The organism is Gracilimonas sp., assembly GCF_031581265.1.
Lineage (GTDB): Bacteria > Bacteroidota > Rhodothermia > Balneolales > Balneolaceae > Gracilimonas.
This window is the reverse complement of record NZ_JAVLBQ010000014.1, coordinates 1-57,671: the sequence shown is the minus strand read 5'-3', so window position 1 is coordinate 57,671 and position 57,671 is coordinate 1. Positions and strand designations below refer to the sequence as shown.

Annotated in this window: 45 protein-coding genes and 2 pseudogenes; 31 read left to right on the top strand and 16 right to left on the bottom strand. The window is 41.8% G+C overall.

Annotated elements, in window-relative coordinates:
- Nucleotides 1-66 precede the first annotated feature (66 nt).
- Nucleotides 67-444: a DUF4260 domain-containing protein gene (locus RI561_RS07040; protein WP_395079524.1), complete on the top strand. Its 378-nt coding sequence runs from the start codon at nt 67-69 to the stop codon at nt 442-444.
- 19 nt (nt 445-463) lie between these two features.
- On the opposite strand, the gene RI561_RS07035 is transcribed toward RI561_RS07040, so the two are convergent.
- Entirely contained in the window at nt 464-886 is a 423-nt protein-coding gene (locus RI561_RS07035; RefSeq protein WP_395079523.1) for a type II toxin-antitoxin system VapC family toxin, read from the bottom strand.
- Complete coding sequence (locus RI561_RS07030) at nt 883-1,119, bottom strand: hypothetical protein (RefSeq protein WP_395079522.1); 237 nt, start codon at nt 1,117-1,119, stop codon at nt 883-885. Before RI561_RS07030 ends, RI561_RS07035 begins: the two co-directional genes overlap by 4 nt.
- A gap of 149 nt (nt 1,120-1,268) precedes the next feature.
- On the opposite strand from RI561_RS07030, the gene RI561_RS07025 reads away from it, so the two are divergent.
- The 7 genes from RI561_RS07025 (at nt 1,269) to RI561_RS06995 (ending at nt 8,294) form a co-directional block, all read left to right on the top strand.
- Nucleotides 1,269-2,444 (top strand): 3-hydroxyacyl-CoA dehydrogenase NAD-binding domain-containing protein, encoded by a 1,176-nt coding sequence (locus tag RI561_RS07025; RefSeq protein ID WP_395079521.1) that lies wholly within the window; start codon nt 1,269-1,271, stop codon nt 2,442-2,444.
- Between the two features lie 87 nt (nt 2,445-2,531).
- Nucleotides 2,532-2,954, top strand: coding sequence for a hydroxyphenylacetyl-CoA thioesterase PaaI (gene paaI, locus RI561_RS07020; RefSeq protein WP_395079520.1), 423 nt, complete (start codon nt 2,532-2,534; stop codon nt 2,952-2,954).
- Between the two features lie 28 nt (nt 2,955-2,982).
- Complete coding sequence (pcaF, locus tag RI561_RS07015; RefSeq protein ID WP_395079519.1) at nt 2,983-4,191, top strand: 3-oxoadipyl-CoA thiolase; 1,209 nt, start codon at nt 2,983-2,985, stop codon at nt 4,189-4,191.
- Between the two features lie 107 nt (nt 4,192-4,298).
- Nucleotides 4,299-4,919, top strand: coding sequence for a transferase hexapeptide repeat family protein (locus RI561_RS07010; RefSeq protein WP_395079518.1), 621 nt, complete (start codon nt 4,299-4,301; stop codon nt 4,917-4,919).
- A gap of 59 nt (nt 4,920-4,978) precedes the next feature.
- Nucleotides 4,979-7,021: a phenylacetic acid degradation bifunctional protein PaaZ gene (paaZ, locus tag RI561_RS07005; protein ID WP_395079517.1), complete on the top strand. Its 2,043-nt coding sequence runs from the start codon at nt 4,979-4,981 to the stop codon at nt 7,019-7,021.
- Nucleotides 7,022-7,111: 90 nt separating this feature from the next.
- Nucleotides 7,112-7,477 (top strand): four helix bundle protein, encoded by a 366-nt coding sequence (locus RI561_RS07000; RefSeq protein ID WP_395079516.1) that lies wholly within the window; start codon nt 7,112-7,114, stop codon nt 7,475-7,477.
- Between the two features lie 52 nt (nt 7,478-7,529).
- The gene (locus RI561_RS06995) at nt 7,530-8,294 is read left to right on the top strand and encodes an enoyl-CoA hydratase/isomerase family protein (protein WP_395079515.1); all 765 of its coding nucleotides are present in this window, start codon (nt 7,530-7,532) and stop codon (nt 8,292-8,294) included.
- Here RI561_RS06995 and RI561_RS06990 read toward each other — a convergent pair.
- Together RI561_RS06990 and RI561_RS06985 are read right to left on the bottom strand one after the other, a co-directional pair.
- Nucleotides 8,287-9,627, bottom strand: coding sequence for a histidine kinase dimerization/phosphoacceptor domain -containing protein (locus tag RI561_RS06990; RefSeq protein ID WP_395079514.1), 1,341 nt, complete (start codon nt 9,625-9,627; stop codon nt 8,287-8,289). The genes RI561_RS06995 and RI561_RS06990 overlap by 8 nt on opposite strands.
- Nucleotides 9,575-11,284, bottom strand: a complete 1,710-nt coding sequence (locus RI561_RS06985) for a two-component regulator propeller domain-containing protein (RefSeq protein ID WP_395079513.1) — start codon at nt 11,282-11,284, stop codon at nt 9,575-9,577. Before RI561_RS06985 ends, RI561_RS06990 begins: the two co-directional genes overlap by 53 nt.
- Before the next feature lie 156 nt (nt 11,285-11,440).
- Here RI561_RS06985 and RI561_RS06980 point away from each other — a divergent pair, with 156 nt between their 5' ends.
- Nucleotides 11,441-14,713 carry an amidohydrolase family protein gene (locus tag RI561_RS06980; protein WP_395079512.1) on the top strand — a complete coding sequence of 1,091 codons (3,273 nt, stop codon included), beginning with the start codon at nt 11,441-11,443 and terminating at the stop codon, nt 14,711-14,713.
- A gap of 699 nt (nt 14,714-15,412) precedes the next feature.
- Here the strand turns inward: RI561_RS06980 and RI561_RS06975 are convergent.
- Nucleotides 15,413-16,783 carry a sensor histidine kinase gene (locus RI561_RS06975; RefSeq protein ID WP_395079511.1) on the bottom strand — a complete coding sequence of 457 codons (1,371 nt, stop codon included), beginning with the start codon at nt 16,781-16,783 and terminating at the stop codon, nt 15,413-15,415.
- Between the two features lie 245 nt (nt 16,784-17,028).
- A pseudogene (locus tag RI561_RS06970) lies at nt 17,029-18,401 on the bottom strand (sigma-54-dependent transcriptional regulator).
- Between the two features lie 365 nt (nt 18,402-18,766).
- Between RI561_RS06970 and RI561_RS06965 the strand changes: the two are divergent.
- A complete protein-coding gene (locus RI561_RS06965; protein ID WP_395079510.1) occupies nt 18,767-20,017 on the top strand; it encodes an efflux RND transporter periplasmic adaptor subunit in 1,251 nt (416 codons plus the stop codon).
- Between the two features lie 73 nt (nt 20,018-20,090).
- Here the strand turns inward: RI561_RS06965 and RI561_RS06960 are convergent, their stop codons facing one another.
- Nucleotides 20,091-20,447 carry a four helix bundle protein gene (locus RI561_RS06960; RefSeq protein WP_395079509.1) on the bottom strand — a complete coding sequence of 119 codons (357 nt, stop codon included), beginning with the start codon at nt 20,445-20,447 and terminating at the stop codon, nt 20,091-20,093.
- 145 nt (nt 20,448-20,592) lie between these two features.
- Here RI561_RS06960 and RI561_RS06955 point away from each other — a divergent pair, with 145 nt between their 5' ends.
- The 6 genes from RI561_RS06955 to RI561_RS06930 all read left to right on the top strand — a co-directional run bounded on the left by RI561_RS06955 (nt 20,593) and on the right by RI561_RS06930 (nt 29,831).
- Nucleotides 20,593-21,282, top strand: a complete 690-nt coding sequence (locus tag RI561_RS06955; protein ID WP_395079530.1) for an ABC transporter ATP-binding protein — start codon at nt 20,593-20,595, stop codon at nt 21,280-21,282.
- A 280-nt stretch (nt 21,283-21,562) separates the two neighbouring features.
- A complete protein-coding gene (locus tag RI561_RS06950) occupies nt 21,563-24,043 on the top strand; it encodes an ABC transporter permease (protein WP_395079508.1) in 2,481 nt (826 codons plus the stop codon).
- Nucleotides 24,044-24,141: 98 nt separating this feature from the next.
- Complete coding sequence (locus RI561_RS06945) at nt 24,142-26,505, top strand: ABC transporter permease (RefSeq protein WP_395079507.1); 2,364 nt, start codon at nt 24,142-24,144, stop codon at nt 26,503-26,505.
- Between the two features lie 81 nt (nt 26,506-26,586).
- Nucleotides 26,587-27,267, top strand: coding sequence for an ABC transporter permease (locus RI561_RS06940; protein ID WP_395079506.1), 681 nt, complete (start codon nt 26,587-26,589; stop codon nt 27,265-27,267).
- Between the two features lie 39 nt (nt 27,268-27,306).
- Nucleotides 27,307-29,049, top strand: coding sequence for an ABC transporter permease (locus RI561_RS06935; protein ID WP_395079505.1), 1,743 nt, complete (start codon nt 27,307-27,309; stop codon nt 29,047-29,049).
- A 98-nt stretch (nt 29,050-29,147) separates the two neighbouring features.
- Nucleotides 29,148-29,831, top strand: a complete 684-nt coding sequence (locus tag RI561_RS06930) for an ABC transporter ATP-binding protein (RefSeq protein WP_395079504.1) — start codon at nt 29,148-29,150, stop codon at nt 29,829-29,831.
- 3 nt (nt 29,832-29,834) lie between these two features.
- Here RI561_RS06930 and RI561_RS06925 read toward each other — a convergent pair whose 3' ends face one another.
- Nucleotides 29,835-30,293 carry a hypothetical protein gene (locus RI561_RS06925; protein ID WP_395079503.1) on the bottom strand — a complete coding sequence of 153 codons (459 nt, stop codon included), beginning with the start codon at nt 30,291-30,293 and terminating at the stop codon, nt 29,835-29,837.
- A gap of 82 nt (nt 30,294-30,375) precedes the next feature.
- On the opposite strand from RI561_RS06925, the gene RI561_RS06920 reads away from it, so the two are divergent.
- The 10 genes from RI561_RS06920 (at nt 30,376) to RI561_RS06875 (ending at nt 43,466) form a co-directional block, all read left to right on the top strand.
- Nucleotides 30,376-30,600 (top strand): hypothetical protein, encoded by a 225-nt coding sequence (locus tag RI561_RS06920; RefSeq protein WP_395079502.1) that lies wholly within the window; start codon nt 30,376-30,378, stop codon nt 30,598-30,600.
- 265 nt (nt 30,601-30,865) lie between these two features.
- Nucleotides 30,866-33,616: a S9 family peptidase gene (locus tag RI561_RS06915; RefSeq protein WP_395079501.1), complete on the top strand. Its 2,751-nt coding sequence runs from the start codon at nt 30,866-30,868 to the stop codon at nt 33,614-33,616.
- A gap of 95 nt (nt 33,617-33,711) precedes the next feature.
- On the top strand, nt 33,712-34,725 hold the full coding sequence (locus RI561_RS06910; protein ID WP_395079500.1) for a serine hydrolase domain-containing protein: 1,014 nt from the start codon (nt 33,712-33,714) through the stop codon (nt 34,723-34,725).
- Between the two features lie 177 nt (nt 34,726-34,902).
- On the top strand, nt 34,903-35,286 hold the full coding sequence (locus RI561_RS06905; RefSeq protein WP_395079499.1) for an ABC transporter permease: 384 nt from the start codon (nt 34,903-34,905) through the stop codon (nt 35,284-35,286).
- Complete coding sequence (locus tag RI561_RS06900; RefSeq protein ID WP_395079498.1) at nt 35,237-37,372, top strand: FtsX-like permease family protein; 2,136 nt, start codon at nt 35,237-35,239, stop codon at nt 37,370-37,372. Before RI561_RS06905 ends, RI561_RS06900 begins: the two co-directional genes overlap by 50 nt.
- A gap of 95 nt (nt 37,373-37,467) precedes the next feature.
- Nucleotides 37,468-38,802 carry a nodulation protein NfeD gene (locus RI561_RS06895; protein ID WP_395079497.1) on the top strand — a complete coding sequence of 445 codons (1,335 nt, stop codon included), beginning with the start codon at nt 37,468-37,470 and terminating at the stop codon, nt 38,800-38,802.
- On the top strand, nt 38,789-39,619 hold the full coding sequence (locus RI561_RS06890; RefSeq protein WP_395079496.1) for an SPFH domain-containing protein: 831 nt from the start codon (nt 38,789-38,791) through the stop codon (nt 39,617-39,619). The genes RI561_RS06895 and RI561_RS06890 overlap by 14 nt, the downstream gene beginning before the upstream one ends.
- 367 nt (nt 39,620-39,986) lie before the next feature.
- The gene (locus RI561_RS06885) at nt 39,987-40,595 is read left to right on the top strand and encodes a transposase (protein ID WP_395079495.1); all 609 of its coding nucleotides are present in this window, start codon (nt 39,987-39,989) and stop codon (nt 40,593-40,595) included.
- 242 nt (nt 40,596-40,837) lie between these two features.
- Nucleotides 40,838-41,428 (top strand): hypothetical protein, encoded by a 591-nt coding sequence (locus tag RI561_RS06880; RefSeq protein WP_395079494.1) that lies wholly within the window; start codon nt 40,838-40,840, stop codon nt 41,426-41,428.
- 340 nt (nt 41,429-41,768) lie between these two features.
- Nucleotides 41,769-43,466 (top strand): mechanosensitive ion channel family protein, encoded by a 1,698-nt coding sequence (locus RI561_RS06875; RefSeq protein WP_395079493.1) that lies wholly within the window; start codon nt 41,769-41,771, stop codon nt 43,464-43,466.
- Nucleotides 43,467-43,602: 136 nt separating this feature from the next.
- Here RI561_RS06875 and RI561_RS06870 read toward each other — a convergent pair whose 3' ends face one another.
- The 3 genes and pseudogenes from RI561_RS06870 to RI561_RS06860 all read right to left on the bottom strand — a co-directional run bounded on the left by RI561_RS06870 (nt 43,603) and on the right by RI561_RS06860 (nt 45,261).
- Nucleotides 43,603-44,061: a BrxA/BrxB family bacilliredoxin gene (locus RI561_RS06870; RefSeq protein WP_395079492.1), complete on the bottom strand. Its 459-nt coding sequence runs from the start codon at nt 44,059-44,061 to the stop codon at nt 43,603-43,605.
- 115 nt (nt 44,062-44,176) lie between these two features.
- A pseudogene (locus tag RI561_RS06865) lies at nt 44,177-44,577 on the bottom strand (four helix bundle protein).
- Between the two features lie 75 nt (nt 44,578-44,652).
- Nucleotides 44,653-45,261: a superoxide dismutase gene (locus RI561_RS06860; RefSeq protein WP_395079491.1), complete on the bottom strand. Its 609-nt coding sequence runs from the start codon at nt 45,259-45,261 to the stop codon at nt 44,653-44,655.
- Between the two features lie 232 nt (nt 45,262-45,493).
- Between RI561_RS06860 and sthA the strand changes: the two genes are divergently transcribed.
- A complete protein-coding gene (gene sthA, locus RI561_RS06855) occupies nt 45,494-46,954 on the top strand; it encodes a Si-specific NAD(P)(+) transhydrogenase (RefSeq protein WP_395079490.1) in 1,461 nt (486 codons plus the stop codon).
- Between the two features lie 144 nt (nt 46,955-47,098).
- Here the strand turns inward: sthA and RI561_RS06850 are convergent, their stop codons facing one another.
- Together RI561_RS06850 and aspS are read right to left on the bottom strand one after the other, a co-directional pair.
- Nucleotides 47,099-47,806, bottom strand: coding sequence for a DUF429 domain-containing protein (locus tag RI561_RS06850; protein WP_395079489.1), 708 nt, complete (start codon nt 47,804-47,806; stop codon nt 47,099-47,101).
- Complete coding sequence (aspS, locus tag RI561_RS06845) at nt 47,806-49,587, bottom strand: aspartate--tRNA ligase (RefSeq protein ID WP_395079488.1); 1,782 nt, start codon at nt 49,585-49,587, stop codon at nt 47,806-47,808. The genes RI561_RS06850 and aspS overlap by 1 nt, the downstream gene beginning before the upstream one ends.
- An 81-nt stretch (nt 49,588-49,668) precedes the next feature.
- Between aspS and RI561_RS06840 the strand changes: the two genes are divergently transcribed.
- Nucleotides 49,669-50,100, top strand: a complete 432-nt coding sequence (locus tag RI561_RS06840; RefSeq protein WP_395079487.1) for a hypothetical protein — start codon at nt 49,669-49,671, stop codon at nt 50,098-50,100.
- Between the two features lie 217 nt (nt 50,101-50,317).
- On the opposite strand, the gene RI561_RS06835 is transcribed toward RI561_RS06840, so the two are convergent.
- Nucleotides 50,318-50,692 carry an endonuclease domain-containing protein gene (locus tag RI561_RS06835; protein ID WP_395079486.1) on the bottom strand — a complete coding sequence of 125 codons (375 nt, stop codon included), beginning with the start codon at nt 50,690-50,692 and terminating at the stop codon, nt 50,318-50,320.
- A 434-nt stretch (nt 50,693-51,126) separates the two neighbouring features.
- Here RI561_RS06835 and RI561_RS06830 point away from each other — a divergent pair, with 434 nt between their 5' ends.
- Both RI561_RS06830 and RI561_RS06825 read left to right on the top strand, forming a co-directional pair.
- Complete coding sequence (locus RI561_RS06830; RefSeq protein ID WP_395079485.1) at nt 51,127-51,780, top strand: LuxR C-terminal-related transcriptional regulator; 654 nt, start codon at nt 51,127-51,129, stop codon at nt 51,778-51,780.
- Nucleotides 51,781-52,055: 275 nt separating this feature from the next.
- Complete coding sequence (locus RI561_RS06825) at nt 52,056-54,674, top strand: T9SS type A sorting domain-containing protein (protein WP_395079484.1); 2,619 nt, start codon at nt 52,056-52,058, stop codon at nt 54,672-54,674.
- 12 nt (nt 54,675-54,686) lie between these two features.
- Here RI561_RS06825 and RI561_RS06820 read toward each other — a convergent pair whose 3' ends face one another.
- Nucleotides 54,687-55,313 carry a TM2 domain-containing protein gene (locus RI561_RS06820; RefSeq protein ID WP_395079483.1) on the bottom strand — a complete coding sequence of 209 codons (627 nt, stop codon included), beginning with the start codon at nt 55,311-55,313 and terminating at the stop codon, nt 54,687-54,689.
- Between the two features lie 75 nt (nt 55,314-55,388).
- Here RI561_RS06820 and RI561_RS06815 point away from each other — a divergent pair, with 75 nt between their 5' ends.
- Nucleotides 55,389-55,592 (top strand): hypothetical protein, encoded by a 204-nt coding sequence (locus RI561_RS06815; RefSeq protein ID WP_395079482.1) that lies wholly within the window; start codon nt 55,389-55,391, stop codon nt 55,590-55,592.
- A 144-nt stretch (nt 55,593-55,736) separates the two neighbouring features.
- Here RI561_RS06815 and RI561_RS06810 read toward each other — a convergent pair.
- Nucleotides 55,737-57,671, bottom strand: a 1,935-nt coding sequence (locus RI561_RS06810; RefSeq protein ID WP_395079481.1) for a hypothetical protein, incomplete at its 5' end; no start/stop codon positions are given.

The following is a 57,671-nucleotide window of genomic DNA, read 5'->3' as shown; positions in this document are numbered from 1 at the left end:
CAACCGATCAAAGAAATCTGCGTAATCTGTGATCAACTTTTTTTGCTAACAATAACTCACTTCGTTATGAATATCGAACTCAACTCCTCTTTAAAAATCCAACTGATCCTCGAAGAAATTGTCCTTTTCATTGGCTCATTCCTTCTATTTGGGTTGGCTACAGATTTTAGCTGGTGGATATTTGCCCTTCTTTTTTTTCTCCCGGATATCTCCTTTGCAGCTTACCTCATAAACACAAAGGTCGGCTCTTGGATCTATAATATTTGTCATCACAAAGGAATTATGATAGTGCTGATCTTAACCGGCTATTTTGCAGAAATGGAATGGATATTAGCAGTTGGAATTGTATTTCTGGGGCATGCAGCTTTCGACCGGGTGTTCGGCTATGGACTCAAATTCCCCGATGAATTCAAGCGTACACATTTGGGAAAGATTGGAAATTAACTGCTATTCATTTTAAAGATCAATCTGCATACAGTGGATTTTTTATGTATTCAGAAAATATAGTATTCGAAAGTCCGCGTACCAATCGTTCATCTGCCGTCCACATTACGGCTTGCTTTTCAACAGCTAATGCGAGGTATAATGCATCATACATTGTGACCGGCAAAGAAATGGAAATATCAAAAGCCAGCTTCGCCACCGTTTGATGATAAACAACGTCCGTTGCAATCTTTTGAATTTGATCTCTTTTTCGGGGCGCATCTGTTACCTCCAGTTCTCTCCGTCTCACTTTCTTCCCAATAATGGAGTCCATTTCAATATAGAACAGATCTGGTACAATAAACCCATAATTGTTTTCTAAAAGCTCTTCTGCCTTATCTGAATCCTCTTCTAAAAAAATCCATTTTGCAGCAATGGAAGCATCCAATACAAAATTACTCATCGATTTCGGATTTCTCGAATATCGTCTACGCTATCAGAGAACATACGCCCCTCGGCTCTATATTTGGTTAGTTCTTCACGAACCATATTGCGGGTTTCTTCGATATCCACTTTCCCATAGGTTTCTAAAATGGATTTCAGTTCAGCATTAAGTGAACGGTTATTTCGCTCTGCTTTTTTTTTGAGATTGCTCAGTGTTTCCTCATCGATATTTCGTACTAAAACGTCAGGCATATTCCCTCCTGATTGGTTATTTGATATCATTATGATATCTTTTTTTGCAATTACTTTCAAGTTTAAAAAATTAGCTCAATTTACAACGTATTCCGCCTCAGATTCCTTATCTTGGAAGCGATTTTTCAGACGATAAACAAACAAATTCTATGATATCAAACAATGCTAAGATTGGCGTGGTCGGCGCCGGAACGATGGGAACAGGAATTGCACAAGTTGCTGCAACTCAAGGTCACCAAGTTTATTTATATGATGCCTATCCCCAACAACTCGAAAAATCTAAAGCGGGACTGGAAAGCATCCTTGCCCGGCAGGTTGAAAAAGAACGAATGACCCAAAAGGAAGTGGATGGAATTTTGGGCAGGATTGAATTCGTCGATAACATCACTAACTTTGGAGAATGTGGATTTGTGATTGAAGCTATTGTTGAAGACCTGGATGTCAAAAAAGACACTTTTGCCCGGCTGGAAGGCATAGTTTCCAAAGATTGTGTTCTCGCATCAAATACCTCTTCACTTTCCATTGCTGCGATTTCATCAGCCCTCAAAAAACCAGAGCGATTTTTAGGTGTACATTTCTTTAATCCCGCTCCGCTTATGAAATTGGTTGAGTTTATACCGGGTATTGCAACAGATGAGGAAGTTTTCGATGCTACTAAAGCATTTATCAGAAGTTGGGACAAAATTACCGTTTCCGGAAAGGATACTCCGGGCTTTGTTGTGAATCGTGTTGCCCGGCCTTTTTATGGAGAAGCACTCAGAATTTTTGAAGAGGGAATTGCTGATGCTGCAACCATCGATTGGGCAATGAAAGAAATCGGTGGATTTAGGATGGGGCCGTTTGAGTTGATGGACTTAATTGGACACGATGTCAATTATGAAGTCACCAGTACGGTATTTGAAGCATTTTACTACGATCCCCGATTCAAACCATCATTCGCACAAAAGAGAATGGTTGAAGCCGGTTGGCTGGGAAGAAAATCAGGGCGTGGATTTTATGATTATCGGGAAGGAGCTGACAATCCACTTCCTACAAAAGATGAAGAGTTAGGTGAAAAGATTTTTAATCGAATTCTGACCATGTTAATCAACGAGGCCTGCGATGCCGTTTTCATGAATATTGCCTCCGTTGAAGATGTGGATTTAGCTATGCAAAACGGAGTGAATTATCCCAAAGGCTTACTAAAATGGGCCGACGAAATTGGACTCAAAAATGTACTCGACAGAATGACCGCCCTTCAGGTTGAATACCGGGAAGACCGATATCGACCCAATCCACTGTTAAAGAAGATGGTGGCTCAGGGAAAGAATTTTTATGAGGAATAGCTATCAGCTATCAGGCTTCAGCTTTCAGTTTTTCTTAATTACTGGAAGCTGAGAGCTGACGGCTGAAAGCTTTAATAACCATCGACTATGAGTAAGAAACCAACAAACATAATCAACCAAATGCTCCAACAAGATGTCTTCTCCCAATGGATGGGCATTGAGGTTCTGGAATCAGATCCGGGTTATTGCAAACTTTCCATGAAGGTGCAGGAGGAGATGACTAACGGGTTTGGAGTTTGTCATGGTGGAATTACGTTTTCCCTTGCTGACAGCGCTCTTGCTTTTGCCTCCAATTCCCGGGGATCAATTTCACTTGCACTGGAAAACAACATAAACTTTACTAAGAAAGTGAATGTTGGGGATATACTTATTGCTGAAACCGAAGAACTTCAAAATGGCCGCACGATTGGTGTTTATAAAGTCCGAATTTCAAACCAAAATGAAGAATTGGTAGCTGAGTTTAGAGGTACGGTTTATAGAACTGGAAAACAGCATGATTTGGATAATTAGAAATTTAAAATTCAAAATTTAGAATTATATGTCCGAAGCATATATCATTGACGGAATCAGAACTCCAATTGGCAAATTTAAGGGAGCTCTTTCTCCAATTCGAGCTGATGACTTGGCAGCAATTCCCATCAAAGAGCTCATTAAACGCAATCCTGAAATTGATCTGGAAGCTATTGAGGATGTGATCTTGGGATGCGCTAACCAAGCCGGAGAAGACAATCGAAATGTTGCCCGAATGGCTTCTTTACTTGCAGGTATTCCCACTTCCGTTCCAGGTGAAACGGTAAACAGACTTTGTGCTTCTGGAATGAGTGCAACCGTGAAGGCATACCACGCCATTAAAGCCGGGGAAGGCGATCTGTTTATTACTGGCGGAGTGGAACACATGACTCGCGGCCCCATCGTTTTAGGAAAGGGATCTTCTCCTTACTCAGGAACTACCGAAATGCACGACTCCACTTTCGGCTGGCGATTCATCAATCCCAAAATGGAAGAAATGTATGGCACCGATGGCATGGGAATGACCGCTGAGAATGTCGTTGAAATGCATAATATCAGCCGGGAAGATCAGGATAAATTTGCAGCGTGGAGTCAGCAAAAAGCCGGAGCAGCCAAAGATTCCGGAAGACTGGCAAAGGAAATCGTATCCGTAGAAATTCCACGAAGAAAACAAGATCCATTATTATTCGAGCACGACGAATTTATGCGTCCCGATACCACCGCTGAAGTACTTGCCAAACTCCGTCCGGCTTTCAAAAAAGACGGAACCGTAACCGCCGGAAATGCCTCGGGATTGAATGATGGCGCCGGAGCATTATTGGTTGCTTCAGACAAAGCGGTCAAAGATTTTGGATTGAAACCCAAGGCACGAATTGTAGCCCATGCTGTTTCAGGAATTGAACCGAGAATCATGGGACTGGGTCCTGTTGAAGCGGCCCAAAAAGTATTGAAACGAGCTGAAATGAAATTGGATGATATGGATGTCATTGAGTTAAATGAGGCTTTTGCAGGACAGTCACTTGGTGTAACTCGCATGTTGGAAATGCAAGACGACGACCCCCGGCTCAACCCAAATGGTGGCGCTATTGCATTGGGACATCCACTTGGAATGACAGGGCAGCGATTGTTACAGACAGCCACGGTTGAGCTTCACGAGAGAGAATCTCACAAATATGCTTTGTGTATGTTGTGTGTGGGAGTTGGCCAGGGAATGGCTGTAATCCTCGAAAAAACTTAGTAATTAACCGCAAAGGACGCAGAGAAATCGCAGAGTACGCTAAGAGCATTTACTCTGCAAACTTTGCGTAACCTTAGCGTCCTCTGCGGTTTAAAAGAAAATCAATTATGGCAATATATGAGTTTAACGGATACAAACCCGTAGTACACGAAACGGCTTTTGTACATCCCCAAGCGGCGGTTACTGGGAATGTGATCATTGGGAAGAATGTATATATCGGTCCCGGAGCAGCCATTCGTGGCGATTGGGGAAAGATCGTGATCAAAGATGGATGTAATGTGCAGGAAAATTGTACGATTCATATGTTTCCGGGAGTGACAGTGACTTTAGAGAAATCTGCTCATGTTGGGCACGGAGCTATTATTCACGGAGCGCATCTTGGAAAAAACTGCCTGATTGGAATGAATGCTGTAGTTATGGACAATGTGAAAGTCGGGAAAGAATGTATTATTGGAGCCTTGACGTTTGTACCGGAAGGAATGGAAATTCCTGAACGGAAAGTGGTAGTTGGGAATCCGGCAAAGATCGTTAAAGATGTGACCGATGAAATGGCGGCATGGAAAACCAAGGGCACGAAACTCTACCAACAACTTCCAAAAGAATTGCACGAGACATTAAAGGAGTGTGAACCACTGCGGGAAGTCCCTGAAGGCCGGGAAGATCAAACTATGGGCTATGAGACCTGGGGAAAGAAAAAATCGGAATTCAGAACTCAGGAATCAGAATAGCATGAACGCTTAGTTCTGAATTCTGCCTCCTGAGTTCCTTCATTTTAAATGAAATACAAATGATTAAAGTACAAAGCTATATAAAAGGAAAGTGGTTAACCGAGGGCAATGAAACTGACCTCATCAGTGCAGTTACCAATGAACCAGTTGCCCAAATGGTGGAAGCGGATATTGATTACAAATCTGCGTTGGAATATGCCAGAGAAGTAGGCGGACCTAAGCTTCGCGAAATGTCTATCCACGAGCGGGCGTTCAAGATCAAGTTTCTGGGTCAGTATCTAATGGAACGGAAAGAGAAATATTACGAAATCTCTACCCATACAGGTGCTACACGAGCTGACTCTTGGATCGATATTGAAGGGGGCATCATCACGGCGTTTGGAATTTCCAGTAAATCAAGACGACATTTATCTGATCTGCCTTGGCATGTGGAAGGCGATACCGAACGACTTTCCAGGAAAGGCTCTTTCATGGGGCAGCATATTTGTGTTCCCAAACATGGCGTAGCGGTTCATATTAACGCTTTCAACTTTCCGGTTTGGGGAATGCTGGAGAAATTGGCACCGGCTATCATTTCAGGAATGCCCGTTATTGTCAAGCCTTCGCCGGTTGGTTCTTATTTAGCCTGGGAAGTTTTTAAGGATATCATTGAATCTGAAATTTTACCTGAAGGAACGGTTCAATTTATTGCTGCTGATAAACCCGGTGACCTTCTCGACCACCTTACCAGCCAGGATTCTGTAGCCTTCACCGGCTCAGCCCTTACCGGGCAAAAACTAAAAGCTCATCCCAATATCATTGCTAACAATGTGCAGTTTAACCTGGAAGCCGATTCCCTGAACTGTTCTATTCTTGGAGATGATGTAACACCCGACATGGAAGAGTTTGATCTTTTCATTAAAGAAGTGGCTCGCGAAATGACTGTTAAAACCGGACAAAAGTGTACGGCCATACGCAGGACCATCGTTCCTCAACATCTCGAAGAAGAAGTTATTGAAGCCCTAAAGGAACGGCTGGAGAAAACAACGATTGGCGATCCGGCCCAAAAAGAAACTCGGATGGGGCCTTTGGCGAGTTCCCTTCAAGCGGAGCGTTTTGAACAGCAACTACAGCAACTTTCTGAAATCACGGAAACGGTTTATATGTCAAACGGCGATCAGGAAAATGCTTTCACCAATCCGCGGGTACTGGTTTGCCATAAGCCGATGCAGGTTGATGAAATTCACAAATTGGAGGCTTTCGGTCCTATGACCACCGTCATGCCATACACCTCAACTAAGGAAGCAATAGATATCGCGAATAAAGCAAATGGTTCTTTAGTAGGATCCCTATTTACCGCAGATGACGAACTGGCTCATAAAGTAACCATGGGGTGCGCGCCCTACCACGGACGGTTTATGGTGATCAACAGGAATTCTGCCGAAGAATCTACCGGACATGGATCTCCTATTGCTTCGCTGGTGCATGGCGGCCCCGGTCATGCCGGTGGAGGGGAAGAACTCGGTGGAGCTCGCGCCGTTCTCCACAACATGCAGCGAATTGCTTTACAGGGTTCTCCAACTACCCTAAGAAATATTGTGAAACAGCACATAAAAGGAGCCGAAACGCAGGAATCAGAGAAACATCCCTTCCAAAAATATTTTGAGAAATTGGAAGTTGGTGAAGCATTTACCACAGACACAAGAACCGTTACCGAAAAAGATGTTGAGGAGTTTGCGGAATTAAGCGGCGATCATTTCTATGCCCACACCGACCCTGAAGCCGCTGCACGTTCTCTATTCGGCAAGATTGTAGCTCATGGCTATTTCGTGCTATCAGCCACCGCCGGCTTATTTGTTGATCCGGATGAAGGTCCAGTGATGTTAAATTATGGATTAGAAAATCTACGTTTCACAGCCCCTGTTGCCCCCGGAGATACTATTCAGGCTAAGCTTATATTAAAACGGAAAAACGTCCGACAGCAGAAAAAGGATGATCCATTCCCCTTTGGTGTAGTGTACTGGGATGTAGAAGTGGTTAATCAGGAAGACGTTTTAGTTGCTGAATACACTATTTTGACTCTTATGAAGAGGAAAAACAAATTACCCATAGACGAAGTGTAGTTATAGGAATTTTTGTAAGGTTTACTAATCTCATCGCTCTTACTGTTAAAGAATTCAGGAGTCAGAATTCAGAATTAACCAGATAAAGCAATGAGAAAACCAGCAAAGACATTCCGAGATTTAATTGTATGGCAAAAAGCTCATCAATTTGTATTGAAAACTTATAAGTACACCAAAAAATTTCCAAAGCATGAACTTTATGGATTAAGTTCTCAATTCAGAAGAGCAGCAGTTTCTATTCCAGCAAATATAGCAGAAGGATTTAAAAAGCGAGGATCCAAAGATACTATGCGGTTCTTAAATATTTCACACGGTTCTTTGGAGGAGTGCAGATACTATATTATTCTTGCTAAAGATCTAAAATATGGAGATTCAGATCACCTAAATAATTTATTGGAAGAAGTCAGTCGCCTCCTTGATGGCTACTACAAAGCCATACTGAATTCAGAATCCTGAGTTCTGAATTCTAACATCAAATTCAAAATTATTAATTACAATACGAAGTCAAATGTCAGAACAATACGGATCTGTTAACTTAACCATCGAAAACAACATTGGAACTATTGAGTTCTATCACCCCAAAGGAAACTCCCTGCCTGGAGCTATCCTCAGAAAGCTGGCACAAACCATTACAGATGCCGGCGAGAATGAAGAGGTCAGAGTTTTAGTAATCAAAAGTCGGGGTGACGGAGCCTTTTGTGCCGGAGCTTCTTTTGATGAACTGATTGCCATTGATGATTACGATTCGGGCAAAGAATTTTTCATGGGATTTGCGCTTGTACTGAATGCCATGCGAACCTGCCCTAAGTTGATCATCGTTAGGGTACATGGTAAAACGGTAGGCGGAGGAGTTGGCATTGCTGCTGCCGGTGATTACACCTTTGCTGAAGAGAAAGCAGATATCAAATTAAGTGAATTAGCACTGGGGATTGGGCCTTTTGTGGTAGGTCCGGCCGTAGAACGGAAGGTTAGTAAAAGCGCCTTTTCGGCCCTGTCTATTGATGCTACCAATTGGTACGATGCAGAATGGGCCCTAAATAATGGTCTATACAATAAGAGCTTTAATTCAACCTATGACCTTGATCAGGCTGTTCGTGATTTGGCTAATGAATTAGCAAATAGTAGTCCCGAGGCTATGAAAAACCTGAAAGCCGTACTTTGGAAGGGAACGGAAGATTGGGATATGCTTTTGGAACGAAGGGCTGAAATCAGTGGCCGATTGGTACTTTCTGATTTCACCAAAAACTTCATCAAAAAGTTTAAAGCTAAGTAGGTTTATTTATTCCTTCTGGTTTTTTTGGAATTACAAATGAAAGAGTAGTCCCGTTTACATTATCAAAATGTACTTCTGCTTTAATTTGTGAGGCAAGAGAGCGCATCAGCGTAATTCCCAGGGAGGCTGCTTTTCCGTTCATCAGTTCCTTTGGAATTCCAATACCATTATCAGCTATCTTCAAATGATAATTTGACTTCACGTTTTTAAATACAACATCAATCTTTCCCTCCTTTCTATCTGTAAATGCATGTTCAAAGCAATTACATAGTGCTTCATTTACTATTAACCCACAGGGAATGGCTGTATGTACATCCAGCTTGCCGGACTCAATATCTAAGTTAACCTCAATTCCCTGATTTTTTCCTTTCAATGTTTGAGATACTTTTTGTACCAAATCCTCTGTAAATGATTTAAAATCAATATCCGTCAAATTATCATGCTGATACAGCTTTTCATGAATTGAGGACATTGTTTGAAGACGAAGCTTACTATTCTCAATTGCATTCCTTGCTTCTCCCTCTGGCATTTTCCAGGCTTGAAGATCTAAAAGTCCCGAGATTACCGCCATATTATTTTTTACACGGTGATGTATCTCTTTAATCAAAATATCTTTCTCTGATAATGCCTGCTTTAATGCATTCGTCCTTTCTTCTACCAATCTGTTTAACTTCTTTTTTTCATAATACACCAGGTACACTTTAACCGCTGTGAAAAGAATTCCAATTGCCAAGAATAGCATTAGTCCATAAAACCACGCAGTATTCCAATAGGGCTTTTCTATTGTGAAAGAAGCCAACCTAACCGGATCACCCCATAAAGATTGCATGCTTTTCGTCCTTACTTCAAAGCTATAATCACCGGGTGGCAGATGGGTGTAATTGATCTCTGTTTTATTATACACCCTGCGCCAGTCTTCTTGAGAACCGTTTAGCCTATACTCATAAAAAACTCTCTGTGGATCTTCGTAGTTATAAGCCCCAATTTCCAGCATTACGTGGTGACGATCGTGACTAAATTTGAATTCGCCTTTATTTGGATTTTCAACGTTATCTCCATAGACTAAAAGTCCTCTCAAAAATGGTTGTGAAGGCTTTTTCGGCATCGGTTTTGTACCGCTGTATTCTATAAGTCCATGAGTATAAGAGCCAAACCACAGAGTTTCTTCATCCTCTTTAAGTGTGGAAAGAAAATTGAATTCAATTCCTGCACCAAAATCTTGCAGTGGATAGAATAATCCTTCAATCACTCCCGGTTCAGTCTCCTCTAAGGTTTCTGCATCAAAGAAATGCAGTCCTGCATTGGTACCGTACCATAAACTGCCCCTGATCATCAAACATCATAAACATTGGTTCAGGAAGATATTCCGGGCTAAGAGTGAAATTCTTAATTGCTGTTATCAGGGAGCCGTCTTCTATCTGAAACTGGGAAAACCCCTCGTTTGTCCCTATATAATATTTTCCATTCGGGGATTGCGTGATAAAGGTTGTGGAAGTCCCCTTTATACCCGACCCCAACCCTACCGTAAATAGAGAATCCCCATCAAAACGAGAAATCCCTTTATCTGTAGCGGCCCACATATCACCCTGATCATCTTCATAAAGCGACCACACAAAATTGTCTTTCAAGCCATCCTCGGTAGAAAAATAGGTATAGTCTTCATTTCTATAGTCATATTTGGTTACCCCAGATTCTGTAGCCATCCATAAAGCATTATCTTTGAGATGAATGTCTTTTATAAACATGAACGGGAGTGAAATTGAACTTCCATAATCGCTAAAATTCTGCCCGTCAAACTCCAGCAGCTTGTTGTAATTATTCAGTATCAATAAGTTTCCATTTGGCAATTCTTCGATATCCCAGACTTCTTTATAAATCGCCAGTTCATCAGGGAAAGAATATTTTTCTTGTACTTCTTTACCATCAAAAGACAACAAACCGCTATCCGTACCTAACCAGATAATGTCACCTTGCTGATGTATAACAGTAATAGATTCTTCCCCACTTAAATGCCTACCTGAATACAATTCAAAATCCCGATTTCGAAATATATTTACCCCATTTTCATCTGTTGATACCCAAACCTGACCTGAGTTGTCCTCGTAAAAGGAAAAAATATAATTAGAGCTCAGTCCATTTTCTTTTTTGATGTGGGTGTAGCCAGAATCCTCGTACCAATACAATCCATCACTTTCGGTGCCAATCCACAAGATATCTTCACTATCTACATGAACATCATATACGTAGAGCAAATCTTTGCCGTTAATTTGTGTAATCTGTTCCCAGTTTTCACCATCATATTTCGAAACTCCATTACTTGTGGAAATCCATAATGTTCCGTCTTTTTCTTCTGCAAAAGAGTATGCAGCCCACCCACTCAACCCATTTTCGGGATTATAGACCTCTTGCACCTTATTATTCTGCAATACTACGACTCCCTCTTGTGTGGCAACCCAAGTTTTTCCACTTTTTGAGAGATGAATTTCCCATACATAATTTGAGGGCAACCCTTGCTCCGTTGTTATCTGATTTAATGATTGCCCGTCCCAAATAAAAAGTCCGTCTCCATAAGTTGAAAAGTAAAACGAACCGGATTCATCTTCAGTAATATACATCGCATTCATGGAATCAAGAGCAGCTAATTCCCTTTTATAATGTACCGAATCGGATTGCAGGTATCCTACTCCACTTGATTCTGCCGCAAACCAAAGCCGATCTCTTGAATCATAAAAAACGGCATTTATAATATTATTCCGTAAGCCATCATCTACCGTAAATACTTCTGAATCAAACCCATTGTAGCGGATTAAACCATCATAGGTGGTCAGCCACATATTTCCCATACTATCTTGCTGAACGTAGCCAATTTGCCCCGAAGGCAACCCTTCATTGGTCGAAATCTTTTTTATATCAAATTCTTGAGCTGCTGCTTCAAACGTAAAAAAACAAAGAAACAGTAATACCCGTACGTACTTGCCTTTTAATCCCACAAATATTCATTTTAAATACCCAAACAATTCCTCCAAATATGCACAAATTTATTCCTTTTTAAAACCTTATATCGCAATAATTCATCGCCCACTATATACCACAACTATCTTTAACATTTGGTATAATCTGGCATCGTTTAATCAATCAAAAATTTTATGAAGATTTTATCAACCATAGTAACTGCACTGCTATTCTTTTCAACTTCAATGGCTCAGGATGAATGGGATGTCAGTAACCCGGATTTAGGAGAATCTAATGACATCACTTTCACCACCGATGAAGGTACATGGATGAATCTCGATGTAAGCCCGGATGGCAACCTCATTGTGTTTGACTTGCTTGGGGATATCTACATCATGCCTATTGAAGGTGGTGAAGCCGAACTTCTGCGCGGGGGACATGCTTACGAGATACAGCCTCGTTTCAGTCCCGATGGTTCCCAAATTTCCTTTACCAGTGATGCAGGCGGAGGCGATAATATTTGGATCATGGAGGTGGATGGTGGCAATGCCAGGCAGGTAACCGACGAAAGTTTCAGATTATTGAATAACGCGGTTTGGACGCCGGATGGTGAATATATTATTGCCAAAAAACACTTTTCATCTACACGCTCACTTGGGGCCGGAGAGATTTGGATGTATCATAAATCAGGTGGTGCAGGTGTGCAGTTGGTGGAAAAAGCCAACGAACAGCAGGATATTGGGGAACCTTGGGTTTCACCTGACGGGCGGTATGTGTATTACAGTCAGGATGTGTATCCCGGCGGTGCTTTTCAGTATAACAAAGATCCCAACAGCCAGATTTATGTGATCCGACGCTACGACCGGGAAGAGGGAGATATTGAGACGGTGACCGGTGGAAATGGCGGCGCTGTTCGTTCACATATCTCACCGGATGGTGAAACGCTGGCTTTTGTTCGAAGAGTGAGAACTAAATCTGTTTTGTTTTTACGGGATTTAGATACCGGTCGTGAATGGCCTGTTTATGAAAATATGAGCAAAGACCAGCAAGAGGCATGGGCTATTTTTGGGGTGTACCCGAACTTTAACTGGATGCCCGACAACCGAAATATCATTGCCTATGCAAATGGTAAAATTAACCGAATTGATACGCAGACCGGAGAGTCCGAAATTATTCCATTTGAAGCGGAATCATCCCATAAAATATTTGAAGCTGCCCGATTCAAACAGGATGTAGCTCCGGATAAATTTAAGGTAAAAGCGGTTCGTCACCTGACCACATCCCCCGATGGAAACAGAGTAGTCTGGAATGCAGCCGGCTACCTCTGGACCAAAGAACTTCCCGACGGAACCCCTGAGCGACTAACGAACGGATCCGATTTTGAATTTGAACCCGCCTTTTCTCCGGAGGGAAGCAAATTAACTTATGTAACCTGGAGTGATGTTGATATGGGCGCCATTAACATGATCGAATTTAACGGAAGTGGCAATGCCGGCTCACCCCAAAAAATAACTACCGGAAAAGGTATTTATCGTGAGCCTTCATTTTCACCGGATGGAAATACTATCGTATTCAGAAAGGAAAGTGGAAATGGGCAACAAGGTTTTGTGCATACACTGAATCCCGGAATCTATACCATTCCTGCCTCCGGTGGCGAAGCCTCTATGATCACCGATGAAGGAGCATTTCCAAAATTCAGCCCTGATGGCGAGCGTATTTTCTACCAAACCGGCGGTTATATTTTAGGAGCTATCAATAAATCTTATAAAAGTGTAGATCTTTCCGGAAATGATGAAACCACCCATTTCACTTCCAGCTATGGACATAAATTTGCTCCAAGTCCCGACGGAAAATGGATGGCTTTCTCGAACTTGCATAAAGTGTACCTCGCTCCTATCCCCAAAACCGGCAAAACCATCGAGCTGAATCCAAACACCAAGGCCATTCCGGTGAAGCAAATCTCAGAGGAGGCCGGGTATCATATGCATTGGTCAAATGACAGTCAAAAGATACACTGGACTCTTGGCGAAGAGTATTTCACTGTAGATCTTCAAGAGACTTTCGAGTTTGTGGATGGAGCTCCTGAAGAACTCCCCGAACCTCCAACCGAAGGTACTAATCTTGGTCTTGAGCTCGACACCTATGTGCCTGAAGGAACCATCGCCTTCACCAACGCCCGAATTATCACAATGAACGGAGACGAAGTGATTGAAAACGGAACCATTGTTGTAGAAGGCAACAAAATTTCTGCAGTAGGAACTGACGTTTCAATTCCTGAGAATGCAAAAGTAATTGACGCTACCGGGAAAACCATTATTCCGGGACTAATAGACGTACACGCACATGCCGGCAATTTCAGGCTGGGGATCAGTCCACAGCAACAATGGGAATATTTCGCAAATCTGGCTTATGGGGTGACAACCATTCACGACCCATCCTCTAATTCTGAGATGATCTTTTCTCACTCTGAAGCGGTGAAAGCCGGAAACATGGTAGGACCGCGCGTATATTCAACCGGAGTGATTTTGTATGGTGCCGATGGATCCATCAAAACAGAGATCAACAGTTATGAGGATGCCCTTTTTGCTTTAGAAAGAACAAAGGCATGGGGCGCATTTTCGGTGAAAAGCTATAATCAGCCCCGAAGAAATCAGCGGCAACAGGTTATGAAAGCGGCCAAGGAATTGGAAATGATGGTAATGCCGGAGGGCGGCTCAACCTATACTCACAATATGAGTATGATCCTGGATGGCCATACAGGAATTGAGCATAACGTACCGGTGGTTCCACTTTACAAGGATGTTCGTGAACTCTGGGCTGCCAGTGAAACAGGATATACGCCAACTCACGTGGTTAATTATGCAAGTATGAGCGGTGAATATTACTGGTACCAAAAAACCAATGTTTGGGAGAATGAACGACTGCTAACCTTCACCCCAAGAAGCGTTATTGATCCTCGTTCGCGACACCGAACCATGATTCCTGATGAGGAATACGAAAACGGACATATCCTCACTGCTGAATCCGGAAAAATGCTCACTGATGCCGGGGTGAAGGTAAACCTCGGAGCTCACGGACAGCTTCAGGGACTGGGAGCACACTGGGAACTCTGGATGTTTGAACAAGGCGGCATGACCAACATGGAAGCCCTCAGAGCTGCAACGCTAAATGGAGCCCATTATCTTGGAATGGGTCATGAAATAGGATCTCTTGAGGTTGGCAAATTAGCTGATTTAGTGGTGTTGGATGAAAATCCGCTGGATAATATCCGTAATACCAACTCGGTAACACACACCATGGTTAACGGTCGCTTATTCGATGCTGCCACTATGAATGAAGTTGGAAATCAAGAACGCGAACGACTGCCATTCTGGTGGGAGCGCGATGGCTATGATGAGGAATTCGACTGGCATGCCATTACACTCTCTCCGGCCGGATTGCAGTGTACTTGTTTTGGTACGCATTAAGTTTTCACTTTAATTCTATTGATTAAACCAAAACAGGTTCCAGTGTCCCACTTGGACCAGTTTTTTATGGCTCATACTGGCTATCCGCCCCGAAAGTAGTGAGTGAGTTCATTAGAGCTTGGCCTTAGAAAAAAGAGCGTAAAGAAGAGGACGGAATGAGGCGTTAAAAAATAAATCACTCCGCTGACCAATCCTGATGCAATATCAGCTTGGGAAGGAGCATTGATTTATTTTAGCGTAATGCAGGCCTCTTTAGCTCTTTTTTCGTAAGCCTTGATTTTTTTGGTTCGTTTTTTATCAAGAAAAAATGATCAAAGATTATCCAAAAGTATTAACTAGAATAATGGATAGAAAAACCTATCAATATTTCACATAAAAAAGAGCCCGTAAACCGTAATTAATACAAAGAGTGCCAAGGCAGAAAACTGAACTTTGATTGTACTTGGTTCATTATTTTTACCCTCATTTCTTTTGCTGAACAAATAAATATTTATGGGTAATAATAAAACTGCTAATGAGATCAGTAATACTATTTTCAATGTAGAATCTGGCAAAAGAATTAGTACACCAATAACTGCTATTGGTTGTAAAATGTAATAAAGCGTCTGATATTTTAGTAAATACTTCATAAGACTTTAGATTTATTCCTGTTCATTTTTCTTAATCGTGACGTATTCCTTTTACCTTTCTATAATCACCTCAAAACCGCATTGTAAACGTAGAACCCTCTCCCTTCTCAGATTTCAAGATCAAACTTCCGCCATGCAGACGCATAATTTGTCGGGATAAGCTCAATCCAATACCCGAACCTTTTTTCTCTCCATTTCCACCTACCGTGTAAAACGGAATGAAGATTTTTTCCTTCATCGCCTGTTTTACGCCCGGTCCATTATCCTGAATGTGAATAACCGCCCGTCCAGATTCATCAATTTCCCCCTTCAATAAAATTTGTCCGTCTTGTTGCCCCTCCAATACCCTTATAGCGTTTTTGGTGAGATTGATAAGTACCTGCTCCACCAAATGGGGATCGGCTGTAAGTTCCAGGCTTTCGGGATCACAATCCACTTCTATTTTTGCGCTAACTTCTTCTGCTTGTGTTCTCATTAAACTTTCTGTTCGCTTTAAAGTCTCCCCTACACTAAACTGCTCAAAACTGGGTTCTGGTATTTGGGTAAAATCACGATAGGAATTCACGAATCGCATGAGCCCTTCACTTCTATTACTGATGGTATTCAGCGCATCCGTTACATCCTTGATGGTTTCCGTGTTCAGCTTCACCTCTTCTTTCTCAGGGTCAAGGTGTTCTTCCAACAACATTTTCACGGTTCCAGAGAGAGATGAAATCGGGGTAATAGAATTCATTATTTCGTGAGCCAAAACCTGGGTCAGGTTTTGCCAGGCCTCCATTTCCTTCTCTTCCAGTTCAGTATGAATATTCTGAAATGAAATAAGTTTATAGGCCTCATCCCTCATCCTGAAATCCGTGGCATACATCGCCAGTTGAAGCGTTTCATTTTGAACCGTGATTCGTATCAAACTTCGGGTTCCGCCCTTCTGTTTCTTAACCGACTGATATAACTTTTCGGAAACCGATTTAAGAGAATCAATAGTTCGCAATGTTGCCACTTTGAACAATCTTTTGGCAGCTGTATTTAGCAGAACTACCTCCCCTTTACCGTTCACGCACATCAGCCCAATTCCGATATGCTGTACCACGGTTTCCAGGTAACGAATACTTTCTTCCTTTTCACTGCGCTCTTCTTTGAATCGCTCAATTACCTCATTAAACGATTTATTGAGCTCATCAAAATTACTACCCAAGCCATGGTTCCGAAACGAACCGGTAAAATCAGAATAACGAATGGCTTCTAAAAAGCGAGTCAGCAGCTCATTTGTCCGCTCCAGGTATTTAATAAGTGCAATAATCTGTCCGATGATAACTATTCCCAAAATAGTCATACTCACATAATAACTCGTCTCAAGTACCAGATACATCAATCCCAATAGCGATACCGCCAGAAGCAGCACGCGAATAATAATTCCAAACCGAAAAGATTTAAAAAAGGTCATTTTTTTGAGCTATCAGCAGTCAGCTATCAGGCTTCAGCTGGTTATTTTTAGATTTAAAGTCATTCCCGTAAAGACAGCAATCCAATTTTTCATGTATTTAAAATGAAGAACCTACGAGCGTTCGACAGATCCTCGTAGCGTTCGGTTTAATAGGCTATTACCCACAACGCTCGCAGGACCTATCGGACGCTGCGAGGTTGTCTCCAACCATGCTGAAAACTGACAGCTGATCGCTGAGAGCTTCCCTACAATCCATACTTCTCCAGCCTTCTGTATAGCGAAGCCCTCGTCAGTCCTAGCTCCTCCGCTGCGTGCGAGATATTGCCTTCATGTTTATTCATGGCTTTTCTTATAACCGTTTTTTCTACTTCCTCTAAATTCAAGCCAGAAACAGGGATTTTACTGTTTTCTTCTGAAGAGGTTGTTAGTAAGAAGTCACCTTTTTGGAGTTTATTTTCATCCGTCATTATGACTGCCCGTTCCACTGCATGTTCCAGCTCACGAATATTCCCCGGCCAGTGATATTCTTTCAAATGTTCCAAGGCTTGCTCAGTGATTCCAAAAATCTCTTTTTTGTACTTTGTTCGATACTTTTTCAGAAAGTGCTCCACTAATAATGGGATATCCTCTACACGTTCCCGAAGTGGGGGTAATTTTATTTCAATGGTGTTGATCCGGTACAGTAAATCCTGACGGAAATCCTGATTTTTCACCATCGCATCTAAGTTTTCATTCGTAGCACAAATCAAGCGGATATCAATTTTTTTTTTTTGTTGGAACCAATCCTTCGAATTTCATGCGTTTGCAGTGACGACAGTAATTTGGGCTGAAGTTGAAGTGGAATATTTCCAATCTCATCCAGGAACAATGTCCCACCATTCGCAATCTCAAACCGCCCAGCCCGAGATTCTTTGGCATCGGTAAAAGCGCCTTTTTCATGACCGAACAATTCGCTTTCAAACAAACTTTCTGTCAGAGCTCCCATATCTACCGTAATAAATACATTCTCACTGCGGTTTGAACGACGGTGCAACGCCCGCGCCACCAATTCTTTCCCGGTTCCATTCTCTCCGGTAATGAGCACATTCGCATCCGTTTTTGCCACTTTCTCGATGGTTTGAAACACCTGCTCCATCGCCCGACTCTGCCCAATAATATTTTGATACGGCTGCTCCATATCGGCTTTTAGGGCTGCATTTTGGGTTTTGAGTCGCTGAGAATCTCGCTTGCTTTGGCTGAGATTCATGGCGGAAGTCACTGTGGTCAGCAACTTTTCATTTTGCCACGGTTTGAGTACAAAATCAGAAGCCCCCATTTTTACAGCTTGAACGGCTTTTTCAACATCGCCGTAAGCGGTAATCAGAACCACAGCCATTGCCGGGTCTATTTCCAGAATTTTTTCCAGCCAGGTAAAGCCTTCCTCTCCACTGCTTACATCTTCAGTGAAGTTCATATCCAGTAGGATAGTATCATAATCATATTCCTGCATCAGCGATGGAATCAGCTTGGGATTGGTTTCTACATCTACTTTTTCAACATGTTGCTTGAGATACAGACGCGCCGCATTCAGCACATCGGTATCGTCATCTACTACTAAAATTCGTCCGGTTTTTTTCATTCTATGATAGTGTTTCGGTGTGAAAGTGTTAACGTGTTACGTAGTTCTCCGTGACAGTAGAACACCGTAACACTTTAATACCTTAACACTGTATTAGCCAATTTCATACCACTTGTAACAAAAGACTTCTAAATCACTCTTATCATCAGCGTTGGTTAATCAAACTGTCCGATATCGAACAGCAGGTGTTGGAATGTGAACATTAATTTGGAAAGAATCATCCTTATTTCACTTTTATTGATGGTTAATGTAGTTTGGCACGCATCTTGAAATAAACATAACAGCGAAAGCTAATGTATGGTAGCTTTTCAAGCTCAAAATCATAATTACGGATATTAAAAAGTAAAGGCTTTACCCTTATGGGAATGGATAAAAAAATTGAGAAGAAAACATGGACTTTAAAACGCATCCTCACCATTGCTGCGATCGTGGCTTTTGTTGGGCTGAGTATCTACGCGTTCTGGTTTATGGATGTACGCTCAACTTTAAATGTGGAACGAGATAAAATCACGGTTTCTGAAGTTCAGGAGGATACCTTTCAGGAATTTATCCAGGTTACCGGGACGGTTCAACCCATACAAACAATTTATTTGGATGCTATTGAAGGAGGCGTTATTCAGGAAGTTTTTCTTCAATCGGGAACCATGGTGGAGGAAGGTGATACGATACTAACGCTCACTAATTCCGGCTTACAACTTCAGGTGATGCAACAAACCAATGGCTTGTACGATCAGATCAATAATACCCGAAATTCCCGGTTGGCACTGGAGCAAAATACCCTCAGTTTGCAAGAGCAATTGGCCAATGCGCGCTCTCAAATGGAGATCTTGAGGGGACAATATGAGCGACAAAAGACATTAATGGATCGCGATATGATCTCAGAGGAAGAGTTCCAGACCACCAAAGAAAATTATGAATTTCAGAAACAGCGATATGAATTGACCTATGAATCGTATGTAAAAGATTCGGTTCAGACCATTCGCCAGATGGAGCAGTTGAATGAGTCGGAGCAGCGTATGTACGAGAACCTGGAAGCCGTTCAGCAAATTTTAGATAATCTCACGGTGCGTGCTCCCATTGCAGGGCAATTAAGTACTATCGAACTCAATCAAGGGCAGTCTATTTCTTCGGGCGAGCGTATCGGGCAGGTTGATATCCTCGATAACTACAAGGTGCGTGTTGCCATTGATGAGTATCACCTTTCAAGAATTACGCAAGGACTTCGTGGTTCTTTTAACTTTGACGGGCAAACCCATGAGCTTGAGATCACTAAAATTTATCCGGTCATCAACAATGGTCAGTTTGAAGTTGATATGGAATTTGTGAACGATGCGCCGAATAATTTGCGCCGTGGACAAACGGTGAGAATTCGTCTTGAATTGGGAGAATCGGCCAGTGCGGTTCAAATTCCCCGTGGCGGATTTTACCAAACCACCGGCGGAAACTGGATTTTTGTAGTCGATGAAGACGAAGGCCGTGCCTACCGGCGAGACATACAGTTAGGCCGGCAAAACCCGGAATACTTTGAAGTCCAATTTGGACTCGAACCGGGAGAAAAGGTAATTACATCGAGTTATGATACTTTTGGAGACAACGAAGTGCTGGTTTTAGAGTAGCTGTCAGCCGTCAGCTCTCAGCTTTCAGTTTACATCGAAAAGCACTGAAAGCTGAAGTCTGATAGCTGAAAGCTCAATCACTACTGACTTTTTGGTGAAGTGAGGTTAACATCCGTTTTACCTCCGTCACCTGCATAGTCTGTTCTTTGAAAATTTGGTCATTTATAAATCCCAAATCTTTGGATAATATCAGTTGATATTCTAATTCTGATGCTGATCCCATTCCAATATTTAAGAAATGAGCTAATTGTGATTGCGTATTTCTACCGCATCCCTCAGCAATATTTGAAGGAACCGAAGCGGCAGACCTTCGCATCTGATTGGTCAACCCATACATTTCTTCCTTTGGATAAAAAGTGGTGGATTTATAAATCGCCAATGTTAACTGATGGCTCTTTTGCCAAACCGAAAGTTTCTTAAAATTCCTCATATGAATGATATTAAATTTTGAATTAAAAATAGCTGATAGCTGATAGCTGAAGTCTGACAGCTGAAAGCTTTATAGTTAGAGCATCGAAAACTAAATTCCTTACAAAATTTTTAAAAAGACTAATAATCAATAAAAGCCAAACATGATGATTCAAACAAAAAATCTAAAGAAAGTTTATACGACTGAGGAAGTGGAAACCACAGCCTTGAGCAATGTAAATCTCGAAATCAATGAAGGGGAATTTGTTGCCATTATGGGCCCTTCAGGATGTGGAAAATCAACTCTGCTGAATATCATGGGCTTGTTAGACAATCCTACCGAAGGTGATTATAGTTTTCTGGGCCATGAAATTTCCGATCATTCAGAACGGGAAAGAGCTCAGCTACGAAAAGGAAATATTGGATTCATCTTTCAAAGCTTTAACCTGATCGATGAACTAACTGTTTTTGAAAATGTGGAACTTCCACTACTTTATTTAGGTGTGGATGCTGACGAACGTAAGAAAAAAGTGGAAGCAGCCCTCGAGCGTATGGGTATGATGCACCGTCGTAATCACTTTCCGCAACAGCTCTCCGGTGGACAGCAACAGCGTGTTGCCATAGCCCGGGCCGTCGTTGCAGACGCCAAACTTATACTCGCCGATGAGCCCACCGGTAACCTCGATTCCGACCGCGGTGACGAAGTCATGAAGCTGCTCGCTGAGCTCAATGAAGCTGGAACTACCATCGTGATGGTAACCCACTCGCCCCATGATGCCGACTACGCCCGACGTGTGATTCACTTATTTGATGGCCATGTAGTGACCGAGAATATGCAGGAAGGGTTTCATGTTTAGTAGCTTTCAGCCGTCAGCGATCAGCTTTCAGTTTATTTCATTATTGATAAAAAACTGAAAGCTGAAGTCTGAGAGCTGATGGCTTACACTGTTCACATTCGAACACCGGGTGTAGCAAATCGAACATTTTTGGGGATACAGGTTGCCTTCAATACCGTTTTAAGCGCTTCTTAATTTCTTGGCACGTTTGTTGAATACAGTTTCAGTGTACAGTGATCAGTAAACAGTTAGCAACATTTTACTGATCACTGTTAACTGTTCACTGCTAACTGATTGAATTATGCTCAAAAACTACCTCAAAATCGCCTTCCGAAACCTGTTCAAGAACAAGGTGTATTCCTTTATCAACATCTTTGGGCTGGCAGTGGGAATTGCCTGCTGTTTGCTCATTGGATTATATGTTCACAATGAATGGAGTTATGATGAATTCCACTCCAAATCTGACCGGCTGTACCGGGCTTGGGTGCATGAAGATTATGGAAAGGATGAAATTTACTTCAATTCCGTTACTCCGCTGATTCTGGCTTCTACTCTTGAAAATAATATCCCGGAAGTAGAACAAACCAGCCGCTTTTCAACCTTTTCGAATCTCGTAAAAAGACCGGATCAAACGGAATCTACTTCTGCAACTATTTCAATTGCTGATACCACTTTCTTTGAGATGTTTGATTTTGAGATCATCCGCGGTGATGTAGCTTCCATCAAAGACAATCCCGGTACGGTAGTATTAACTGAACAAGCTGCCAGGCAATATTTTGGAGATGGAAACCCGATCCAGCAAACCTTAAGCATTCAACTTGGTCAAACATTCAGTGATTTCACAGTCGTTGCTGTTACCGAAGATCCGCCGACTAACTCCAGCATTCAATTCAATATCCTCATTCCATTTTCTAACGATACAAGGATATACAGTCAAGGTGCACTCACCAACTGGTTCAGCGTATCGGCGGAGACCTATGTTCTGCTGAGAGAAAACAGCGAATTGGATGAAATTGATGACAAGATGAAATCCATGATGGTTACCGAATTGGGTAATCGCTATGGAGATGAATTTAACGAAGGCGACCTGACTTATACGGTAGGCCTTCAACCTATTACTGATATCCACCTGAACACAGAAGTACCGGCCGGAATTGCGGAGGTGAGCGACCCCATGTATTCCTATATTTTGGGAGCCATTGCCTTGCTGATTCTCATCATCGCCTGTGTGAATTTCATGACGCTTGCCATCAGCCGCTCGACTTCAAGGGCGAAAGAAGTAGGCGTTCGTAAAACTATTGGAGCCTTAAGGCAACACATCATGTTTCAATTTTGGGGTGAGGCACTCCTGATGACCTTCTTTGCTTTGGTGGCCGGAATCTTACTCGCCGAACTGCTGCTGCCTAAATTCAACATGCTACCCGGCACCAATTTACAACTCACTCTAGCCGGAAGTTTTATTCTCTACCTATTAGTTAGCACCATTATAGTCAGCCTGATCGCCGGCATGTATCCCGCGCTTATACTTTCCGGATTTAAACCCGTCGAAGTGCTAAAAGGCCGATTGAATCTATCCGGTGATAAGAACTTGTTTCGGCAATCCATGGTCGTATTCCAATTTACGCTTTCCATTGTATTAATTGCAGGAGCTTTGATCATTACCAAACAACTGGATTATATGCGTTCGGCCGATCTTGGCTACCAAAAAGAACAGGTGGTTGTGTTATCTACGGACTTGAATGCCGGTCCCGGCACCCCCTTATCACAAACCATCGAAGAGGCCACACGCCTTAAAGAGCGGCTGGAATCAGAGTTGGCGGGCATCCCCGAGATCACGTCCTTCAGTATATCCTCCTTTACTCCGGTTCAATCCGGAGGGTGGATATCCGCCGATTTCAGAGATCAAAATGACCAAAAGCGATTTTTTGATTTCAACATTGTGGATCACTCTTTTTTGGACACGTATGAGATCAACGTAGTAGCAGGAAGGAATTTTTCGGTGGAAAATCCATCGGACCAAAGACGTGCTATCATTGTAAACCAATCTCTTGTAGATGATTACGATTGGGAGAACCCCATCGGCCAACGCCTGCCGGGGGCTAATTTTGAAGACCATGAGATTATTGGCGTGGTTGAAAATTTCCACTATGAATCGCTACATACCGAAGTTGAGCCTCTCGTATTAACTATTAATCCTGGCATATTATTCAGCGGGGTTGATAACTTAGGTTTCAATGCTTCGCCTACCCCTCGAATTTCCATAGGACTTGCTTCTCAGAACCTTCCGGTGCTTATGAATCAAATAGAAGAAAGCTGGGAAATGGCGGCTGCAGGATCTCCCTTTAATTATACCTTTATAGATCAGGCTGTGGATATCCAATACCAGCAGGAAGAGCGGCTCAGCCAGATTGTATTTTTTGGCTCCACCCTTGCCATCATCATCGCATGCCTTGGATTATTTGGACTGGCTTCACTGATGGTGGTCCGCCGCACCAAAGAAATTGGCGTTCGAAAAGTATTAGGAGCAAGTTCACAAAGTATCGTACTTCTGGTGAACAAAGAATTCACCAAGCTGGTAGCCATCGCATTTGTAATCGCAGCTCCCATTGCCTGGTACGGAATGAATACCTGGCTGCAGGATTTCGCTTATCGCATCGAATTGGGAATTGGCATCTTTTTATTGTCCGGCCTCACCGTTTTAGCGGTGGCTTGGTTGACGGTCAGCTATCAATCCATCAAAGCAACTTTAATCAATCCCGTGGATAGCCTGCGAAGTGAATAGTAATAGCTGTCAGCTCTCAGACTTCAGCTTTCAGTTTTATCGATATCGAAAAAAACTGAAAGCTGATCGCTGACGGCTGACCGCTCAAAACAAAACTTATGCTTAAAAACTACCTCAAAATAACTTTCCGAAACCTTAAAAAAGACAAGGGCTACACCTTCATCAACCTAACCGGGTTGAGTGTTGGATTGGCTATTTGTCTCATTATTGCACTCTTTATCCAATTCCATTTGGGGTTTGATCAATTTCATGAGAAATCAGATCGCATTTACCGAATTGCTAAGGAAGAATCTCATTCCGGCGAGCCACAGCGTAGCGGAAATATGCAGGGGCCATTGGCCGGTACCTTAGCAGATGAAATTCCTGAGGTTCAACAAGCAGTCAGGTTACAAAGTGTCGGAAAAACCTTGGTTACTGTTGATGGAGAGTCTTTTTATGAAGAAAATATTATGCGGACGGATCCCTCCTTCTTTAAGATTTTTGACATTGTTCAGCTTCAACAAAATAAAGAAGACCTGCTGTCCGACAAAAGCAGTATTGTTTTGACTGAACAAATCGCACATAAGTACTTTGGTGATAGAGATCCACTTGGGCAAATCATCACTTTAAATGAGACTGACGAATATACCGTAACCGGGATCGTTCAAAACCTACCGGCTCAATCGCATGTTCATTTCTCCATGCTGATCAACTTGCCAGATGAACTGTATGGAGTGAACATCATGGACTGGAATCGCCTCAGTGCTTTTTATACCTATCTTTTGCTCGACGAAAATGCCGATCCTGATCAAGTATTAGCAAAAGTACCTCAGGTGCTGGAAGGGAAAATTTCGGACGGAGCCCTGGCTAATACTTCTTATTTCCTGCAACCGCTAAAAGATATACACTTGAAATCTGACCTAAGTTCTGAGTTGAGTTCTGACCGCATTATGAGTATCAACTACATCTATTTATTTGCGACTATTGGGTTCTTTATTTTGCTGATTGCCAGCCTGAATTATATCAACCTTTCAACCGCTCGCGCTACTACAAGGCTGAAAGAAGTGGGCGTTAGAAAAACCGCTGGAGCCGGAAGAAACAATCTATTCTGGCAATTCACCGGAGAAATTTTACTTCTGACATTTTTCGCTGCCCTGCTTTCCCTGGGAGTGGCGGAACTCCTGCTAAATCAGGTTAACGCCTTGATGAAATTAGAACTCAGCACGGCAGCTTTATGGTCGCCCGGGTTTTTGGGAGGTTTCCTACTTGTGGTTTTCCTGACCGGTTTTTTATCGGGAGTTTATCCCTCCTTAATGCTTTCCTCCTTTAAACCATCCGAGGTGCTAAAAGGCAGCCAAAAAGTATTCAGTGGCGGAGGATTACGGAAAGGACTGATCGTGTTTCAGTTTACGGTAAGTATGGTTTTGGTGATTGGGACGCTCATTATTGACCGGCAGATGTCCTACATACAGAATAAAAATCTGGGATTGAATCCCGATCAGGTTTTGAACATTGCACTTGAAACCAACAGTTCACAATCAAGTGCTCAATCTTTCATTGATGAGCTAAATCAAATCCCGGGCATTGAATCTTACACAGCATCAGCTGGCATACCTGCCCATGGTGGCACACGTTTGTATTTATTTTTTAATGAAGATGACGAAGAACCAACCCCCGTGTATTATAACCGGGTTGATCAGGATTTCATTGAAACCATGGGGATGACCTTAGTATCCGGTCGTAACTTTACCCCATCCGATTTCGAACAGGCAAGAACCAAAGCACTGGTGAATAGATCACTTATCGATCAGCAAGGCTGGACACCGGAAGAAGCCATAGGTCAAAAAATTGACTCCTATGAAGTTATTGGAGTACTTCAGGATTACCACTTTCAATCCCTTGAGAATGAAATTGAACCGGCACTAATTACCACCCTGAGTGGTGATCCATACTTTATATCGGCCCGACTAAGCTCCAACAACCTCTCTTCCACAATGGGACAAATTGAAGAAACCTGGCAACAGATAAATCCCGCAGCTCCCATGCAGTATAGTTTCTTAGATGACACTTTCGAGAGCCTGTACCGTTCCGAACAGCAATTAGGTATTCTATTTTCAAGTTTTGCACTGATCACCATCATTATAGCCTGCATGGGCTTATTTGGGTTGATGGCGTTTATGGCCTCTAAACGAGCAAAAGAAATAGGCATCCGTAAAGTACTGGGCGCCTCTATAGCCAACATTGTAGCCCTGCTCTCTAAAGATTTTGTAAAGCTGGTAATCCTCGGTTTTGTGATCGCCAGCCCAATCGCATGGTACGCCATGAACCAATGGCTGGCAGATTTTGCATATAGAATTGAAATCGGCCCCGGCATTTTTGCCCTGGCAGGAATTGCAGCCTTGGTGATTGCTTTGCTTACCGTAAGCTGGCAATCCATAAAAGCCGCATTGGCGAATCCCGTAGACAGTTTAAGAAGTGAATGATAATAGCCGTCAGCTTTCAGCTTTCAGCCGTCAGATTAGGCGGACTGAAAGCTGTTGGCTGACCGCTGAAAGCTTATAACAATGATTAAAAACTACATCAAAATCGCCTTCAGAAATCTTAGAAAAAATAAAATTGATTCTGCTATAAGTATCGGGGGATTGGCGGTTGGATTAGCCTGCTGTATTCTTTTGGTCTTCTATGTTCGGTTTGAATGGTCGCACGATAACTTCCATGAGAATGCGGATCGGATTTATAGGGTTACCGATCAAAGTGAAAATCCAAGCACCGGCGAGGTGTACAAGTCCTTAACAACTCCTTATCCCCTTGCTGCGGTTCTTGACTCTACTTTTCCACAAGCAGAATATGTGTTGAATATTGTAAAGGGTCCTGTTGATATTAAAGAAAACGATAAGTTCATCCAGCAGGTAGTTACATTTTCCGACCCCGGCTTTTTTGATACTTTTACCTTCCCAATTCTACATGGGAACTCCTCTACCCCTTTGGAAAATCCTGATAATATTGTTTTAACCAAGGAAGCGGCTCTGCGCTATTTCGGTACTACAAACGTAGTTGGACAGTCATTAACCATTCGACTTAATAAAGAAGAATATGTCCTTACTGTTTCTGCCGTTACACAAAACATAGCTAAAAATTCCAGTATCAAATTTGACATGGTGCTGCCTCTTGAAAATTATTTCCGAAATGAAAGCCCTGAAAATAGGAAAATGATGCGCGAAACTTGGTATATCGGTTTTGGCTAAACTTGGGTAGTATTAAATGACGAAGCTTCTGTAAATAGCATGGAATCTAAATTCCCGGATGTAGTCAAAACCATTTTTGGTGATTATGCTGAGCAAAGAAATTTAGAAATGGGTCTTCAGTCCTTTGATGGAGCTTATTTTAATCAAGAATATCGTTCATCCATTACCGGCAACTCTAATAAATTATATTCTACTATACTGGGAGGGATTGCTTTTATAATTCTCGCCATAGCAGGTATGAATTTCATGAGTCTTACTCTTACAAGAGCGTATCGCAGAAGTCATGAAATGGGCATTCGAAAAGCAGCCGGTGCCCAATCCCGGCAAATAAACTTTCAAATATTTGGAGAAGTATTTGTGACCTGTGGCATTTCTTTTATTACCGGACTAATGCTTGCAGAACTTGCCACTCCTTTCTTCCAGCAAATGACCGGAAAATCCTTCCAGGTAAATCTATGGCAGGACCCAATGTTATGGCTATTTCTCCTCGGTATGGTACTGATTCTAACTCTTATAACCGGCAGTTACTCTGCTTTTCGAATGGCTCACAAAAAAGCCTCTCATTTATTTTCATCACAGCGGACAATAGAGCGAATTCCACTATTCGTTAAAGGATTGATTGGAACTCAATTTGCCTTAGCCATCACTTTTCTGATTGCTACCTTTACTATGAACGAGCAATTGAACTACCTGCTAAATAAAGATCTTGGATATTCCACTTCAAACATGATAACCGTGGAATTGGATATGGAAGGAGATAAAGGCAAACAAGTTGCTAATCTCTTCAGCAATGAAGTCCGTCGCTTGCCCGGCATTCAAGAAGTGTCAACCATTGGAGGGCACTATCGTTCTGACCCCCAATATGTTGAGTTCAAATCCGGATTTGGCATGGGAACGTATGGAACCTCATCAACCATAGAAGGCTTTGATGGTAGAATTAATTTGGAAATTGTGGATGAGCATTACCTTGAAACTATGGATATAGAACTTTTAGCAGGCCGTAACTTTTCTCCCGATCGTCCTTCAGATATCAAAAATGGACTCCTCGTAAATCAAACCTTTGTGGAAACAATGGGATGGGATAATCCGGTTGGCCAGGTTATAAGCGATAAAAATGAACGCAGGACTTTAACGTTGAATGGCAAGAAAGTCATTGGAGTTGTTAGTGATTTCCATTTCAAACCCCTTTATGAACAATTACAACCCATTGCATTACAACATATAAATAGCAGGGATTTCGGCCCTCCCGGAACCATTCTGGTTAAGGCTTCTCCTGGTAATTTGGGAACCACTATTACTACTCTTTCTGAACTTTGGGAAAGAGTAGTCCCGGAAGAGAATTTCAACTATAACTTCCTAGATGAAATGGTCGCCCTCCAATACATGGAAGAGCAACGCTGGAGAAATATTATTCAGTTTGCCTCTTTTATGGCTATTGCCCTCGCCTGTTTTGGGTTATTCGGACTGGCTGCCTTGTCCGCCCAGCGGAGGACCAAGGAGATCGGCATCCGAAAAGTGATGGGCGCTACATTGACAAATATTGTAACATTACTCTCCAAAGATTTTGTAAAGCTGGTGTTTGCAGGCTTTATCATAGCCATACCGATTGCATGGTATGCTATCAATCAGTGGCTTAGCGAGTTTGCATACAGAATTGAAATCGGCCCGGCTATCTTTATATTTGCCGGTGTTACCGCATTAACCATTGCCCTGTTGACGGTTAGCTGGCAATCCATCAAAGCCGCTGTGGCAAACCCCGTAGATAGTTTAAGAAGTGAATGATAATAGCTATCAGCTCTCAAACTTCAGCTTTCAGTTTTATCGAGATCGAAAAACACTGAAAGCTGATCGCTGACGGCTGAATGCTCAAAACAAAACTTATGATCCAACTAAAAAATATTGACAAATACATCGACAAGCGGTTCCAAAGAACCTTCATCCTAAAAGGCATTGACCTGAATATTGAGGAGGGGGAATTCGTGACGATCATGGGGCCGAGCGGCGCCGGAAAATCGACTTTGCTGAACATCCTTGGGTTTCTGGATGACGCTTCGGAAGGTGAATACAAATTCTTGGGTGAACCGGTTCACAACCTCAGCGAAAAGCAAAAATCGAAATATCACAAATCACATATTGGGTTTGTGTTTCAAGCCTATCACCTGATCGATGAAATGACAGTGTATGAAAACATCGAGATGCCGCTTCTCTACAGAAAAGTTTCAGGAAAACAACGCAAAGCCATGGTAGCTGATATTTTGGATCGGTTTAATATTGTCGCCAAGAAAGATCTTTTTCCGCCCCAACTTTCGGGCGGACAACAACAGGTAGTGGGCGTAGCAAGAGCCATCATAGGAAGCCCCAAATTACTGCTGGCGGATGAGCCGACCGGAAATCTTCATTCCGAACAAAGTGAACAGATCATGGACATGTTCAAGAAGCTCAACGACGAGGGAGTAACCATCATACAGGTTACCCATTCCGAAAAAATGGCAAGCTATGGCAATCGGATCATTAATCTCAAAGATGGAGTACCTACTGAGGAAAACCCCTACGAATCCGAATAATACCTATTCCTTTAGCATGTGAAGCATAGCAAGCCGGGCATTTTCTTTGATATTACAACCGGCTTCGGGAACATGAAAGTTCATGGAAATGCGGCCAACTTTACCCGGTTCAGTAATCATAACAGTACTGCTTATTAAACCGGCATCCTGGGCATGATCATGAAGGGAGATAAGCGATGTTATATCCTTCGGATTATCCAGAGTTTCATTAAAAAAAGCACGATACGTTCCCTTACTTAATTTCCACCATCCGTAATCGTCTTCAGGATTTTGTTTCTCAGGTTTCAACAATACGGATTGAACCGGTTCAAATTCACTACCCCCAAAATCGAGAGAACCGGCTTTGGTTATCTGGTGAATTTCATTCACTGTGAGGTCAATTTGTGAATCGTTCTGCTGAGTATCTTTATGGATCAGGTTAGAAAGATGTTCCAGAATATTGTCAGACTTCAATAGAAGCATAGTCTTTTGGCTTTATTAACTTTGATCGGTAATTAAACAAATATTCCCATGAACTCCATTCAGTTCCACTAACCACATTCGCATGTTTGATTTTATAAAAAATCTATTTCAAAGAAAAAGAAATGGTAAGCCCGAATCATCTTTTCCTGATCTGGACATCTCATCATTGATCTCCCGAATTAAAAGAAAGGAAAGCGAGAGTGACATTTCACCGGGTTATGCTATCTGCACCTTTGATCATGGAATATTCACTATCCGACTCGACCGCGACATCACCAACAACCATCGTATAACGGTTTGGCAGTGAAATGAACGCATTTACAGTTTTACTGTGTATGCCTCTCAAGGAGAATACAAAAAACTGGAGCAGGCCTATGAACAAGTCATCCAATTTTTGGAAGGCGAGCAAAAGCTATCAGACCTCCCCTCTTCGGATCTCCTGAAAGGGTTTTACTATGGTCATCAACGGTAATTCTTTGCATCAGACAAGATTTAACAAGCAGGCACTTGATTATCTGAACTCTTTGCAGTTAACTGTTGGTTGAACAAAAATTTTATTTATCTCCACTGTAATGAAAAAAGCTGCCTCTACGATCCTACTGTTTACTGCATTATTTGTCCTCAACAGCTCTGTACTAGCTCAAGACAAACAATTGACTGTTGATGATTATGACCGGTGGTCTCATATCGTTGGTGCCGAAATATCACACAGCGGAAATTGGATGGGCTACGGCCTGCGCCCTAATGGCGGCGATGACACCCTGCATGTCGTTTCCTTGAGAAACGATACAGAGTACACCATTCCTCTTGCTCGAAATATTGAGTTTTCAGATGACAGTAAGTGGGCGGCTTACTCCATCACCGTCGATGAAGAAACTCGAGAAAAAATGTCCCAAAGCGGGGATGAAATCTATAGCAAAGCTGAATTGATGAATCTTAGCAGCGGAGAAAAATATACGGTGGAGCGTCTGTCTGATATGGAGTTTTCTGAGGATGGACGATATTGGGTGGTTCATCGGGAAAAACCGGAATCCGACAACAGTAAGCATGAGGGAAGTGATCTGATCGTTCGGGATCTTCAGGAAGGCACCGTTATAAATATTGGGAATGTTTCTGAATTTGCCTTCAATAAAAAAAGTACGATGCTTGCCTATTTAGTGGATGCCAGCGAAAAGGAAGGCAATGGCCTGTATCTCAAAAATCTCAGCACCGGTGCTCTTACAACCCTGGATTCTGACACCGCAACCTACTCTGATCTAACTTGGGATGACGAAAATGCTCGTCGTGCTGACTGGAACAAAAAAGGTAACAGCCTTGCCGTATTAAAAGGAATTACCGTTGACAGCTTGGTTCACACTGAAAACAAATTGTTGGTGTTTCGGAACATACCTTCAAACATCAACAAAACCGTCTTAGATCCTGATACTCAGTCGGGCTTCCCGGATAATATGGTTATCAGTGGAAATAGAAATTTGTCGTGGAGTGCGAATGGGCAAATGGTGTACCTCGGAATTCGAGAGCAAGAACCAACCGTAAAAATGGACAAAGACACTGTAGCCAATGTCGATGTTTTTCACTGGAATGACGATCGAATCCAAACGGTACAAGAGCGGCAGGCTTCTTGGGATCGCCGGTTTACCTATGTGACCTCATTCACTCCCGGAAATTCCAATTTTGCACGTCTCACGGATGATGACATGCGGGACCTTAATTTCTCAGACCATAACCGATTTATGATCGGGCGTGATGAAGAGCCTTACATTAATGATATCAACTGGGGTGTTTCTCCGGCTGACCTGTATAGGGTAAACCTTCAAAACGGAGAGCGGACGAAGTTTGCAGAAAATATTAAGCGAACCAATGGTTTTTCTCCTGATGGACGCTACTACCTCTACCAAAAAATAATGGCACAGGATACCGCCTTATATGTCTATGATGTGGAGCAAAACAGCAGGACCAATTTATCGGAATCCGCCCCGGTTCAGTTTACAAATGCCGAGCATATTTACCCCCACGAAAGCCCCACTTTTGGAGTTGCCGGCTGGACCAAAGATGGTGAGCACGTCATCATGAATCATAAGTATGATCTCTGGATGTTGGCACTTGATGGTTCTGAAGCAGTAAATATTACCGAAGGTCTGGGGGAACAGGAGAAGATCATTTTCAGATATGAAACGCTGAACGAGGAGGAAGAGTACATCGATACTTCCAAAAAACTATTGCTTTCCGCTTTCGGCGAATGGACTAAAAAAGATGGGTTTTATGAGTTAAATATTGGGGATTCACCGGAACCTCTCCTCTTTGCTGATGCGAGTTTCGGAGATATGGAAAAAGCCCGTGATGCAAATCGTGTAATGCTTACCCGTGAGACCTTCGTTGATTTCCCGGATTACTATCAAACCAATTCAAGCTTTAGTAACCTGAAGAAAATTACCGATGCCAATCCTCAGCAAGAAGAATATGCATGGGGTGAAAGAGTGTTGGTGGATTACGAAAATAGTCGCGGTGTAAAATTACAGGGCACGCTGACACTTCCTGCCAATTACGAACCCGGCAAACAATATCCGATGATTGTGTATTTCTACGAGAAAATGTCGGACCGCCACCATCAATATTCCATGCCTGTTTATGATGACCGCCCACACATGTCAACTTACGCCAGCAATGGGTACCTGGTTTTTATGCCGGATGTTGATTTTGAATTTGGAGCACCGGGAACAAGTTCTTTGGATTGCATCACATCTGCCACCCAAAAAGTGATTGATCTGGGCTACGCCGATCCTGAACAAATAGGATTGCAGGGCCATAGCTGGGGTGGATATCAGTCGTCCTTCATTCTCACCCAAACGGATTTATTTGCTACGGTGGTTACCGGAGCACCGCCTACAAATCTGACGAGTTTCTACAATAATATTTACGGGAGTTCCGGCACCAATCATCATGGCATTATGGAAATTGGTCAGGTGCGAATGGGCCGAAATGTAACCCCATGGTCGCACCGAGAAACTTATCAGCGCGAAAACCCCATGTACCACGCCCCGGATATTGAAGTCCCCTTTATGATCTTACATGGAACTGAAGACGGCGCCGTTGACTGGATGCAGGGACTCGAATTTTATAACGCTGCCCGCCGTCTCGACAAAGAAGTAGTGCTGCTCTCCTATCCCGGTGAAGGGCACCATTTGGGACGCGAAGCCAACCAAATTGATTTCCAGATCCGGATGAAGCAGTGGTTTGATCATTATGTCAGAAATGAACCCGCAGCCGACTGGATCATTGATGGCATTCCTTATATCGATAAAATGTACAACAAGGCCGAATAGGAGCAATTGGGAACTATATCACAATTTTGGAACTCCTTCACCATGAGATACAGTTTGAAAGTTAGTTCTACTTAATTATAAAACAATACCAACACATGAGAATACCACTATTAAGATTTGGACTTCTTTCGCTTTTAATTCTGTCGTTCTGTGAGCTTCAGGCGCAATCTGCATCACAGCCGGTTACACTTGAGCGGACCTTTAAAGAAGCTGAATCAATACGTTCATTACGAAGTGTACTTATTCAACAAGATGGAGAACTCATTGGTGAAGAATATTTTCGAAATGCTTCCGCCGATTATCCGTACAACATCAAGTCTGCTTCTAAAAGCGTTATCTCTCTATTAGTTGGTATTGCCGTAGATCAAGGCGAAATCTCGCTGGATGAAACACTCAACGATTACTTCCCCGATTATTTTGAGTCAAACCCAAACCCAGAAAAGGCATCCATCACCATTCGGAATTTACTTTCCATGCAATCAGGTTTGGAAACCACCAGTTTTTATAATTACGGTGCCTGGGTTATCAGTGATGACTGGGTTGAATTTCAGCTGGATCAACCCATGGAGGAAGAACCGGGGGGCAAAATGGTGTATAGTACCGGAACTTCCCATTTGCTTTCCGTAATTCTTACTAAGGCAACCGGGATGAGTACCAAAGCCTTTGCCGAGGAATATCTTTTTGATCCTCTGAATATCAATGTTGGCGGCTGGGACCGAGATCCACAGGGGTACTACATGGGAGGGAATAATTTAGCATTGACTCCCCAAGATCTGCTCAAAATCGGACAGCTTATGTTAAACGGAGGCGACTATGCCGGACAGCAAATCGTCTCTGATGAATGGGTACGTGATTCATTTGGCACTTATACCCGCAGCAACTTCAACCCTTATGATTATGGATATATGTGGTGGAACCGGACGGTTGGAAATTATCGGGTGTATTTTGCATGGGGATTTGGCGGTCAATATGTTTTTATGATTCCTGAGTTAGATTCTGTAGTAGTGATGACCTCCTTTCTGAATAATGCCACACAACGTCGATCTTATAAAGAACCCATCTTTGAATTATTGGAATACCAGATCATTCCCTTATTAGCCCAAAATTAGTATTTGAAATTGCACCCCTCCTCATATCAGCTTCTGAGAAGCTTAAAGACAATTTTTAAAAAAATATTTACAAAAATTTAATTTTTTTGTAACAATTGCACCTCGAATTACTCTTGATAAGTAATGCTTAGGGCTATAAAAAATTGTTGGTAAAACTGGTACAAACAGGAATCATTGATGTTTAAAAACTACATGAAGATTGCGGTAAGAAATCTCCTTAAGAACAAGGTGTATTCTCTTATCAATATAATTGGGTTAGCTATTGGTTTAGCTACCTGCCTGCTGATTATTTTATTTGTTTTGAATGAATGGAGTTATGATGACTTTCACAATAATTCAGAACGTATTCACAGGATAGTGCAAACTACTACATCTGTTGAGCGCGAGGAAGAACAAGCTACTACTCCCTTTCAATTAGGTCCCGTTTTGGATGCTGAATTTCCAAATCAAATTGAAAGCTCAGTTCGCTTTTTTGATATGCAGGAAGAGTCTCATTCCTTTATCAACCGCAGTGACATGTCCTCTTTCAGATTTCAGAGAAGAAAATTTCTACTTTGTTGACTCTACTTTTTTCACTGTTTTTTCATCTGAATTAATTCAAGGAAATCCAGATGAAGCTCTAAAAAACCCTTTTTCTCTCGTGCTTACTGAAACTTTAGCTGAAAAATATTTTGGTACCGAAAACCCCATAGGAAAATCCCTAAACTTCAAAGGGGTTGCTGAAATGACCCTCACCGGAGTGATGAAAGATTGGCCGGATGAATCCCACATGGATATTGATCTGCTGGCTTCTTTTAGCAGTCTGAAGGAAATTTATGCCAACAGTCCCGATTACAACCAAAGCTGGTTCTGGAATCCCATTTGGACCTACGTGTTATTGGATGAAACAACGTCCCCTGATCAGCTTGAAAATCAATTAAGCTCTGTAGTTGAAAACTATTATTACGCTTACTCAGGCTGGCCTCCCGGCGAAACTGTGGAATTAGAATTGCAGCGCATCACAGATATCCATCTCCATTCCAATCGGGATCAGGAAATGCAGGCTAATAGCTCAAGTCTTTATGTGTACATCCTTTTGGTTGTCTCAGGATTCATATTGATTATAGCATGCATCAATTTTATGAATTTATCTACAGCACGTTCGCTGGAACGAAGCCGAGAAGTTGGCCTTCGAAAAGTATTGGGCGGATATCGAAAACAACTATTCAATCAGTTTATTGGGGAATCCTTTTTTGTATCACTTTTAGCTATCATCGTCGGATGCTTTCTGGTTTACTTTGCCTTGCCTTTATTCAATGACCTGACTGGCAAAGAACTTACTTTTAGTCTCTTTAATAGCATCTACACCCTGCCGGCTTTGTTGCTGCTCACCCTGTTTGTTGCCTTTTTTTCCGGGTCATATCCCGCCCTGTTCTTATCCTCTTTTGAACCGGCAGATGTTCTAAAAGGCAGTACTTCAACTGGCAAAGGCGGTACCCTCTTCCGAAAGGTCTTGGTTACTTTCCAGTTTACCCTCTCCGCTATTTTGTTGATTGGGACGGCTGTAATTTTTCTACAGCTTCAATTCATACAGGATAAAAACCTGGGATTTGATAAGGAAAACATTTTACTGCTACCCACTAAGCAAAACCTTATTGCATGGGAGTTTGATACGTTTAAAGAACAGGCGCTAAGTCACGCCCAAGTACAGACAATAAGCGGGATTGGTAAAATTCCGGGATCTGAAGAACAAGAATATTATCGCTACGTACCCGTCGGAACCCAAGAAGGTGAAGACGCCTCTAACCTGGTGCTTCATGTCACCCACGATTTTATGGAAACCTTTGATCTGGAACTTGTAGCCGGACGTTCATTTTCGAGAGATTTTAGCAGTGATGCCACTCAGAACATTCTCATCAACCAAAAGATGTTGAATCAGCTTGATGCTGAAACACCGGAGGAGGCCATTGGAGAGATTTTCTACTTTTATCCGCCGGAAGGAGAACGTGAGCAGTTTAATGTTATAGGAGTTGTTAAAGACTTCAATTATTCTTCCCTTAAAAAAGAAATTGAGCCTCTTGTCATTAAATTACTTGAAGGCACACGAGCTATACTTGGGTCCGTAGAGCATACCGCTGTCGAAATTGCCCCGGACAACCCTGCTCCGGCTATTGAACATTTGGAATGGCTTTGGGAAGAAATAAATCCCATCGATCCTTTTGAATACCGATTCCTGGATGAAAGGCTCAATGAGATCTATGAAGCCGAGCAAACCATGAGTTCACTGGCAACCGCTTTTGCAATCTTATGTATTATCATCGCGTGTCTCGGACTTTTGGGACTGGCCTCCTATTCCGCTCAACTAAAGAGGAAAGAAATTGGAATCAGGAAAAGCCTTGGGGCTTCCATCCCAAATATTATATCCCTGCTCTCCAAAGAGTTTTTGATGCTTGTTGGAATTGCAAATCTCATCGCATGGCCGGTTGCTTACTATGGGGCTTCAAAATGGCTGGCAGATTTCTCTTATAAAATTGATCTGGTGTCAACCCTCCCACTCATTTTTTTAGCTGTGGGATTGGTCATCATAATCACAGCACTGGCTACCGTAAGTTATCATTCCGTTAAAGCAGCAATGATCAATCCTGTGGAAGCAATCAGAAATGAATAAATTCCCCGTTAAAATAAACCCTGTTTTTCTTTAAATATTCACATGCTTTGCTTACAATGATGGAACCTTTAGAAACAGGCATTCATTGGAATAGTATGAAGTGGATTACAAACATATTTGCTCTCTTAATTTGGGCGTTGGCTTTTACCTCTCCAACCATTGGAGAAACGTTGCAGCAAGACACAACTGCTGAAACCAACGTGACCGTAATAACAATTCAAGGCACTATCGGTCCTGCCACCACCAATTATATTACCCGGGGATTGGAAAATGCCATCGCTAATGAAAGTGAAGCGCTTATCATAGAATTAGATACGCCGGGCGGACTCCTAAATTCTACCCAGGATATTGTAAAAGAAATGCTGGCTTCGGAAATGCCTATCGCCGTTTATGTGTCACCTACTGGGGGCAATGCAGGTAGCGCGGGAACTTTTATCACGCTAGCCGGGCATGTTGCCGCGATGGCACCCACTACCACCATCGGAGCTGCTTCACCGATTTCCATGGGAGGCGGACAACAGGACACCGTGATGCAGAAAAAGATTTTTAATTTCTCAGAAAGCTTCATCGAAAACATTGCCAAAGAAAGAGACCGAAATGCAGAGTGGGCAAAATCAGCTGTTAGAGATGGTGAAGCTATAACTGAGACAGAGGCCCTTGAATTAAATGTAATCGATTTTATACCTACCGACCTTAATGAGTTATTAGTCCAAATGGACGGCCTCGAATTTGAAGGAAGAGTACTGAATACTGCCCAAGCTAATATTGAACGCATTGAAGAAAGCTTTGCCGAGAAATTCTTCAGTTTCATTATGCGCCCTGAAATCATGCTGATTTTAACGATGGTTGCTATTTACGGAATTGTTGGGGAGGTGACCAATCCCGGAGCCATTGTTCCCGGTATGGCAGGTGTGATCTCTCTTATTTTATTACTTTATGGATCAGCGGCTATGCCGATTAATGTAGCCGGATTTATTTTAATTGGATTGGCTATTGTTTTATTTGTTTTGGAAGCATTCACCCCAACATTTGGAATTCTTATGACCGGAGGAGCTGTTTCATTTTTCCTTGGTGCACTTATGCTTTTTCAGGATTTCCCCCAAGAAATGCAGTTGGATTGGTATTGGCTTGTCCCGGCTACTATTTTAATGGTGATATTTTTTGGATGGATCGCCACATCCGGCATCAAAGCACAGTTTAGCGGGCATCGAACGGGACTGGAATCCCTTATTGGCAAAAAAGCGAAAGTCATTGATGATGTTGATGAAACCTCAGGACGTGTATCGATTTCCGGGGAATACTGGAACGCTGTAACCGAAGGCGAAGAAATTAAATCTAACGAATGGTGCGAGATTGTCCGCTTCGAAGGACTTACCGTTACCGTAAAACCTTACACTTCAAAAAAGGAGATTGACGATGGAGTCGACTGAAATTTTTTCCGGCTATGTAACATGGGTCATAACACTGGTAGTATTTTTGGTGTTATTAGCCCCTCAAATTTTTAAAATTCTTCGTGAGTATGAACGAGCTGTTGTATTCCGGCTCGGTAAATTCCAAAGCGTAAAAGGGCCCGGATTGATCATCCTCATCCCCTTTATCGATAAAATTGAGCGGGTTGATTTACGTGTTCTCACAATTAATGTAGACCGACAGGAAGTTATTACTAAGGATAACGTTACGGTAAATGTGGATGCGATCACCTTTTTCCGGGTGGTTGATGCCGAAGCTGCTGTCATTCAGGTAGAGCGTTATATCCATGCAACTTCTATGTTGGCTCAAACCACGCTGCGAAGTATCATCGGTCAGGTGGAACTGGATGAATTGCTGGCCAATCGTGAGAAGATCAACAAACAAATTCAGCAAAATATTGATACCCAAACCGATCCATGGGGAATCAAAGTAGTTTCTGTTGAAGTGCGTGATGTGGTACTTCCTGAGAATATGAAACGAGCCATGGCACGTCAGGCTGAGACCGAGCGTGATCGTCGTGCGAAAGTAATTAATGCCGAAGGTGAGTTCCAGGCTGCCGAGCGACTTGTTGATGCTGCCAAGATGATTGAAACGGCACCCGCTGCCTTGCAACTGCGCTTCCTGCAAACCATGAATGAGATTAGTGAGGAAAATGCCACCTTTGCCTTCTTGCCACTACCCATGGATTTCCTGGAAGCTTTCAAGAAAAAAGATCCTTCTGATTTAATCCGGAAGAAAGATAACAGTGGTGAAAGTAAAGACGACAACGACGAGTAAGAAAAATTCTTTACAACAAAACTCGCAGGGCGGACAGATTTGTCTGCCCTTTTTTATTAGGAATGGCTCCGACGCAGAGCGTCGGAGCCATTTTTTTGTTTTAATGACCTATTACTTTATTTCAAATAACTAAGAAGGATTTATGCATATTAATCCATCTTTCCTCTTACATAAACAGGTTTGGGAGTTTCGAAAGGTCTCAAGCGGGGTGATGGATGGATTTTAACCCCAAAAATTTTCTCCGCTAAAGTAACTTATTCTGCCCTTGGCCCATATCCATCACCCGGGCTTTGGCCCGAAAGATGGATATTATTATCTAATTTCATCAGGGATTTGCAGATAAGATGTAATTGCATTTATTCAGTTTATGCAATTTCTTCCCGAACATACCTATCATGTTTATAATCAAGGAAATAACCAAGCGCCCATTTTCTTTGACCGAGAAGATTATTTACTTTTTGTTGAAAAGATGAGAAAAGCTTTAATGCCAAACGCATCAATATTAGCTTGGTGTCTTATGCCTAATCATTTTCATTGGTTGATCCAAGTAAATGAAGATTATGAGGTTTTGCATGATCCAAACCAAATGACCAGAAAATTAAACCCTCTCAATAAAGATATTGGCACGCTGCTGAGCTCTTACTCCCAACTGATCAACAAAAAATATAACCGTACCGGATCTTTATTCAGAAAAAGAACTAAAGCAAAGTCTTTAAGCGAAGATAGAAATGGCAGCAGAAATCAAGGCATTAACTGTTTCTTGTATATTCATCAAAATCCTCTAAAAGCATGCTTGGTTGATAATATGGAGGAATGGGAATTTAGTTCATTCAGAGATTATCTTGGCATTAGAAACGGTGATTTGTGTAATCAGGCATTAGCAAAAGAGCTTTTTAAACTCCCTGTCAAACCCAACGAGTTCCACAAGCTATCCTTAAAAACAATTCCAGACCATATCACCAAAAAACTATTCTAAGTAAAGCCAATAATCCATCTTTCCGCTTGCCAAAACAAGTTTGGGAGTTTCAAAAAGCCTCAAGCGGGGTGATGGATGGATTTTAACCCGAAAATTTTTCGCTGCTAAACCAAGTTATTTTACCCTTGGCCCATATCCATCACCCGGGCTATGGCCCGAAAGATGGATATTACATTCAATTTATACTTTCATAAATGATTTTTTTAGTTCATCTTTCACAAAGCTCATTTAAAAATATCACTATGAAAAAGTTATTTCTGTTGGTTGTATTATCAGCTCTATTTGTTTCCTGCACTTCATCTGAAATTGAAAAGCCTGAAGCTAACCCGTCGATCATTGCTCATAATGAGGTACTGGAACTTATTGATGTCCGAATCTATGAAGATGGTGCTCTTAAAATAAATGGCACTCTTCTTTCGGAATCATCTTTGGAAAGTCACTTGGATGCATTAGATGTAAACAGTGAAACCAAAGTACGCATTTCTTCTTCAGATATGGTTTACACCGGTTTGGTCAATAGAATTTCCAGTGAACTGGTACAGAGAGACCTTGATGAAATCACTTTCAATATGATGAGCCCTGAAGCATTCCAGGAATTTGAAAATGATATCGTGATTGATATTCTATCCAATGAGAAAGTGATGCTGGATGGTAATGTACTTTATCCCGAAGATATCGCAGTTGCAATGGATGAATGGCCAAAAAATTCCGGTGATATAGAGGTCAGACTAAACGTAGCTGACGAAGCTTTGATGGGTACGGTTACTGTTGTTCAAAGTATTCTAAAAGAAAAAGCTGTTTCTAAAATCACTTATTCCACCTCTCCTTCGTAACAAGCATAAAAACTGTTCTAAGGAAAGGCAATAATCCATCTTTCCGCTTGCCAAAACAGGTTTGGGAGTTTCTAAAAGCTTTAAGCGGGGTGATGGATGGATTTTTGTCTCAGAAAATTTTCGTAGCTAAAGCAAATTATCTTGCCCTTGGCCCATATCCATCACCCGGGCTGTGGCCCGAAAGATGGATATTACTTTCAATTTTTCCTTTCATGAATGATTTTTTGGATTCAGTTTTAGAGAAAGCTAATATTAAATATCCCATTGATTTACGTTGCCCATCCCACGCTAAGTTTTGTTAATTTCTGGCTGATCAATTAAGTAAATCAACTGCATTATTATGGGTCGAATTAAATCAGCCTTATTCCTTTTTTTGGTTTTCATTATTTATTCGGGAACCGCATTTGGATTTCAGGAACAACAACCGCAACCACGTGATAGCAACCTTTTAACGAATCCACAGCGGGCCGTCCACACCTTTTTGCACTGGCAGCAAGCAGGACATAAAAATCCGGATTACGTCATCCAAACCATGAAAATGGCTGAGGGTGATAAGGAGCTAAAAGCAGAGCTGGCATCCCGACTTTTAAAAATTTTAGATGCTCGGGGACTTTTAATCAACTATGATGAAATCCCATCCAACCCCAACTACACCGATAGCCTGTCAGGACTTCAGCAGTATATTTTATTTCCAAGTCTTCCGGAGATCTATCTAACTAAAACTGCCCAAAATGAATGGGTCTTTTCAGAATCCACCGTGCAGAGTATTCCTGAATTATATGCAAATACCTTCTCAAGTTGGTTTACTTTTTTAGTAGATAATCTGCCCGACTGGGCCTACAATGAGTGGTTTGGAATCATGATCTGGCAGTATTTGGCGGTTTTTATCTGGCTGCTTGTCGGTCTTATTTTGATGAAGATATTCGTGTTCTTTTTGGACAATTACGTCCGCCGACTCGCCGAGAAAACCAAAATCAGCTGGGATGATGACCTCATCGATGGTGTTGAGAAACCCTCAGCCTATATCTTCCTGCTTACCTTTTATTTCCTGACATACTCCAACCTACAGTTTTCTGTGAGTATCAGTCACTTTCTTTCCATCACACTGGAAATAGCATTATCGGTAACCGTAGTGTGGTTGTTCTATAATCTCTCGGAAGTTTTCTCAAAATATTTGGGGGTTCTGACTTCCAAAACCGAAACCGAGCTCGATAACCAGCTTATACCGCTCATCCGAAAAACCTTACGCTTTTTTGTGATTGTAATGGGAGTGATTGCCATCCTGCAAAATAACGGATACAACGTTGCTTCACTTATCGCAGGACTCGGAATTGGAGGTTTAGCCGTAGCCCTTGCCGCTCGTGAGACCCTTGCTAATTTCTTTGGATCGATAACCATTTTCATGGACCGGCCTTTTAAAATCGGAGACTGGATAAAAGTCGGTAATGTAGAAGGTACGGTGGAAGAAGTCGGTTTTCGTTCAACCCGCGTTCGCACTTTTTATAACTCATTGGTAAGTGTGCCCAACTCCAATATCGCCAATACTGATATTGATAATCTTGGCTTGAGAAAATATCGGCGATTGAAGACGGTATTGAATCTCACTTATTCTACTACTCCCGAGCAGATGGAAGCTTTTGTAGAAGGCATTAAAGCCATTGTGAAAGCCAACAAACATTTCCGGCAAGAGATGTACGAAGTGCACTTCAATTCTTTCGGAGCCCATTCGCTGGATGTGTTAGTTTATGTATTCTTTGATGTCCCCGACTGGAGCACAGAGCTGCAACAGCGCCATAATTTCTTGTTAGAGGTTTTACGCCTGGCTAAAGAAGTAGGTGTTGAATTTGCCTTCCCAACTCAGACACTTCACATGGACAGTTTTCACCAAGAAGAACCGCGTAAGGTGGGTGAAGAACGAACCGAAGAGGAATTGGCATCCACTGTTTATGAATTTGGCCCGGATGGTAAAAAGGGCCAACCGGATGGAATTAGGATATTCAGAGCCGGGGAAGAAGTTGATTTTGGGGCAGAAAAATAAACCACGGAGGACACAGAATAACGCAGAGAAAGTCTATTTACAATAAACCTCTGCGCCCTCTGTAGTTAACATAAAAAAAGCCTACTCAACTGAGCCGACTTTTTTAAATCTGTGTAATCAGAGAAATCAGTGATCCCTATTCCGCTGTTTTCTCTTCTTCCTTCTCTCCGGAAAAAGCTTCAAACACCATTTTCAGATCTTCAGCCACTTGTTCCTTCGTGCGGCCTTCAATACGGTGGCGCGGAATCATTGCTTTGATCTCACCATCCACGAAATAGGCAAAAGCAGGTGATGATGGTGGGTATTCACTGAAATAATCGCGAGCATGTGCTGTGGCTTCTTTATCCTGTCCGGCAAATACGGTAACCATATGATCAGGTTTCGTCTCAGCTTTTTCCAAAGCGATTCCCAAACCAGGTCGTGCATTTCCGGCAGCACATCCACAAACGGAATTAATAGCCAAAAGCATAGTGCCTTTGTATTCCTTCATGGCGCGATCAACATCATCGGTGGTCTTCAATTCTTCTACGCCATACTTAGTCAGCTCTTCTCTCATCCAGGACGTATCAGGTCCCATTCCAAATCCAAATTGCATAATATTTTCTCTTAATTTTTAATTCGGTTAAATATACAAACTATTGTAATTAATTTTTTAGGACGAAGGACTAATGACGAAGGACAACCGATCGTTGACAAATGACCAACGGGATCTAGTCATCAATATTGAAATCTTCACCTTCTTCTTTCACTTTATAATTTTGCTGTAAATAGTTTTTCATGGCTAATAACTTAGCGGATAATTTCTCAGTATCACTATTAAGCTCTTTATATTTTTCTTCTGTTATATAATCTCTTCGATGCATCAAAATATTACAGGCTACAACTTCCATAAGAGATCTGTGAGCATATCTAATAAACCTGACTTGCTCAGCATCACTTTGACCTGTAGAGCCCTCAGCAATATTTAGAGAAATAGAAGTTACAGCACGCCTGATTTGTGAGCTAAGTTAAATTTCTCTGATTTTGGTAACTCCTTGATTAAAACATACACTTTATCAGATAGAGCTATAGATAGCTGCCACACTTCTAACTTTTCAAATTTAAAGGCCATAATATTTCATATAAAGAAATGACGGTGAACAAAACCCACCGTCATTCGTCAATTGTCGTTAGTCAATCGTCGTACTTACTTCGCGTCGTTGTAATTTTTAGCTACTTGATCCCAATTCACTACATTCCAAAATGCAGAAATGTAATCAGGGCGGCGATTCTGATAATTCAGATAGTATGCATGCTCCCATACATCAAGTCCCAATATCGGTGTATAGCCTTCCATTAGAGGACTGTCTTGATTTGGCGTTGAGTGTACAATAAGGTTTCCGCTTCCATCAACTGAAAGCCATGCCCAACCTGATCCAAAACGTCCACCTGCTGCATTGGCAAATTCTTCTTTGAAATCTTCAAAGCTACCGAAAGTGTCATTGATAGCATCGGCTAATTCTCCCTCAGGAGCTCCTCCACCATTTGTAGACAGGATAGTCCAAAACAGGTTATGATTTGCATATCCGCCACCACTGTTTATTACAGCTTGCTTTTTGCCGGCAGGAACTTCATCAATACGCCGGAGCACTTCTTCTATATCAAGATCTGCGAATTCATGTCCTTCAAGTGCAGCATTTACTTTATTGGTGTATCCCTGATGATGTTTGGTGTGATGAATCTTCATCGTTTCCGCATCGATATAAGGCTCGAGTGCATCATAATCGTAAGGTAATTCTGGAAGTGAATATGCCATTTGTTTACTCCGTTTTTTAATTTCAGATTATGCACGCTTAGATATTGCGTGCCTTTTATTTATCGTTCCCAAACATAAGCAAAACGGCATTAAAATTCGTTCCTGTACCCCATCAATACCTTCTATCTTTTAGATTTGTTAACACTATAGATAAAGGTTGCTCTGAATTCGTCTCCAAATTGAAGTATCTTTCCATTGCACACTCACTTTATTTACCTCACTCTACTTATTTATGAACTACGATTACGACGTTATCATTATCGGAAGCGGGCCGGCCGGGTTTTCTTGTGCCATGCAAAGCTCAAAATTTGATAAAAAGGCACTTGTTATTGAATCCAAAGAAGAAACTTTTGGTGGAACGTGGATCAATTCAGGAACTATTCCAAGTAAAGCTCTTCGCGAAACTGCTCGTATTATTCAGCGTTTCCAAAATCAATTCGAAAAACTTTCACAGGAAAAAGCGTACCAAAATCATCAAATGGAGGAATTGCTTAAATACAAAAATGAAACCCTCCAAAGTAAAAACCTCAAGGTCGAAAATGACTTCAAGAAAAATGAAATTGATACCGTTCGCGGTTTTGGTGTCTTAAAAGATGAAAACACCGTTGAGGTAACTAACAAAGACGGTGAAAAATCCGAATATACTGCTGAATTTATATTCTTATCACCGGGCAGTAAGCCATTGAAACCTAAAGGCTTTGACCTTGACCATGACAAAGTGATGGACTACATATCTGTGCTGAATCTTACTCATATACCCAGAAAATTATTAGTTGTTGGAAGTGGAGTTCAAGCCTTGGAATATGCTACAACGTTTTCAAACCTCGGAAGTCGCGTTTCCATCCTAAATGAATCTGAATCATTTCTTCCTTTTTTGGATAATGAAATATCAGAACAACTCACACAGCTTTTGAAAAAGCAAAAAATAGAGGTTTTTTCCGATGCCGAAAATATTGCGGTAAACACTAACACCCTTCGAAATACTACTGAGGTCAGGTATAATCTCAGAAATGATAACGAAGGCAAAAGAACCCGGGTTATTGAAACTGAGCATGTTCTCTATCTCGGTGGAAAAGTACCCAGCACAACCAGAATGGGACTGGAGGATATAGGTATCGAAATGGATAAAGAAGGGTACATCGTTGTAGACAGCGATTATCAAACCAATGTTGATACTATTTATGCCGGAGGAGATGCTATAGGATATCCGGCACTCGCTTCAGCCTCTTTCTCTGAAGGAAGACTGGCTTCTTGCAGTATGTTTGGTATCAAGGCTCTGGATGTGCCACCGGAAATCCCTTTTGCTATCTATTCTATCCCGGAAATTTCAAGTATTGGACTCACCGAAAAAGAAGCTAAATCTCAGGGACATGATGTAACGGTTGGTCGTGCTTATTACAAAAACATTACTCAGGGAGATATCAGTAATCAGCAAGATGGATTGCTAAAACTGGTATTTGAAACTAAAAGTCTTAAGTTGGTTGGCATTCATATTATTGGGGAGCGAGCAAGTGATCTCATTCACCTGGGACAAGCCGTAATGTCGCTCGGCGGAGATGTACGTTATTTCATTAATCACGTACTCAACTACCCTACTTATAGTGAAGCATACCGGATTGCCGCTTTCAATGGCATGAACCGGGTATATAAAGCCGGAGTGAAGTACAAGAAAATCCTGAAAAGTAATAAATAATTCTGTTGAAGTTCGCTCCGACGCAGAGCGTCGGGAGCGAGGGACAAAGAGAGGCTTCGAGTTATTTTACTTTAATTAAGATTTTAAAACTCGCTCCCGACGCTCTGCGTCGGAGCGGACACACCCTTTGATATAGGAGATTCTCTATACGTAATGAATTGCTTTACGCATGCCTTCCGAATCGTATTCAAATTCTTCCGGCAAAGTCTTAATGCCTTTTTCTTCTGAGATTTTAGCCGAGTATGCAAGAACCATCGCATCCACGATATCATCTTCTTCCACTTCATTACGACGGAAATCCTCTTTAATATCACGGAAAAAATCGTCGGCAATAGGTTCGCGATCTTCGATAAGCTTAAGTCGGTGTTTAATTCCTTTTTTCAGATTTTTCTTCTGATAAATCATCCCACCATTCAACGTTTGGAAAAGCAATTCGGGATGAGATTCAAGTACCTTATCAATCAGAGACTCATCAGCCCGCAATAACTCATCTACCATCTGTATTTTTGGAGTGATGTTCCACGATTGCAGCGTCATTTTTTTATCAGTGTACTCATGGCTGATCATATTCGCTTCCACATAAGAAGGAGCTGTAAGCGCCGGACGGATTGGCGGACTGAATACACTCGATGCATATTCTCCACCTAATTTTTTACGCAAAAGGGCATCGGCTTCACGGGTATATTCTTCATCTTCCAACCCAATGGGCATATCTATAAATACGCAATCAAAAGTCTCAAAAGCCTCTTTTAATGCTTCCCGATCACGAAGGATTTCATACTTTTCCTCACCCTCATCAAAAGTGATAAGTATCCATCCTGCCTGACAACCGTCAATTCCTGCTGTTTTCACTATAACTGATCTTTAATATTTTTCTTGAGTTGGATATGCAGCTCATCCAGCTGGTGTTTATCTACTGTATCCGGTGAATTATCCATCATGCTTTGTGCCTTTTGGTTTTTCGGGAAAGCGATCACATCGCGAAGGCTTTTTGCCCCGGTCAATAACATCACCGCACGATCAACGCCAAAAGCAATTCCGCCGTGAGGAGGGGCACCGTATTTGAACGCATCCAGCAAGAAGCCGAATTTTTCTTCCGCCTCTTTTTTAGTGATTCCCAATAATTCAAAAACCTTACGCTGCATTTTCTGATTATGGATACGAATAGAACCACCACCGAGCTCATTTCCGTTCAGTACTAAATCGTATGCACGCGCTTTCACTTTACCGGGATCGTAATCCATTAACTCCACATCTTCTTCCCGGGGTGAGGTGAATGGATGGTGCATTGCATGGTAGTGACGTGTTTCCTCATCCCACTCCAACAGCGGAAACTCGGTAACCCATAAAAAATTGAATTTTGATTCATCAATCAGGTCAAAGTCTTTCCCCATCATTAGTCGAAGCTGACCGAGTTGCTTGAGTACATCCGGTTTAGGTCCGGCAAGAATCAGAACAAGATCTCCTTGCTCGACTTCAGATGTTTCAACCATCTGCTCTACAATTTCATCCGTCAGGAATTTAGCAACACTGCAAAGCGGACCATCTTCCTGCATCTTGATGTAGATCAATCCACCTGCACCGGTTTCTTTTTTCACACGATCGGTAAGCCTGTCGATAGCACCACGACCCATATCTCCCTGTCCGGGAACGGTAATACCAACTACACCACCGCCATTTTTTACCGTATTCGAGAATACTTTGAATTCCGCATCACGAACAATCTCAGAAAAATCTTTGAACTCAAGGCCAAAACGGGTATCCGGTTTATCGGAACCGTAGGTATTCATCGCCTCTTCGTAGGTCATGCGTGGGAAAGGCGTTTTAACTTCATATCCGATGGTATCAACAAACACTTTTTTCCAGAGAGCTTCATGGGTTTTAAATATCTCTTCCTCTTCTACAAAACTCATTTCCACATCAATCTGAGTAAATTCAGGCTGACGGTCGGCGCGAAGGTCTTCATCCCGAAAACACTTCACGATCTGGAAGTAACGGTCGTAGCCTGAAACCATCAGCAGCTGCTTATAAGTTTGTGGGCTCTGTGGAAGTGCAAAAAACTTCCCTGCATTTACTCGACTGGGTACGAGATAATCACGAGCTCCTTCCGGTGTACTGCGCATCAATACAGGCGTTTCCACTTCAGCAAAATTCAGGTTGTGATAAAATTCACGTACTGATTGGTAAAATTTAGACCGCAGCATTAAGCGTTCTTGCACTTCAGGTCGGCGAAGGTCTAAATAGCGATACTTCAGGCGTACATCTTCGTTAGTAGATATACCATCCTTGATTTCAAATGGAGGTGTTTCGGCTTCCGAGTAAATCACCAAATCGGTGGCTTCAATTTCTATTTGTCCCGTTGGCATTTTGGGGTTAATATTTTCTTTACCCCTTGTAATAACCTTCCCTTTTATACCAATAACATACTCAGCTCGAAGCTGTTCGGCTTTTGCATGCAGGGCATCGTCATCTTCTTTAAATACCACCTGGGTGATACCATATCGATCTCTCAAATCAATAAATATAACCCCGCCCAAATCGCGGCGCGGACCTACCCAGCCATTTAAAATTACTTCTTCTCCAATATTATCTGCGGTTAACTCTCCGCAAGTATGTGTTCTTTTGAGCGTCATTCGTTTCGATGAATCGTAGAGTGAAAACTTTGGTTATTAAGGCGCTGAAAATACGCATAATGTTAACGAATCGCCTAATCAATGTGGCAGGAACTTTTATTTCTGACAAACGTCTTTGCATCCTTTTTCATGACCGGCCTTATATGGCTTGTGCAGCTGGTGCATTATCCCTCATTTCGATATGTATCGGAAGAGAACTACCTGAATTTTCAAAAACACCATATTCACAGCATCGATAAAGTCGTAATTCCGGTGATGGTGCCTGAAATTACTACCTCATTTGCTCTTACTTGGTTTGATGGATTTCTATCGCTGAATGCACTCGGATTTTACCTGGTGCTTCTGATCTGGATCTCCACCGCCTTATTCTCAGTTCCGGCTCATTCCAAACTGGAATCCGGCAAAGACATAGATGCCATAAATCGATTGGTTTCCACCAACTGGATTCGAACGATTTTGTGGACGCTGAAGTCTGGATTGAGTTTTTATTTGTTGATCGGATTTGCTGGGTGAGTTTTGACATGTATGGCCTTGGCTACTCACACCCCTCACAATTCAAAAAGGAACGGCTTTTTGAATTGATCTCCCCTCAATGGGAGACTTAACCGAGTTAGTTCCTGCTTAAGAGTTTTAATAAAGTTATGTAATTCGAATTCAATTTCGGATAGTCCTCCCTTGAGGGAGGTGCCGACCGAATGGGAGGCGGTGGGTGTCTTTGGGGCAATATTGCCTACCTCAACATCTCACCCACTTTCATCTCCAAATATCGCATCACCCCATCTAAATTCTGCTTCACTTCCCTATCCGGAATCCGAATAAAGCTGACTCCATAGGATTCCAGTATCTTCTGGCGCTCTTCATCTGAAACAGCATTCTGTGGATTATCATGGCTTACACCATCGACCTCAATGGCAAGCATCAGCTCGTGACAGTAGAAATCAACCACAAAACATACCATGGGCACTTGCCTGTGAAATTGCACTCCTAATGTTTTCTTTCGGATTTGCTGCCACAACAACACCTCCGAAAGCGTCATATTCCGTCGGAGCTTTCGGGCAATTTCTTTCATTTCCGGTTTATAGAGTATAATTGTATTTCGGCTCATGGTCTTTTTTATAAGTAAGAGCCGTTTGGAGGGGATTCCTTACAAAATTTTTTTAGTGGCTTTTAACTTGGTCTTCTTTGGCACCAACACCCCTCACAATTCAAAAAGGAACAGCTTTTTGAATTGATCTCCCCTCAATGGGAGACTTTCCGAGATTGTTTACGTATTCCTATTTCAAATCGGGCTCAATTATCTTGATACAACTTCGGATAGTCCTCCCTTGAGGGAGGTGCCGGACTGAGCGAATGCGAAGTCGGGCGGTGGGTGTTATTTGGGGCAACGCCGCTTACTTCAACATCTCACTCACTTTCACTTCCAAATACCGATTAATCAACCCATAAAATAAAACTGGCGAACTACCCTCTTTTTTATATACATTATTTATCCTTTCTCCGAGTGGGTCGGAGGAGAACCATTCTGCCTGGGGAGGTAAAATGAATATCATCGATACAATTGTTGCTGACGGCAACGAAATTTTCAGATATGGCTTAAGCGCCATTTTGCGAGATCACGGTGCATTTAAAATTTGCAGCGAGGTTGATAATGGTGCGCTTGTCCTTACCGCTTACGAAAGCGTAAAACCTCAACTATGTATTCTCTCTTTTTCCATGCCGGAAATGGAAGGTATTATCATTGCAAAAAAGATCATTGACAAAGATCCTGATGCAAATATTTTATTGGTGGCTGATAAAACCGACCGCTCTACACTCAATGAATTTCTTGATTCCGGAGCTTTTGGTTTGATTCACAGCTCAGCCCATGAATTTGAACTTATTGATGCTGCCGAAAAAGTAGCTATAGGAGAGCGGTTTTTGGGTAAGCAATTCTCCCGGATGATGACTGAGGAATACAAACGCCTTGCCCGAAAGAAAAAACATCCTGATCCCATTAAATCCATCACTAAAAGAGAACGGGAAATTTTAGGATTGCTAACTGAAGGACTCACCAGTACGGAAATCGCCAACAAACTTTATATAAGTCCTAGAACCGTTGATAAACACAGAACCAATCTACTTAAAAAGTTGGATCTAAAAAATACAGCTGCTCTCGTCCGCTTTGCAATGGAAAATCAACAGGCACTACTGTAACTACCAAATTCCAAACTCCAATTCTCAAGCTTTTTGAAAATTGGAGTTTGGAATTTAACAACTACGTATTTTCACGTACTCAAATTACGTAATTCCCTCCATTGACGAACCGCTTGCTAAAAAGTATTTTAAGATTGCAAATGGGGTAATAGCCGTCTGTAGATGATATCTGCCACTCTCATTGATTTGAGGGTGGCTTTTTTTTATCTAAGGATTTTTTGCACAAAATTCTGTTTCTTCCTACAGTTAACAATAGAAAACAAGCATGTAGCTTTATGGATAGAAAAGCTTTCCTCAAAACCGGATTAACTGTAACAGCAGGACTTCCATTTGCCTGGCGCTTCCTTAAAACCTCACAAATCAAAAATAGCACCTCTTTTTCAGACCTTAATTTATGGGAAAAAACGGGTGGCCCCATTGGAGGACTTGGCTACAATGTTCGCTACAGACTTGACAATCCCGATACATTCTTTGTGACAGATGCATGGACCGGCCTTCAGAAAAGTACCGATGGAGGTGCGAATTGGGCCTCCTCTAATAATGGAATTGATGTAAGGTTCGGCCCCTCTTCCGATGCTATACCAGTGTTCGCTTTTCGTATCGATCCTAATGATAATGACATCATGTGGGCAGGCATGGAGCAAGGAGGCGGATTATTTAAATCTACTGATGATGGTACCACCTGGGTAAAAAAAGACAATGGAATAAACCTCGATCCAAATCCAGACACCAGCCCCTTAACTATCCGTCATATCGAAGTTCAACCGGGTAACTCGGATATCGTTTTTGTGATGGGAGAGAATCATACGGGGGAATGGGGCACAGAATTTGAACGAGTAAAAGGCTTTATATACAAATCTACCGATGGCGGAGAAAATTTCACGCTAATGCATGAATTCAACAGTCTCACCAGATGGATGTTCATTGACCCACAAAATACAGACAACCTGTTGGTAGCCACCGGAATTTTTGACCGCGAAGCTAACACCGATGATCCAGATGAAGAGCATCCATCCGGTCCCGGTTTAGGAATGTTTTCTTCAGATGATGGAGGAGTAACATGGACCGAAACAAATTCGGGGATCAATAAGTCTAAAAGTATGTTCATGGGCGGAGCCGACTGTGATCCTAACCAACCGAATACCATCATAATTTCCGCCGGTAATAACAATGATTTCAACAAAGGAATATTTGGTGCTCTCTATCGCTCCGAAGATTTTGGAGCTACATGGACCGATGTAAGTCCTTCTCTTTCTAATAATGCGGAACCTTTCACCGCCGTGGCTTTTGCCCCTTCCAATCCGGATATCGTTTATGCGGGTTCGGCGCAGGCAATATACCGATCGGGGGATAACGGTTTGACATGGACTCGGTATTCAGGCGAAAATGATGCTCCATACGGCCCACCCGGTGTCCGTAGTGGTGTACCCATTGATATGGTAGTCAATCCTGATGACCCAAATACATTATTTGTAAATAACTATGGCGGTGGGGTTTTCAAGTCTACGGATGGAGCCAAAAGCTGGATAAGCTGGAGCAAAGGATATACTGGAGCAGATATTCATGCGGTAGCTGTTCATCCCAATAATCCCAAACAAATACTGGGTAATGGACGCAGTGGGGTATTTTCAAGCCAAGATGCGGGAGAAAACTGGCAAGGCATCAGCAATGGATATGCCGCATTTCCGGAAGGCTTTGGAGTCGCTTTCGATCCAAAAGATCCTAATGGCAACACCCTCTTTTCAGCCGATGAACACGAAAGTTTTTTGTTGAGAAGCACCGATGCCGGTAACTCCTGGAGCCCTGTTTTATACCTGGAAACGGGAGAAGTGGGTAACCGACATGGAGTACGAAACATTGTTTTTGCACCATCAGATAATGATATCGCTTATGCAGGTTTTATGTCCGCCGGTTTCCATGCCGACCCTCACGTCATTGACTTTCCGGAAAGTATGGGAATTTATCGGTCGTTGGATGGAGGGGAAACCTGGCAAGAACAAAATAATGGACTGCCAACCGGAGCCCAGGCTAAAAATGTTACTGATATTGCTATAAGTCATCAAAACCCAGACAAGGTATATATCTCACTTAGAGATGGCGGTGTTTTTATAACTGAGGATAGAGGAAGCTCCTGGACTGATGCCAAAGGTAGTTTACCGGCAGGCCAAGGCTGGGACGATATATGGACTGCAGAAGATCCCCTGCCCCGCCACTCGGTGATGTCAATCGCTGTACATCCTCAAAATGATGACGTGGTGTATATCGGGGGTAATATTTATGGTATTTACCGATCAGAAGACAGTGGCGAGAACTGGGAACAAATACTTGCTCCGCAAAAACTTATTGAATATGGAACACGCGATCATGCCCATATCACCTCCATTGCTATAGATCCTGTAGATCCCGCCAATGTATATGCAGCAGAGTGGCACGGTGGCGTCTATCATAGTGGCGATAGTGGAAATACCTGGGAACTGCTGAACGAACAACCATCAACCCGTGCTATTGCCATGCTGAAGTTTTCTGGAGGAGGCGAATACCTGTATGCAGCTACTCAGGGGGAAGGTGTATTCCGTTATCAATTGCGGGAAATGATGAACACCAGCACAAAAAAGGAAACAGTACAGCCCAAACATTTTACACTTGAACAGAATTACCCGAACCCCTTCAATCCTTCTACTACCATTTATTACACCTTAGAAAAAGCAAGTGAGGTGCGTTTAGAAGTGTTTGATATGTCCGGGCAAAAAGTATTCACCTTGGTAGATGAGGTAAAACCAGCCGGCTCTCACTCTGCCACATTCAACGCCGGCGAATTAGCAAGTGGAACCTATTTATATAAGATAAAAGCCGGAGACCAGGAAGCCAGTCGTACGATGACGCTGATAAAGTAGGCCAACGATAAGTTACCTGCCTTTAAGCTGTTTCAGTTTTGCAGCCCTGAGTTCATTATACATATTCTGCTCTTCTACCATTTGAGAAAGAGCAAATAAATCATACAGTGCTCCTAATCCCAACACTCCCCCTGACAAAAGCCAGCCGATACCGGTTCCCGTTTTCCCCAGGTAAAATCGATGCAGCCCCAATATTCCAAATAATCCCACGAACCAAAAAAGGTATGCCTTGCCTTTCGACTTTTTTTCAAATGACTGCCTTTCAATCTTTTCAAGAATTTTTAGTTTTTTGCTTCCGCCTACTTTTCCTATAAAATCTTGGTAGCTCGACAGTAATCGTTTTGCCAACCTCTTTATCTTTGCTGATTCTTGTTTTTCAAACTCCAGCTCACCTTCGATAATCTCATACTCAAATACAAATTCATCCAGTAGCTTATCCATTGAAATTCGTCCTTCAAGATAAGCTTCTACTTTTCGGGACAGATTTCGAATAGAGTCATTAACAGCAATGGCAAGGTTGGATTCCTTATACTCGTCTGACTCTTTTAGCTCAGCAATAACCTCCTGGTATTTTTGGGTAGCATTATCCAGGGCTTTTTCTGCAGCCAGGGCCATTTCATATTTTTCTGATTTTCTCATCTCGATTTGCTGTTTCTTTGAATTTGTACCTGCATTCGAATTAAGTAAATTTTTGTTCCAAATAGAAATGGAAGTATGGTACAAAAGAATCCACTTTGTGATGAATCTTTTAGGGATAAAAGGGGATTAACCTCTCATGCCCGAAATAAACATGACCTAGAAAAGGATGAAGTCTTTGAAGAAATGACCCAGAAAGAGCCGGAAAAGATGTTTAGGAAATTGCTAGGTGGATTTAGTGCACTTATTCTTGCATTAATAGGCTTTACAAGATTAAAGTAAGGGTTTATTGATTTCTGTAAAATTAAATTATTCGCCTATAATAGTAACATGAAATTTTTATTATGGTTATCTATGGATAATCTACAGAATGACAATAATTTTTCCTTTCCTTATAAGAACAACATATTAAATGAAGCTGTAACTTTATTTCACTTCGACAATGTTACCATTTTTGTCAAAATTCATATAAATAATATCTGCATTTGAATTATCTTTACTTATGTAATTGAAATCTGTACTTGTTGACCATCCGAAGACTCTTAACCCATTATCCAAGCCAGGTAATACAACTTCTGGCTTATCTATGCCTGAACCGCCATATGACCATCTTTCTATAATATCACCTGAGTAATTAATCTTGTCCAAAATAATGTTTCGCGAACCTATTCCTATTGTATATATGGATTCATCCATATCTATAGTTCTGGTGATTTGAGATCGTAGTGAGTAACCACTTATAATAGAGTTGAATACTTCATTTCCCTCAGAATCAAACTCCGCTATAAAGTTGGCACTCGTTGAGGTGTTTAAATTACCATTAATATTCCCCCCACCTGCAGTGATACCCCTTAATAAATAATTCCCATTTTTCAATTTTATTACTTCATTGCCATAATCTTCTCCACTCCCTCCATATCTTTTAATGAAACTTATTTTTTTGTCTTGACAAATTTTTAATGCTATAGCATCTCTTTCTCCATAGGCAGTCGTTGATTTAAAATAACCATCTGTAGATTCAGAAATACCACTTACGAGTGCACAATTTGTTCCTGACTCAACAATATCACTAGTATAATCAGAACGAGTTCCTGCAATTCGCTTTGACCAATTTAAATTTAGACTTTCAGAGAAGTTCAAAATTACAATATCTGCACCAAATGATCCCCAAGAGACGTTGTCATTAGGATTATCTACCATACTAGCAACCATAATATTATTATTTTGAAGTTTAACAAATCCATCCCCAAATAAATCATCATTGTCTTCATAAAAAACTGTTTTTTCCAAATCAAGATTTGAACTAAGTTTTAGGATCGCTAATGATCTTCTAATTCCTTTTGTTGGATTATCATTAAAAACACCCCTCCCTTCTTTATCTTGTGCCAATAAAAAATAACCGCCGCCTTTATCCTCAATAATATCAACTATATCAGTTCCACTCCTTGTGTCAGAACCTTCGATAATTAAATGATCTAAAACTTCAAAATTTCTATTAAATTTTATTATAAATCCTAGTCTTAGATTTTGAGGGTTTTGGTTTGCAAACACCCCATCATTTGACTCAGTTTCACCAATCATAACTAAATTTCCTTCAGCATCCAGAATCACATCATTTACAATATCTGTTTCGGAACCATTGAGCTTTTTTATTAGCATATCGAATTTTGCTTGTACCTGAATGTCTCCAGTGACATTTACTAGTATTTCTTCTTCATTTTCTTTCACTCCATTACTCAAAGACCATTCTTCAAATTCTGAATACCTATTAGGAGTAGCAGTCAACTTAATAACACTTTCATATAGATACTTTCCATTCGCTATACCCCCTTCGATAATTGAAATATCAATTTCACCCTTACCCTCTCCATTGGTTGTGACTTCTAACTCATAAGTTTTGCGTTCAAATACAGCTTTTATTGTTTTAGCTGAATCAATCTCTACAGTAACAGGATTACTTGTAGAATTTATACCCTCCCATTTACTGAACTTCCACCCTTGAGAAGGTACTGCTTCTAACTTAACTTCAGACGCATACTCATATTTATTGTCAACTCCTTCGCCGGAAATTAACACTGTGGTTGCACTACCTTCCCCTTCTGTGGATAAATTAAACTCGTAAAACTTCTTGATAAATTTGGCTTGTACTTGCTTGGATGTATCTATAGCTATTATTTGTGGATTTTCAGAACCAGTAAGATCACCACTCCATTCTACAAACTTCCAACCATATAAAGGCTTTGCTGTTAATCTTACTTGAGTTTGATAAGCATACTCTGTCTTCGCTTGAACTACTTCTTCACTTACTGTACCCTCTCCGTTGGTTGTAACTTCTAACTCATAAGATTTGCGTTCAAATAC

What these genes read in the sequence shown, in the direction of transcription:
- RI561_RS06960 (WP_395079509.1), bottom strand. Translation starts at nt 20,447, where the DNA reads ATGAGGAATTTTAAGAAACTTTCGGTTTGGCAAAAGAGCCATCAGTTA.
- RI561_RS07040 (WP_395079524.1), top strand. Translation starts at nt 67, where the DNA reads ATGAATATCGAACTCAACTCCTCTTTAAAAATCCAACTGATCCTCGAA.
- RI561_RS06860 (WP_395079491.1), bottom strand. Translation starts at nt 45,261, where the DNA reads ATGGCATATTCACTTCCAGAATTACCTTACGATTATGATGCACTCGAG.
- RI561_RS06965 (WP_395079510.1), top strand. Translation starts at nt 18,767, where the DNA reads ATGGATAAAAAAATTGAGAAGAAAACATGGACTTTAAAACGCATCCTC.
- RI561_RS06875 (WP_395079493.1), top strand. Translation starts at nt 41,769, where the DNA reads ATGGGTCGAATTAAATCAGCCTTATTCCTTTTTTTGGTTTTCATTATT.
- RI561_RS07010 (WP_395079518.1), top strand. Translation starts at nt 4,299, where the DNA reads ATGGCAATATATGAGTTTAACGGATACAAACCCGTAGTACACGAAACG.
- paaI (WP_395079520.1), top strand. Translation starts at nt 2,532, where the DNA reads ATGAGTAAGAAACCAACAAACATAATCAACCAAATGCTCCAACAAGAT.
- RI561_RS06975 (WP_395079511.1), bottom strand. Translation starts at nt 16,783, where the DNA reads ATGACCTTTTTTAAATCTTTTCGGTTTGGAATTATTATTCGCGTGCTG.
- RI561_RS07025 (WP_395079521.1), top strand. Translation starts at nt 1,269, where the DNA reads ATGATATCAAACAATGCTAAGATTGGCGTGGTCGGCGCCGGAACGATG.
- RI561_RS06820 (WP_395079483.1), bottom strand. Translation starts at nt 55,313, where the DNA reads ATGAGAAAATCAGAAAAATATGAAATGGCCCTGGCTGCAGAAAAAGCC.
- RI561_RS06930 (WP_395079504.1), top strand. Translation starts at nt 29,148, where the DNA reads ATGATCCAACTAAAAAATATTGACAAATACATCGACAAGCGGTTCCAA.
- RI561_RS06885 (WP_395079495.1), top strand. Translation starts at nt 39,987, where the DNA reads ATGCAATTTCTTCCCGAACATACCTATCATGTTTATAATCAAGGAAAT.
- RI561_RS06870 (WP_395079492.1), bottom strand. Translation starts at nt 44,061, where the DNA reads ATGCAATTTGGATTTGGAATGGGACCTGATACGTCCTGGATGAGAGAA.
- sthA (WP_395079490.1), top strand. Translation starts at nt 45,494, where the DNA reads ATGAACTACGATTACGACGTTATCATTATCGGAAGCGGGCCGGCCGGG.
- RI561_RS06955 (WP_395079530.1), top strand. Translation starts at nt 20,593, where the DNA reads ATGATTCAAACAAAAAATCTAAAGAAAGTTTATACGACTGAGGAAGTG.
- RI561_RS06905 (WP_395079499.1), top strand. Translation starts at nt 34,903, where the DNA reads ATGTTTAAAAACTACATGAAGATTGCGGTAAGAAATCTCCTTAAGAAC.
- RI561_RS06950 (WP_395079508.1), top strand. Translation starts at nt 21,563, where the DNA reads ATGCTCAAAAACTACCTCAAAATCGCCTTCCGAAACCTGTTCAAGAAC.
- RI561_RS06920 (WP_395079502.1), top strand. Translation starts at nt 30,376, where the DNA reads ATGTTTGATTTTATAAAAAATCTATTTCAAAGAAAAAGAAATGGTAAG.
- RI561_RS06945 (WP_395079507.1), top strand. Translation starts at nt 24,142, where the DNA reads ATGCTTAAAAACTACCTCAAAATAACTTTCCGAAACCTTAAAAAAGAC.
- RI561_RS06910 (WP_395079500.1), top strand. Translation starts at nt 33,712, where the DNA reads ATGAGAATACCACTATTAAGATTTGGACTTCTTTCGCTTTTAATTCTG.
- RI561_RS06890 (WP_395079496.1), top strand. Translation starts at nt 38,789, where the DNA reads ATGGAGTCGACTGAAATTTTTTCCGGCTATGTAACATGGGTCATAACA.
- RI561_RS06925 (WP_395079503.1), bottom strand. Translation starts at nt 30,293, where the DNA reads ATGCTTCTATTGAAGTCTGACAATATTCTGGAACATCTTTCTAACCTG.
- RI561_RS06840 (WP_395079487.1), top strand. Translation starts at nt 49,669, where the DNA reads ATGTGGCAGGAACTTTTATTTCTGACAAACGTCTTTGCATCCTTTTTC.
- RI561_RS06995 (WP_395079515.1), top strand. Translation starts at nt 7,530, where the DNA reads ATGTCAGAACAATACGGATCTGTTAACTTAACCATCGAAAACAACATT.
- RI561_RS06815 (WP_395079482.1), top strand. Translation starts at nt 55,389, where the DNA reads ATGGTACAAAAGAATCCACTTTGTGATGAATCTTTTAGGGATAAAAGG.
- RI561_RS06915 (WP_395079501.1), top strand. Translation starts at nt 30,866, where the DNA reads ATGAAAAAAGCTGCCTCTACGATCCTACTGTTTACTGCATTATTTGTC.
- paaZ (WP_395079517.1), top strand. Translation starts at nt 4,979, where the DNA reads ATGATTAAAGTACAAAGCTATATAAAAGGAAAGTGGTTAACCGAGGGC.
- RI561_RS07030 (WP_395079522.1), bottom strand. Translation starts at nt 1,119, where the DNA reads ATGCCTGACGTTTTAGTACGAAATATCGATGAGGAAACACTGAGCAAT.
- RI561_RS06830 (WP_395079485.1), top strand. Translation starts at nt 51,127, where the DNA reads ATGAATATCATCGATACAATTGTTGCTGACGGCAACGAAATTTTCAGA.
- aspS (WP_395079488.1), bottom strand. Translation starts at nt 49,587, where the DNA reads ATGACGCTCAAAAGAACACATACTTGCGGAGAGTTAACCGCAGATAAT.
- RI561_RS06990 (WP_395079514.1), bottom strand. Translation starts at nt 9,627, where the DNA reads ATGATCAGGGGCAGTTTATGGTACGGTACCAATGCAGGACTGCATTTC.
- RI561_RS07035 (WP_395079523.1), bottom strand. Translation starts at nt 886, where the DNA reads ATGAGTAATTTTGTATTGGATGCTTCCATTGCTGCAAAATGGATTTTT.
- RI561_RS06880 (WP_395079494.1), top strand. Translation starts at nt 40,838, where the DNA reads ATGAAAAAGTTATTTCTGTTGGTTGTATTATCAGCTCTATTTGTTTCC.
- RI561_RS06895 (WP_395079497.1), top strand. Translation starts at nt 37,468, where the DNA reads ATGAAGTGGATTACAAACATATTTGCTCTCTTAATTTGGGCGTTGGCT.
- RI561_RS06835 (WP_395079486.1), bottom strand. Translation starts at nt 50,692, where the DNA reads ATGAGCCGAAATACAATTATACTCTATAAACCGGAAATGAAAGAAATT.
- RI561_RS07000 (WP_395079516.1), top strand. Translation starts at nt 7,112, where the DNA reads ATGAGAAAACCAGCAAAGACATTCCGAGATTTAATTGTATGGCAAAAA.
- pcaF (WP_395079519.1), top strand. Translation starts at nt 2,983, where the DNA reads ATGTCCGAAGCATATATCATTGACGGAATCAGAACTCCAATTGGCAAA.
- RI561_RS06825 (WP_395079484.1), top strand. Translation starts at nt 52,056, where the DNA reads ATGGATAGAAAAGCTTTCCTCAAAACCGGATTAACTGTAACAGCAGGA.
- RI561_RS06980 (WP_395079512.1), top strand. Translation starts at nt 11,441, where the DNA reads ATGAAGATTTTATCAACCATAGTAACTGCACTGCTATTCTTTTCAACT.
- RI561_RS06940 (WP_395079506.1), top strand. Translation starts at nt 26,587, where the DNA reads ATGATTAAAAACTACATCAAAATCGCCTTCAGAAATCTTAGAAAAAAT.
- RI561_RS06935 (WP_395079505.1), top strand. Translation starts at nt 27,307, where the DNA reads ATGGAATCTAAATTCCCGGATGTAGTCAAAACCATTTTTGGTGATTAT.